Origin of the sequence: Micromonospora sp. NPDC049523, from assembly GCF_040676775.1 — a bacterium.
Lineage (GTDB): Bacteria > Actinomycetota > Actinomycetes > Mycobacteriales > Micromonosporaceae > Micromonospora_G.
Genome location: NZ_JBFAPP010000032.1, coordinates 1 through 56,612 on the forward strand (window position 1 = coordinate 1; position 56,612 = coordinate 56,612).

General features: G+C 70.4%; 52 protein-coding genes, 1 pseudogene and 1 riboswitch. Of the genes and pseudogenes, 23 read left to right on the top strand and 30 right to left on the bottom strand.

Annotated features, from left to right (window positions below):
- Nucleotides 1-103 precede the first annotated feature (103 nt).
- The 3 genes from AB0J90_RS32515 to AB0J90_RS32525 are packed head-to-tail and all read right to left on the bottom strand — an operon-like array spanning nt 104 to nt 2,103.
- Nucleotides 104-1,000, bottom strand: a complete 897-nt coding sequence (locus AB0J90_RS32515; protein WP_363602534.1) for an ADP-ribosylglycohydrolase family protein — start codon at nt 998-1,000, stop codon at nt 104-106.
- 54 nt (nt 1,001-1,054) lie between these two features.
- Complete coding sequence (locus AB0J90_RS32520) at nt 1,055-1,405, bottom strand: transcriptional regulator (protein WP_363602536.1); 351 nt, start codon at nt 1,403-1,405, stop codon at nt 1,055-1,057.
- Nucleotides 1,402-2,103 carry a hypothetical protein gene (locus tag AB0J90_RS32525; RefSeq protein ID WP_363602538.1) on the bottom strand — a complete coding sequence of 234 codons (702 nt, stop codon included), beginning with the start codon at nt 2,101-2,103 and terminating at the stop codon, nt 1,402-1,404. Before AB0J90_RS32525 ends, AB0J90_RS32520 begins: the two co-directional genes overlap by 4 nt.
- 234 nt (nt 2,104-2,337) lie before the next feature.
- On the opposite strand from AB0J90_RS32525, the gene AB0J90_RS32530 reads away from it, so the two are divergent.
- The 3 genes from AB0J90_RS32530 to AB0J90_RS32540 are packed head-to-tail and all read left to right on the top strand — an operon-like array spanning nt 2,338 to nt 4,163.
- Entirely contained in the window at nt 2,338-2,979 is a 642-nt protein-coding gene (locus tag AB0J90_RS32530; protein ID WP_363602540.1) for a hypothetical protein, read from the top strand.
- A gap of 30 nt (nt 2,980-3,009) precedes the next feature.
- Complete coding sequence (locus AB0J90_RS32535; RefSeq protein ID WP_363602542.1) at nt 3,010-3,702, top strand: dihydrofolate reductase family protein; 693 nt, start codon at nt 3,010-3,012, stop codon at nt 3,700-3,702.
- On the top strand, nt 3,699-4,163 hold the full coding sequence (locus AB0J90_RS32540; protein WP_363602544.1) for a deaminase: 465 nt from the start codon (nt 3,699-3,701) through the stop codon (nt 4,161-4,163). The genes AB0J90_RS32535 and AB0J90_RS32540 overlap by 4 nt, the downstream gene beginning before the upstream one ends.
- On the opposite strand, the gene ribA is transcribed toward AB0J90_RS32540, so the two are convergent.
- The 6 genes from ribA to AB0J90_RS32570 all read right to left on the bottom strand — a co-directional run bounded on the left by ribA (nt 4,146) and on the right by AB0J90_RS32570 (nt 9,184).
- Nucleotides 4,146-4,799 (bottom strand): GTP cyclohydrolase II, encoded by a 654-nt coding sequence (ribA, locus tag AB0J90_RS32545; protein ID WP_363602546.1) that lies wholly within the window; start codon nt 4,797-4,799, stop codon nt 4,146-4,148. The two genes, AB0J90_RS32540 and ribA, sit on opposite strands and share 18 nt — an antisense overlap.
- Before the next feature lie 37 nt (nt 4,800-4,836).
- On the bottom strand, nt 4,837-5,781 hold the full coding sequence (locus AB0J90_RS32550) for a lysylphosphatidylglycerol synthase transmembrane domain-containing protein (protein ID WP_363602548.1): 945 nt from the start codon (nt 5,779-5,781) through the stop codon (nt 4,837-4,839).
- A 112-nt stretch (nt 5,782-5,893) separates the two neighbouring features.
- Nucleotides 5,894-6,718, bottom strand: a complete 825-nt coding sequence (locus AB0J90_RS32555; protein ID WP_363602550.1) for a class I SAM-dependent methyltransferase — start codon at nt 6,716-6,718, stop codon at nt 5,894-5,896.
- Nucleotides 6,715-7,806, bottom strand: a complete 1,092-nt coding sequence (locus tag AB0J90_RS32560; RefSeq protein ID WP_363602554.1) for a glycosyltransferase family 4 protein — start codon at nt 7,804-7,806, stop codon at nt 6,715-6,717. Before AB0J90_RS32560 ends, AB0J90_RS32555 begins: the two co-directional genes overlap by 4 nt.
- A complete protein-coding gene (locus AB0J90_RS32565; protein ID WP_363602636.1) occupies nt 7,803-8,201 on the bottom strand; it encodes a 6-carboxytetrahydropterin synthase in 399 nt (132 codons plus the stop codon). The genes AB0J90_RS32560 and AB0J90_RS32565 overlap by 4 nt, the downstream gene beginning before the upstream one ends.
- Nucleotides 8,202-8,206: 5 nt before the next feature.
- A complete protein-coding gene (locus AB0J90_RS32570) occupies nt 8,207-9,184 on the bottom strand; it encodes a dehydrogenase (protein ID WP_363602557.1) in 978 nt (325 codons plus the stop codon).
- Nucleotides 9,185-9,403: 219 nt separating this feature from the next.
- Here AB0J90_RS32570 and AB0J90_RS32575 point away from each other — a divergent pair, with 219 nt between their 5' ends.
- The 4 genes from AB0J90_RS32575 (at nt 9,404) to AB0J90_RS32590 (ending at nt 13,648) form a co-directional block, all read left to right on the top strand.
- On the top strand, nt 9,404-10,147 hold the full coding sequence (locus AB0J90_RS32575) for a CDP-alcohol phosphatidyltransferase family protein (protein ID WP_363602560.1): 744 nt from the start codon (nt 9,404-9,406) through the stop codon (nt 10,145-10,147).
- Nucleotides 10,148-10,283: 136 nt separating this feature from the next.
- The gene (locus tag AB0J90_RS32580) at nt 10,284-10,952 is read left to right on the top strand and encodes an HAD-IA family hydrolase (protein WP_363602563.1); all 669 of its coding nucleotides are present in this window, start codon (nt 10,284-10,286) and stop codon (nt 10,950-10,952) included.
- 21 nt (nt 10,953-10,973) lie between these two features.
- Nucleotides 10,974-12,767, top strand: a complete 1,794-nt coding sequence (locus AB0J90_RS32585; protein ID WP_363602565.1) for a sulfatase-like hydrolase/transferase — start codon at nt 10,974-10,976, stop codon at nt 12,765-12,767.
- Nucleotides 12,768-12,862: 95 nt separating this feature from the next.
- A complete protein-coding gene (locus tag AB0J90_RS32590) occupies nt 12,863-13,648 on the top strand; it encodes an alpha/beta hydrolase (RefSeq protein ID WP_363602568.1) in 786 nt (261 codons plus the stop codon).
- A gap of 23 nt (nt 13,649-13,671) precedes the next feature.
- Here the strand turns inward: AB0J90_RS32590 and AB0J90_RS32595 are convergent, their stop codons facing one another.
- Entirely contained in the window at nt 13,672-14,466 is a 795-nt protein-coding gene (locus AB0J90_RS32595; RefSeq protein ID WP_363602570.1) for an AbfB domain-containing protein, read from the bottom strand.
- Between AB0J90_RS32595 and AB0J90_RS32600 the strand changes: the two genes are divergently transcribed.
- The gene (locus AB0J90_RS32600) at nt 14,428-14,658 is read left to right on the top strand and encodes a family 43 glycosylhydrolase (RefSeq protein WP_363602639.1); all 231 of its coding nucleotides are present in this window, start codon (nt 14,428-14,430) and stop codon (nt 14,656-14,658) included. The genes AB0J90_RS32595 and AB0J90_RS32600 overlap by 39 nt on opposite strands.
- 88 nt (nt 14,659-14,746) lie before the next feature.
- Here AB0J90_RS32600 and AB0J90_RS32605 read toward each other — a convergent pair whose 3' ends face one another.
- The 4 genes from AB0J90_RS32605 to AB0J90_RS32620 all read right to left on the bottom strand — a co-directional run bounded on the left by AB0J90_RS32605 (nt 14,747) and on the right by AB0J90_RS32620 (nt 19,037).
- Entirely contained in the window at nt 14,747-15,760 is a 1,014-nt protein-coding gene (locus AB0J90_RS32605; RefSeq protein ID WP_363602572.1) for a LacI family DNA-binding transcriptional regulator, read from the bottom strand.
- Between the two features lie 77 nt (nt 15,761-15,837).
- Entirely contained in the window at nt 15,838-16,683 is an 846-nt protein-coding gene (locus AB0J90_RS32610; protein ID WP_363602574.1) for a carbohydrate ABC transporter permease, read from the bottom strand.
- Nucleotides 16,680-17,687, bottom strand: a complete 1,008-nt coding sequence (locus AB0J90_RS32615; RefSeq protein WP_363602576.1) for a sugar ABC transporter permease — start codon at nt 17,685-17,687, stop codon at nt 16,680-16,682. Before AB0J90_RS32615 ends, AB0J90_RS32610 begins: the two co-directional genes overlap by 4 nt.
- Nucleotides 17,688-17,744: 57 nt before the next feature.
- Nucleotides 17,745-19,037 (bottom strand): extracellular solute-binding protein, encoded by a 1,293-nt coding sequence (locus AB0J90_RS32620; RefSeq protein ID WP_363602578.1) that lies wholly within the window; start codon nt 19,035-19,037, stop codon nt 17,745-17,747.
- 251 nt (nt 19,038-19,288) lie between these two features.
- On the opposite strand from AB0J90_RS32620, the gene AB0J90_RS32625 reads away from it, so the two are divergent.
- The 4 genes from AB0J90_RS32625 (at nt 19,289) to AB0J90_RS32640 (ending at nt 24,387) form a co-directional block, all read left to right on the top strand.
- Nucleotides 19,289-20,914, top strand: coding sequence for a glycoside hydrolase family 43 protein (locus tag AB0J90_RS32625; RefSeq protein ID WP_363602581.1), 1,626 nt, complete (start codon nt 19,289-19,291; stop codon nt 20,912-20,914).
- Between the two features lie 332 nt (nt 20,915-21,246).
- Nucleotides 21,247-22,440 (top strand): endo-1,4-beta-xylanase, encoded by a 1,194-nt coding sequence (locus AB0J90_RS32630; protein ID WP_363602584.1) that lies wholly within the window; start codon nt 21,247-21,249, stop codon nt 22,438-22,440.
- Nucleotides 22,441-22,530: 90 nt separating this feature from the next.
- Nucleotides 22,531-23,580 carry a polysaccharide deacetylase family protein gene (locus AB0J90_RS32635; RefSeq protein WP_363602586.1) on the top strand — a complete coding sequence of 350 codons (1,050 nt, stop codon included), beginning with the start codon at nt 22,531-22,533 and terminating at the stop codon, nt 23,578-23,580.
- Nucleotides 23,581-23,691: 111 nt separating this feature from the next.
- Nucleotides 23,692-24,387, top strand: a complete 696-nt coding sequence (locus AB0J90_RS32640; protein WP_363602588.1) for a polysaccharide deacetylase family protein — start codon at nt 23,692-23,694, stop codon at nt 24,385-24,387.
- Here AB0J90_RS32640 and AB0J90_RS32645 read toward each other — a convergent pair.
- Both AB0J90_RS32645 and AB0J90_RS32650 read right to left on the bottom strand, forming a co-directional pair.
- Nucleotides 24,374-25,033 (bottom strand): response regulator transcription factor, encoded by a 660-nt coding sequence (locus AB0J90_RS32645; RefSeq protein ID WP_363602590.1) that lies wholly within the window; start codon nt 25,031-25,033, stop codon nt 24,374-24,376. The two genes, AB0J90_RS32640 and AB0J90_RS32645, sit on opposite strands and share 14 nt — an antisense overlap.
- Complete coding sequence (locus tag AB0J90_RS32650; protein WP_363602592.1) at nt 25,030-26,196, bottom strand: histidine kinase; 1,167 nt, start codon at nt 26,194-26,196, stop codon at nt 25,030-25,032. Before AB0J90_RS32650 ends, AB0J90_RS32645 begins: the two co-directional genes overlap by 4 nt.
- Nucleotides 26,197-26,313: 117 nt before the next feature.
- Here AB0J90_RS32650 and AB0J90_RS32655 point away from each other — a divergent pair, with 117 nt between their 5' ends.
- Both AB0J90_RS32655 and AB0J90_RS32660 read left to right on the top strand, forming a co-directional pair.
- Nucleotides 26,314-27,231 carry an ABC transporter ATP-binding protein gene (locus AB0J90_RS32655; protein ID WP_363602642.1) on the top strand — a complete coding sequence of 306 codons (918 nt, stop codon included), beginning with the start codon at nt 26,314-26,316 and terminating at the stop codon, nt 27,229-27,231.
- Nucleotides 27,228-28,214: an ABC transporter permease subunit gene (locus tag AB0J90_RS32660; protein ID WP_363602594.1), complete on the top strand. Its 987-nt coding sequence runs from the start codon at nt 27,228-27,230 to the stop codon at nt 28,212-28,214. The genes AB0J90_RS32655 and AB0J90_RS32660 overlap by 4 nt, the downstream gene beginning before the upstream one ends.
- A 216-nt stretch (nt 28,215-28,430) precedes the next feature.
- On the opposite strand, the gene AB0J90_RS32665 is transcribed toward AB0J90_RS32660, so the two are convergent.
- The 3 genes from AB0J90_RS32665 to AB0J90_RS32675 form a co-directional block, all read right to left on the bottom strand.
- Nucleotides 28,431-29,450, bottom strand: a complete 1,020-nt coding sequence (locus tag AB0J90_RS32665; RefSeq protein WP_363602596.1) for a ribonucleotide-diphosphate reductase subunit beta — start codon at nt 29,448-29,450, stop codon at nt 28,431-28,433.
- Nucleotides 29,451-29,486: 36 nt separating this feature from the next.
- Nucleotides 29,487-31,865, bottom strand: coding sequence for a ribonucleoside-diphosphate reductase subunit alpha (locus tag AB0J90_RS32670; RefSeq protein ID WP_363602645.1), 2,379 nt, complete (start codon nt 31,863-31,865; stop codon nt 29,487-29,489).
- A 143-nt stretch (nt 31,866-32,008) separates the two neighbouring features.
- Nucleotides 32,009-32,243, bottom strand: a riboswitch (cobalamin riboswitch).
- 171 nt (nt 32,244-32,414) lie between these two features.
- A complete protein-coding gene (locus AB0J90_RS32675; protein ID WP_363602598.1) occupies nt 32,415-33,347 on the bottom strand; it encodes an oxidoreductase in 933 nt (310 codons plus the stop codon).
- A 99-nt stretch (nt 33,348-33,446) separates the two neighbouring features.
- Here AB0J90_RS32675 and AB0J90_RS32680 point away from each other — a divergent pair, with 99 nt between their 5' ends.
- The gene (locus tag AB0J90_RS32680; RefSeq protein ID WP_363602600.1) at nt 33,447-34,013 is read left to right on the top strand and encodes a TetR family transcriptional regulator; all 567 of its coding nucleotides are present in this window, start codon (nt 33,447-33,449) and stop codon (nt 34,011-34,013) included.
- A gap of 159 nt (nt 34,014-34,172) precedes the next feature.
- Nucleotides 34,173-35,333 (top strand): low temperature requirement protein A, encoded by a 1,161-nt coding sequence (locus AB0J90_RS32685; protein ID WP_363602602.1) that lies wholly within the window; start codon nt 34,173-34,175, stop codon nt 35,331-35,333.
- 72 nt (nt 35,334-35,405) lie between these two features.
- On the opposite strand, the gene AB0J90_RS32690 is transcribed toward AB0J90_RS32685, so the two are convergent.
- The 3 genes from AB0J90_RS32690 to AB0J90_RS32700 form a co-directional block, all read right to left on the bottom strand.
- Complete coding sequence (locus AB0J90_RS32690) at nt 35,406-36,626, bottom strand: FUSC family protein (protein ID WP_363602604.1); 1,221 nt, start codon at nt 36,624-36,626, stop codon at nt 35,406-35,408.
- A 78-nt stretch (nt 36,627-36,704) separates the two neighbouring features.
- Nucleotides 36,705-38,120: a glycosyl hydrolase family 18 protein gene (locus AB0J90_RS32695; protein WP_363602606.1), complete on the bottom strand. Its 1,416-nt coding sequence runs from the start codon at nt 38,118-38,120 to the stop codon at nt 36,705-36,707.
- Between the two features lie 163 nt (nt 38,121-38,283).
- Nucleotides 38,284-39,342, bottom strand: a complete 1,059-nt coding sequence (locus tag AB0J90_RS32700) for a hypothetical protein (protein WP_363602608.1) — start codon at nt 39,340-39,342, stop codon at nt 38,284-38,286.
- A 266-nt stretch (nt 39,343-39,608) separates the two neighbouring features.
- On the opposite strand from AB0J90_RS32700, the gene AB0J90_RS32705 reads away from it, so the two are divergent.
- From AB0J90_RS32705 to AB0J90_RS32720, 4 genes are all read left to right on the top strand, one after another.
- A complete protein-coding gene (locus AB0J90_RS32705) occupies nt 39,609-40,523 on the top strand; it encodes an EamA family transporter (protein WP_363602610.1) in 915 nt (304 codons plus the stop codon).
- A 130-nt stretch (nt 40,524-40,653) separates the two neighbouring features.
- Nucleotides 40,654-41,631: an NAD(+)/NADH kinase gene (locus AB0J90_RS32710; protein WP_363602612.1), complete on the top strand. Its 978-nt coding sequence runs from the start codon at nt 40,654-40,656 to the stop codon at nt 41,629-41,631.
- A 69-nt stretch (nt 41,632-41,700) separates the two neighbouring features.
- On the top strand, nt 41,701-44,079 hold the full coding sequence (locus AB0J90_RS32715) for an ATP-binding protein (protein WP_363602614.1): 2,379 nt from the start codon (nt 41,701-41,703) through the stop codon (nt 44,077-44,079).
- A gap of 98 nt (nt 44,080-44,177) precedes the next feature.
- Entirely contained in the window at nt 44,178-44,966 is a 789-nt protein-coding gene (locus tag AB0J90_RS32720; RefSeq protein WP_363602616.1) for an alpha/beta hydrolase, read from the top strand.
- Here AB0J90_RS32720 and AB0J90_RS32725 read toward each other — a convergent pair.
- Together AB0J90_RS32725 and AB0J90_RS32730 are read right to left on the bottom strand one after the other, a co-directional pair.
- Nucleotides 44,953-45,606, bottom strand: coding sequence for a response regulator transcription factor (locus AB0J90_RS32725; protein ID WP_363602618.1), 654 nt, complete (start codon nt 45,604-45,606; stop codon nt 44,953-44,955). The genes AB0J90_RS32720 and AB0J90_RS32725 overlap by 14 nt on opposite strands.
- Nucleotides 45,603-46,838, bottom strand: coding sequence for a sensor histidine kinase (locus tag AB0J90_RS32730; protein ID WP_363602620.1), 1,236 nt, complete (start codon nt 46,836-46,838; stop codon nt 45,603-45,605). Before AB0J90_RS32730 ends, AB0J90_RS32725 begins: the two co-directional genes overlap by 4 nt.
- 223 nt (nt 46,839-47,061) lie before the next feature.
- Here AB0J90_RS32730 and AB0J90_RS32735 point away from each other — a divergent pair, with 223 nt between their 5' ends.
- Together AB0J90_RS32735 and AB0J90_RS32740 are read left to right on the top strand one after the other, a co-directional pair.
- Nucleotides 47,062-48,000: an ABC transporter ATP-binding protein gene (locus tag AB0J90_RS32735; RefSeq protein ID WP_363602622.1), complete on the top strand. Its 939-nt coding sequence runs from the start codon at nt 47,062-47,064 to the stop codon at nt 47,998-48,000.
- Complete coding sequence (locus tag AB0J90_RS32740; RefSeq protein ID WP_363602624.1) at nt 47,997-48,869, top strand: ABC transporter permease; 873 nt, start codon at nt 47,997-47,999, stop codon at nt 48,867-48,869. Before AB0J90_RS32735 ends, AB0J90_RS32740 begins: the two co-directional genes overlap by 4 nt.
- 50 nt (nt 48,870-48,919) lie before the next feature.
- Here AB0J90_RS32740 and AB0J90_RS32745 read toward each other — a convergent pair whose 3' ends face one another.
- The 6 genes from AB0J90_RS32745 to AB0J90_RS32770 form a co-directional block, all read right to left on the bottom strand.
- Nucleotides 48,920-49,576, bottom strand: a complete 657-nt coding sequence (locus AB0J90_RS32745) for an amino acid ABC transporter permease (protein WP_363602626.1) — start codon at nt 49,574-49,576, stop codon at nt 48,920-48,922.
- Nucleotides 49,576-50,256, bottom strand: a complete 681-nt coding sequence (locus AB0J90_RS32750) for an amino acid ABC transporter permease (RefSeq protein ID WP_363602628.1) — start codon at nt 50,254-50,256, stop codon at nt 49,576-49,578. The genes AB0J90_RS32745 and AB0J90_RS32750 overlap by 1 nt, the downstream gene beginning before the upstream one ends.
- 4 nt (nt 50,257-50,260) lie before the next feature.
- Nucleotides 50,261-51,166: a transporter substrate-binding domain-containing protein gene (locus AB0J90_RS32755; protein ID WP_363602630.1), complete on the bottom strand. Its 906-nt coding sequence runs from the start codon at nt 51,164-51,166 to the stop codon at nt 50,261-50,263.
- A gap of 29 nt (nt 51,167-51,195) precedes the next feature.
- The gene (locus AB0J90_RS32760) at nt 51,196-51,921 is read right to left on the bottom strand and encodes an amino acid ABC transporter ATP-binding protein (protein WP_363602648.1); all 726 of its coding nucleotides are present in this window, start codon (nt 51,919-51,921) and stop codon (nt 51,196-51,198) included.
- A gap of 103 nt (nt 51,922-52,024) precedes the next feature.
- Nucleotides 52,025-54,691 (bottom strand): M14 metallopeptidase family protein, encoded by a 2,667-nt coding sequence (locus tag AB0J90_RS32765; RefSeq protein WP_363602632.1) that lies wholly within the window; start codon nt 54,689-54,691, stop codon nt 52,025-52,027.
- A 463-nt stretch (nt 54,692-55,154) separates the two neighbouring features.
- Entirely contained in the window at nt 55,155-56,300 is a 1,146-nt protein-coding gene (locus AB0J90_RS32770) for an aminotransferase class I/II-fold pyridoxal phosphate-dependent enzyme (RefSeq protein WP_363602634.1), read from the bottom strand.
- 130 nt (nt 56,301-56,430) lie between these two features.
- Between AB0J90_RS32770 and AB0J90_RS32775 the strand changes: the two are divergent.
- Nucleotides 56,431-56,612: pseudogene (locus AB0J90_RS32775) on the top strand (SigE family RNA polymerase sigma factor); the annotation flags it as partial.

The following is a 56,612-nucleotide window of genomic DNA, read 5'->3' on the forward strand; positions in this document are numbered from 1 at the left end:
CCCCGCCCGCGGGCGCGCCCCCCCCCGCCCCCCCCCCCCGGGGCCGCCCCCGCCCCCCCGGGGGGGGGGGGGGGCCCCCCCCCCCCCCCCCCCCCCCGACGCTTCACTGTCGTACGAGACTCGGCAGTGGCTCCCGGTGTGCCAGCCAGGCAGCCGGGATCCCGTTGCCTCCCTTACCGGTGTACGCGGCGACGATCCCGCCGACGATCGCCGAGGTGGTGTCGACGTCTCCACCCGCCCGCAGGCAGGCGACGATCGCCGACGGGTAGTCGTCCAGGTGGGTGGCGGCGGCCCAGAGCGCGAACGGCACCGTGTCCTGCGCCAGCACCCGGCTACCGTTGCCGAGCTCGTACGCGGCCTCGCGGACGCTGGCCCCGAGCAGGGTGCGGGCCCGTTCGATCCCGGTCTTCACCCGGCTCTCGACCAGGTAGGCGAGTACGGCGTCGAGCAGGTCCGAGGGCGCGGGTCGGTTGTGGACCAGCCGGGCCCAGCCCGTCTCGGCGGCGGCGACCGCTACGGCGACCGCGCCGAGGACGCCCTCGCTGTGCGCGTGGGTGACCTCCGCCGACCGCATCGCCTCTAGTGCCGCGGTCCGCGAGTCTCCGGCGTGGAAGGCGCCCAGTGGTGCGACCCGCATCGCGGCCCCGTTGCCCATCGAGCCCTGCCCGTCGAACGCGGCCGGGGAGACCTCCCGCCAGGAGGCACCCTCGCGGAGCTGCCGCAGGATGACCACGGCACCCCCGCCGTAGCCCCGGTACGGCTCGAAGTTTTCGCCGAACGCGGCGGCCAGGCGATCCTGGTCGAGGTGCCCGCGTTCGAGTAGTTCGCGCACCACCGAGCAGGCCATCTCGGTGTCGTCGGTCCACGGCCAGGGTGCGGCGGGCATCACCCCGGCGATCAGATCCCCGACGGCGGTGCCGGGTACGAAGAACTGGGCGCCGAGCGCGTCGCCCACCGACAACCCCTCCAGGCTGTCCATGCAGAGTTCGAATGAGGTCATATTGTTTTCGATCATGCCACGGGCGGGCGTCGGGTGCGGGTTCGGCCGTTGTCGCTACTGGCCGTTGGTGGTCTCGACACGGGCGATGAGCTGCTTGAGACGTCCGATCTCCTCGGCCAGCGCGGCGTTGCCCGCCGGGGTGAGGGTGATCCAGGTCCGGCCTCGGCGCCCGGCGTAGCCCTTCTCGACCTGGACCAGACCGGCTGTCTCCAGCACACCCAGGTGCTGGGAGAGGTTCCCGGCGGTCAGCTCCAACTGGGTACGCAGGAACCCGAACTCCACCCGGCGTGCCTCGTGCGCGATGGTGAGGATTCCGAGCCGGACCCGCTGGTGCACCACGTCGTCGAGGCCGGTGACCGGATGCGGGGAGTCGATCTCGTCCGGGCTGTCGACGGGGTCGCTCACCGGGTCCGCCGCAGCCGTCGTGCCATCGCGAAGCCGGCGCTGCCCAGCAGCAGCACGCCGCCGCTGATGGCCAGCATCGGTGCGAACTCCCACTGGCCTCCCCAGTGGGTGCCCCAGCCGAAGTTGATCGGCACCGCCAGGACCGTCAGGTAGCCGAGGGCGAACAGCAGCAGTGCGGGGTGGCGCTCCAGCCAGGCCAGCACGAGCAGTGCCAGCCCGATCGAGCCGGTGTAGTCGGTCAGGCGGAACAGGGCGAGGACGACCCAGGGCAGGGGGTCCGCGCGGTCCGGCGGTGGGAGGTAGTTCCCCACCACCAGGTGCATGACGGTGAACAGGGCGACCAGCGTGATGCCCACGATGACGTACGGCGCCACCCGGGTGCCCAGGCCCCGGGACCGGGCGACCCGCAGGTACCCGCCGGCGATCACCACGTATGCCAGGGCCAGCGCCGTCCACCAGTAGATGGAGGCGGACTGGAACCACACCTTGCACACCTCGCCGTCGTCCACCGGACGGCACTCGCTGAGCACCTGGTGGCCGTACCGGTACACCGGGATCGCACCGAAGGTCACCAGGGCCAGCACCAGTAACGGCAGCCACGTCACCCGCTGGGCAAGACGGACCCGGCGCGCGAGTTCGCGCGCGTCAGCCAGCAGCCGTCGGGGATCGCCGCCGGCAGGAACCGCATCTGAAGTCATGCCAATAGGTTTCCATAACAAACTGATTGGCGCTAGTAACAATTCTGGTTCGAGCCTTGATCGTCCGCAGTCGTCGACCGGACCCGACAAGGGCATGATCGAAAGCCGGTCGGCGGCCGCCGGCACGGCACGCGGTATCGTCACGGCAGGTCGGCCGGGACGCTGTGCCGCCCGGCCCAGCCGCCATGGCATCCGGGAGCCGGTCGCGGGCGACAAGGCTGAAGGGCGGGACGGGTGATCATCCCTGGGCGTTTCAACGGGCCACCCGGCTCGGGTAACGGTGGCTACAGCGCCGGGGTCTTCGCCGACGGCGAACCGTACGAGGTCACGCTGCGCCTGCCACCGCCGCTGGACACGCCGCTGTCGCTGGTCGAGGGCCGGGTCCGGGACCCGGACGGCGCCGTCGTGGCCGAGGTGACGCCGACCGGAGCGGTCGACACCGTGGTCCCGCCGATCGGGTACGCCGCCGCGCAGCGCGCCTCCACCGCGTACGTCGGGTTCACCGGCCACCCGTTCCCCACCTGCTACGTCTGCGGCCCCGACCGCAGCGACGGCCTGGGGATCTTCCCCGGCCCGGTGGCCGACGGCCGTACCGCCGCACCGTGGACGGTCCCGGACGACGTGTCGCCGCCGATGGTGTGGGCCGCGCTCGACTGTCCCGGCGGCTGGGCGATCATCGGCCCCGAACGGCCGTACGTGCTCGGCCGGATCGCCGTACAACTGGAGCGCATGCCGGCGCCCGGTGACCAGTGCGTGGTGGTGGGCGAGTTGGCCACCGCGCAGGGGCGCAAGGCTCTCGTGCACAGCACCCTGTACGGCCCCGACGGTGCCGAACTGGCCCGCGCCCGCGCCACCTGGATCGCGGTCGCCGGTTGAAACGACGGGACACGAGCAGGGAGTCGGCCGGTGAGTGAGCGACCCTACGTACTGCTCAGCTGCGCCACCTCGATCGACGGTTACCTCGACGACGCGACCGACCAGCGGCTGCTGCTCTCCAACGACGCCGACTTCGACCGGGTCGACGCGGTACGCGCCGACTGCGACGCGATCCTGGTCGGCGCGAACACCATCAGGCTGGACAACCCGCGGCTGCTGGTGCGCTCGCAGCAGCGCCGGGACGGGCGGGTCGCGCGTGGTCTGCCCGCGTCGCCGACGAAGGTCACCGTGGTCGGCCGGGGTGACCTCGATCCGGACGCGCTCTTCTTCACCGCCGGGGACACCGACAAGATCGTGTACTGCGCGTCGGCGGCGGTGGACAAGACCCGCGCCCGCCTCGGTGACTCGGCGACCGTCGTGGACGCGGGCGACCCGGTCACCCCGGAGCGGACGCTGGCCGACCTCGCCGCCCGTGGCGTACGCCGATTGGTGGTCGAGGGCGGCGGCACGATGCACACCCAGTTCCTCACCGCCGGGCTGGCCGACGAACTGCACCTGGTGATCGCCCCGTTTTTCGTCGGCGACTGCCGCGCACCCCGTTTCGTGGGCGACGGCCGGTTCCCGTGGCACCCGGGGCGCCGTGCCCACCTGGCCGAGGTCCGCCAGATCGAGGATGTCGTGCTGCTGCGCTACGCCCTGTCCGACCGGTTCGGTGCGCCGTGACCGACCACGACCGGCACTGGCTGACCGCCGCCGTCAAACTTTCGTACGACAGCCCGCCCGTCAGCTTCGCGTACGCGGTCGGCGCGATCGTGGTCGACGCCAACGGGACGCAGCTCGCCCACGGCTTCTCCCGGGAGACCGACACGCACGTCCACGCCGAGGAGTCGGCCCTGGCCAAACTGGCCGGCGTGGACCTCACCGGCGCCACGATCTACAGCTCGCTGGAACCGTGCAGTGTCCGCAGGTCCCGCCCGCGGACCTGCACCCAGCTCATCATCGCCGCCGGGCTCAGACGGGTGGTGTTCGCGCTGCGTGAGCCGCCGTTGCTGGCCGACTGCCACGCCGTGGAACTGCTCGGGGAAGCCGGTGTCGAGGTGGTCGAGATACCCGACCTCGCCGACGAGGTCCGCACGGTCAACGCCCACCTTCTGCTACCAGGCGGGTCACCGGACGAACGGTAGGTCGGAGGCACGGGCGGCCCGGCTTGCCTTCGCCGCCAGGTAGTCGGCGTTGGCGGGGGAGAGGAACACCCCGGTCGGTACGCACTCCGTCACCACCAACCCGAGTTCGCCGAGCTGCTCGGCCTTGTCCGGATTGTTGGTCAGCAGGGCGACGCGCTCCACCCCCAGGGTGGCCAGCATCTGGGCGGCGGCGCTGTAGTCACGCTCGTCCTCGCCGTGGCCGAGGGCCACGTTCGCCTCGTAGGTGTCCAGGCCGGCGTCCTGCAGCGCGTACGCGTCGAGTTTGGCGTACAGGCCGATGCCGCGTCCCTCCTGCCGCAGGTAGAGCAGGAAACCACCGGCCGCCGCGATGCGTTCGACGCCCTCGCGCAGCTGCGGGCCGCAGTCGCACCGCTGGCTGCCGAACACGTCGCCGGTCAGGCACTCGCTGTGCGGGCGGACCAGCGGGACGGGGCCCTCGGTGTGCTGCCGGTCGAGCGCCCCCGCCCAGTCACCGAGGCCGAACGCGAGATGTTCCCGGCCGTCCACCAACCCGTCGAACGTGAACACCCGCGCGGTCGTGGCGAATCCGTCGGGGAACTCCAGCGGTACCGTGACCTGCGTCCGAACCGTCGCGACAGGCAGTGCTTCGTACATTGTTCTCCTCTGTTGAACCGTGCCGACCCTGTGGCGCTCAGCCATGCGCGGCGCTTCGCCGGGGCACGAACGCCGGCACCCGGACCCGCCGGATCAGCAGTACCGCGGCGCCGGGCAGGCTCGCGACCAGCACCAGCGCGCCGTACACCATGGCGGTGGAGATGCCCTGGGAGGCGGTGAGCCCGGCCGCGCCGAACGCCCACGCCGCCACCCCCTCACGCGGCCCGAAACCCGCGACGTTCGCCGGCACACCCATGGCCAGCAGGGCCAGGAGCGTCAGCGGCACGAGCTGGGACAGCGGTGCGGTGACGCCCGCGGTCCGGGCCGCGACCAGGAACGTCGCCAGGTGGCCCGCGACGACGACGGTGGAGGCGATCAGCACACCCACCCACTTGCCGTGGGCCAGCAGGCCGTCGCGGACGTCCGCCTCGGTGGTGCGCAGTGCCCGCGCCCACCGCGAGGGCCCGCGCGTGGGCAGCACCCGAGCCAGCAGTACGGCACCGAGCACACCGGCCACCACCAGCGCGGTCGCCGCCGGCAGGTACGGCCGTACCGGCGACGGGAAGGCGAGCAGGACGGCCACCGCGATGACGGCCTGGACGACCTGCCCGGCGGTGCGTTCCCACACCACCGCCCGGATACCGCGTCCGACGTCACCGGAGTCCCGCCCGTGGCGTACCGCCCGGTGCACGTCACCGAGCACGCCGCCGGGCAGGGTCGAGTTCAGGAACACCGCTCGGTAGCAGGCGGCCACGGCGGTACCCAGCGGCAGCCGGACACCGAGGCCGCCGGCGATCAGGCTCCACCGCCAGGCACAACACACCGTGGTCAGCACGCCGATGCCGAGCGCCGCCGCGAGCGCCCAGCCGTCGATCAGGCGCAGCCCGTCGAGGAACGGGCCGGTGCCCAGCCACCACAGCAGTACGGCGAGGACGCCGATCCCGCTCACCGTCCGTACCAGGGCCCAGTTCGGGCGGATCACCGGGACGACCCGAGCGGGCGGCGGCAGGGTGGACGTGGTGTGGGTACCTTTCGCAAACCGGCCTCCCTCGAAGAACATCTTCTCGGGTACACGTGCTGCGGTGGTCAAAGGTTCATTCACAGTTGGCGAGAAGGTCGTTGTGCTCGACCACGACCCCGAGCCGACCGGCTGCCGCTTCCGCGAGACGGCGTGCCGCGTACGGCGCGGCCGGGCCGGTCAACTCCGGTCGTTGCTCGCACGCCGCGCCGAGCCAGCCGTCGAACCACTCGGCCGTCAGGTCCGCCTGTTCCGGGCCGAGCCGCCAGTGGCTGGACTGCACCGTCACGTCCACCCCGCGCCGGCCGAACGCCTCCACGGTGGCCTGCGCTGCGTCCGGCCCGAGCAGCATCCGGCCGCCGACCGTGCGCCGCTGGTGGGCGTTGAACGCCTCGGTGATCTCCGGGTCGAGAGGGTCGGCGGGGGTGAGCGCCACCCGGCCGATCACCGAGATGGTCAGCAGCGTCGGGCAACCGGCGTCGGCGCAGACCGCCACGATGCGCTCGATCTCCTCGACGGTCAGCATGTCCAGCAGCGCGGAGGCGGTGATCAGGGAGGCGCCGGCGAGGTCTTCGGCGCTCAACCGGGTGATGTCCCGCTGCCGGGTCTCGACGGTCACCGGGGCCCCGTCGGCGGCTGTGTCGGTCATCTCGGCCTTGGCGTGTTCCAGCAGGTCGGCGTCGCGGTCGTACATCACCCAGTGCTGCGGGCCGGACAGCCGCGGCGCCAGCCAGCGGCCCATCGACCCGGTGCCGGTGCCGAGGTCGTGGACCACGGTGAGCGGGCTGCCGGCCAGGTGACGGCGGACCGGTTCGACGAGTTCCGGTGCGCGGGCGGCAGCATCGGCCGGCTCCCGCAGCCCGAGCCAGGCCGCGCTGACACGACCGATCTCCTCGCTCATGCCGACCTCCCCGCGGTCACCGGTACGCAGGCAAGGACGTTCGCCACGAGCGCCGAGGTGACCGCCCAGCCGGTGAGCGTGCCCCGGCGGCCACGGGCGGAGTGCCGCAGTTGGTCGCGCAGGGCGGCGTCGTCGAGCCAGCGGCGCAGCGCACCGGCGAGCGCCGTTGGATCGTCGGGCGGCACCAGCATCCCCGGCAGGCTGCCGTCCGGGGCGTGCCCCAGGGACTCGGGCAGCCCATTCGTCGCGGTCGCCAGGACGGGGATTCCGCGTGCCAGCGCCTCGGTGACCACCATGCCGTACGTCTCTCCGCGTGACGCCAGCACCAGCAGGTCGGCTGCGGCGTACGCGGCGTCGAGTTCGACCCCGGTACGCGGGCCGACCAGGTGCATCCGGTCCTGGAGGCCGGACGTGGTCGCCTGTTGCCGTACCCGGTCGACGAAGTCCGGGTCGCGGTCCAGGGCGCCGACGCAGAGACAGGTCCACCGCAGGTCCGCGACCGCCGACAGGGCGGAGGTCAACACGTCGTGCCCCTTGTGTGGCGCGACGGCCGCGACGCAGAGCAGTTCCGAACCGGTGGCCGATCCGGGCGCCACGGGTGCCTGCTCCGACCCCGGGGTGGCGACGTGGACCCGGTCGGCCGGCAGTGCGTACAGGTCGATCAGTCGTTGTCGGGTCCACGCGCTGGTGGTGATGACCGCGACCGCGGCGGCCAGGGTCTCGCCCTCCGCGGCACGCGACCGCACGGCTTCTTCGCCGAGCGGCAGGTGGACCAGGACCACCAGGCGCAACCGGTGGGACTGCGGCACCAGCACCTCCGGTACGGCCGACGCGACCAGCCCGTCGAGCAGCACCAGCGCGTCGTCGGGCAGCGCGGCGAGTACGCCCGCCAGCTCGGCCCGCTCGGTCATGCTGGGCTGCGGCCAGGTGCCGCGTACGGCATGTTCGTGTACCGCCCAGCCGGATGCGGCGAGGCCGGCGCAGATCCGGCGGTCGTAGCTGTTGCCGCCGCTCGGGGTGGCGGGGTCGTCGATGTCGTTCGGCAGCACCACGTGGACCACGGCGGCGGTGCCACCTGCCGCGGTCACAGGGGCCGCTCGTAGCTCGCCCACGCGATGTGCGACTCGTGCAGCGTGACCGCGATGCCCTCCAGCCCGCGCGCGCCCTCGCCGAGGGCACCGGCGTGCACCCGTTCGGCGAGCCGGTCGGCGATCACCTGGGCGAGTGCCTCGGTCGAGGTGTTGATCCCGGCGAAGTCGGACTCGTCGTCGAGGTTGCGGTAGTTGAGCTTGCTGAGTACGGCGTTCAGTTCCTGGGCGGCGAGCCCGATGTCGACCACGATGTTGTCGGAGTCGAGAGCGGTCCGGCGGAACGTCGCGTCGACGACGAACGTCGCCCCGTGCAGCCGCTGGGCGGGTCCGAAGACGTCGCCACGGAAACTGTGGGCGATCATGATGTGGTCACGGACGGTCACGCTGAACAAGGTTTTCACTCTCCGTAGGTGACGAGATGGCACAGCGCGGGCAGGGTGCCCGCGGTCAGTCGGGGGAGCACGTCGGGTAGCGCGTCGAACCGGGACGAGCCGGTGATCAACGTGTCGAACGCGGGGTCCTGGAGCAGGTCCAGGGCGAGCGCCAGCCGGTCGGCGTAGGTGCGGCTCGACCGGCGGGCCGGTGCGACCATGCCGACCTGGCTGCTGCGGATGTTCAGTCGACCGGAGTGGAACGCCCCGCCCAGCGACAGGTTGACCGTGCGGTCGCCGTACCAGCTCAGGTCGACGACCGTACCCTCCGGGGCGAGCAGGTCGAGCGACCGCTGGAGTCCGGCAGACGACGCGCTCGCGTGCACCACGAGGTCGCGTCCCTGCGCGGCGTCGGCCGGCAGCGCGAACTCGACGCCCAGCGCCGCGGCGACGTCGGCCCGGCCCGGGTCCGCGTCGACCAACTGGACCCGGACCCCGGGAAACCGGACGAGCAGGGCCGCGACGCTGCAACCGACCATGCCGGCACCGATCACCGTGATCCGGTCACCCACCAGCGGCGCGGCGTCCCACAGCGCGTTGACGGCGGTTTCCACGGTTCCGGCCAGCACCGCCCGTGCCGGCGGAACCCCATCGGGTACGGCAACCACGGCCGAGGCCGGCACCACGTACGCGCTCTGGTGCGGGTAGAGGCAGAAGACGGTACGCCCGAGCAGTTCCCCGGGGCCTTCCTCGACGACGCCCACGTTCAGGTAGCCGTACTTGAGCGGGCCGGGGAAGTCGCCCTCCTGGAACGGTGCGCGCATCGCCGCGTACTGGCTCACCGGCACCCCGCCGGAGAACACCAGCGTCTCCGTACCCCGGCTGATGCCGGAGTAGCGGCTGCGGACGAGGACCTCGCCGTCGCCGGGGTCGGGCAGCGTCACCGGGCGGATCTCGCCCTCGCCGGGCGACCGCAGCCAGAAGGCGTGTGCCTCGCGCGTCACCGGTTCCTCCTTCCTCAAGATCGATCGAACCGAACGGCCGCATTTTACGTGTTTCCCTATCAAGGGCGTACACACGATAGACACGGAGGCAGGGTGCGCACGGTTCAAAGCGGTCCCATAATTGGGCTGATAGTCCAGGTTGTCCTGCTTGCCGGCCTTGCCGGAACAGTCGGTCTCGGTCTCGCCGGCTGGCTCGCGGGAGTCACGTACGGGGCCGTCATGTGCGTCCTGCTCACCCGAGGTCTGCGCGACTCGGGCGCGGGCCGGCTGAGTCCGGCCGACCGGGTGACGCTGAGCCGGGCGACGCTCGTCGGCGGCGTGACGGCGTTGACGGCAGACTCCTTCGACCGGCCCACCCCGGTGGGGCTGCTGGTCACGCTCACCGCCGTGGCGCTCGTACTGGACGCGGTGGACGGTCACGTGGCCCGACGTACCGGCACGACCACCGCGCTCGGCGCGCGCTTCGACATGGAGGTCGACGCCTTCCTGCTGCTCGTACTCAGCGTCTACGTGGTGGAACCGGTCGGCATCTGGGCGCTGGCGATCGGCGGCATGCGGTACGTCTTCGTGGTGGCGATCTGGGTGCTGCCGTGGATGCGGGGAACCCTGCCGCCGCGCTACTGGCGCAAGGTCGTCGCGGCCACCCAGGGCATCGTGCTGGTCCTCGCGGCGGCGGACGTGCTGCCCCGGCCGTTGACGGCGAGTGCGGTGGCGGTGGGGTTGGCCCTGCTGGTGGAGTCGTTCGGCCGTGACGTCGGCTGGCTCTGGCAGCACCGTCCGGCCCGGCTCGACCGGCGTCGTCGGCCCGAACCGTCGGTCCGGGTGGCACCTGCCCCGCGTACGGGGAGCAGACTGCTGGTGAGCATGACGGCGCACGCGGTCGCGGCCCGCGGTACCGGCCCGGCCGGAATCGCCCGCGCGGCGGCCGGGCGAGCCCACCGCTTCCACGACCCGGTGCCGTGACCGGGACACCACCGTTGCTCGATCGTCGCCGCACCGCCCGTGACCCGGCCCGCGGCGGCCACCACCGACCCGGGACGACACTGCCCGCCTGCTGTGCACACAGTTCGCGGGCCGGAACACACGAGGAGACGCCGACGTGAGTCAGTTCGAGGCTGTCCTGTTCGACGCGGGCGACACCCTGATCCGGCTCTCCGGCAGCGGTGAGAAGCTGCTGCACCGGGCCGCGGCCAGGCTCGGTGCCGAAGCGCTCGACCCGGACGAGGTGGCGTCGGTATGGCGCCGGGTGCTCGGCCGCAGCAGTACGGCCGAGGAACTGGCGAAGGGTCGTGACCTGTCGAGCGCCCGGCACCGCGAGGTGTGGACCGCCCTCTACACGTCGGCCGGCTGTGAGCGGCTCGTCCCCGGGCTGAGCGACGAGCTGTACGCGCTCACCGTCAGTGCCGAGTCCTGGGAGGCATTCCCGGACACCCTGCCCACCCTGAAGGCGCTGCACGACCGGGGTCTGCCGGTCGGCATCGTCAGCGACACCGGCTTCGACCTTCGTCCCGCCATGGACCTGTTGGGTCTGTCGCCCTTCCTGGACACCGTCGTGATGTCGTTCGAACAGGGGATCTGCAAGCCCGCCGCCGAGGTGTTCCTGACCGCGTGCGACCGGATGCGGGTCAACCCGGAACGGACCCTGATGGTCGGCGACAACCCGCTGACCGACTCCGGTGCGGTGGCCGCCGGAATGCACGTCTTCCTGTTGCCGCCGCCGGTCGACACCGGCCCACGGGGACTCGGCCACATCCTGTCCCTGATCTGATCGAAGGACGTACCAGCCACAATGGACGATCTCTCCACGAAGCCCGACTCGGTGACGGACGACCGCGCGGAGAGCCCGCCGGCCGACGAGACCGGCAGGTCCCGGACCGACGCCGGCAGCTCCCCGACCGACGCCGCAGCCGCCGATGCCAGCCCCTCGACCGAGGGCGCGGCCGCCGCGGCCGACGACGCCGTTGCCGTACGCGGGAAGCGCCGGGTCCTGGCGGGGGTGACCACGACCCTGGCGGCCCTGCTGGTGCTGTTCGCCCTCGTCGCCCCGAACCAGATCGGTCGGCTCAGCCCCGCGGCGTTCCTGCGCATCCCGCTCGAAGGGCTCGTCGGCGTCGCCCTGCTGCTCGTCCTGCCCGGTCGCACGAGACGGGTGGTGGCCGCGATCGTCGGGGTGGCACTCGGTCTGCTCACCATCGTGAAGATCATCGACATGGGCTTCTTCGAGGTCCTCGACCGGCCGTTCGACCTGGTCCTCGACTGGGTCCTGCTCGACGACGCGCTGTCCTTCCTCACCGACTCGATCGGCCGCTTCGGTGCGATCGCCGCCGCGATCGGGCTCGCGCTGCTCGTCGTCGCGGTGCTGGTCCTGATGACCCTGTCGGTCCTGCGGCTGACCCGACCCCTGGTACGGCACCGGAGCACCGCGGCCCGCTCCGTCGCGGCGCTCGGGGCGGTCTGGGTCACCTGCGCCGTACTCGGCGCGCAGATCGTTCCGGGGCTGCCCGTGGCTGCCAACAGCGCGGCCGACCTCGCCTACGACCGTACGCTCCAGGTGCGGGCGGGCCTGCGGGACCAGAGCGCGTTCGCCGAGGAGGTCACCGTCGACGCGTTCCGTGACACCCCCGGCGACAAGCTGCTCACCGGCCTGCGGGGCAAGGACGTGGTCTTCGCCTTCGTGGAGAGTTACGGACGCGACGCGGTCGAGGATCCGGAGATGGCATCCCAGGTCGGTGCGCTTCTCGACGCCGGCAACCAGCGGCTGAACGCGGCCGGCTTCGCCTCCCGCAGCGCCTTCCTCACCTCGCCGACCGCGGGTGGCGGGAGCTGGCTGGCCCACGCCACCCTGCTGTCCGGCCTCTGGATCGACAACCAGCAGCGGCACAACAACCTGCTCGCCAGCGACCGGTTGACCCTCAACGGCGCCTTCCGTCGGGCCGACTGGCGTACGGTCGCCGTCATGCCGGCCCTGACCCAGCCCTGGCCGGAGGGGAAGTTCTTCGGCAACGACCAGGTCTACGGGGTCGACGACCTCGGCTATCACGGCCCGAAGTTCAGCTACGCCCCGGTGCCCGACCAGTTCACCCTGTCGGCCTTCGAACGCTTCGAGCGCGCCAACCCCGACCATGCCCCGGTGATGGCGGAGATCCCACTCGTGTCGAGCCACGGCCCGTGGGCGCCGATTCCCCGGATGGTCGGCTGGAACGAACTCGGTGACGGCTCGGTCTACAACTCGATCGCGAAGGAGGGCGAGTCACCGGACGACGTCTGGCGCGACCCCTCCCGGGTACGCACCGAGTACCGGCGATCCATCGAATACTCGCTGAGCAGCCTCATCTCCTACGTGGAGAACTACGGCGACGACAACCTCGTGCTCGTCTTCCTCGGCGACCACCAACCCGCCCCGATCGTCACCGGAGAGAACGCCAGCCGGGACGTGCCGATCACCATCGTCGCCCACGATCCGGCCGTGCTGGACCGCGTCTCCGGCTGGGGCTGGCAGGACGGCCTGCGGCCGGGCCCGCAGGCACCGGTCTGGCGGATGGATTCCTTCCGCGACCGGTTCCTCACCGCCTTCGGCCCGTAGTGGCCGGAGTGCATGATCGCGCAACAGGGCGGACCCGCCTTCTCCCAGCCGCGACCAGATGATTTGATCTCCTGAGCCGAAGCCGGAGACCGCCCATGCCCAAGGTGTCACTGCACGACGGAACCGCCATCGAGGTTGCGGTCCACGGCTCAGGTCCGGCCGTGCTGCTGCCGATGGGCCCGCGACCGGCGGCGCGGACACGTACCGACCCGGCCGTCGGCGGCCCGCTGGTCGAGGGGCTTCGGGACGCGTTCCGGGTGGTCGTGTTCGACTACGAGGGACACCTCATGCGGCACCCGAGGCCGGACACCCTCACTCCCGGCAACATCACCGGAGACCTGCTCGCCATCGCCGACGCGGTGCGGGCCGACCGCTTCGCCTACTACGGCTACTCGTGGCTAGGGATGAGCGGGCTGCAGCTCGCTATCCGTACCCGCCGTCTCTCGGCGCTGGTCATGGGCGGCTTCCCGCCGATCGGCGGCCCGTACCCGCAGGCGTTGCGGGCGTACGAGGCGGCGGCCTCGGGGGAGCCCGACGAGGGGTCGGGCGGGCCGCGGGCCCGGCAGTTCGTCACGCTGTACGAGTCGTTGCAGGGGTTTGACGACCGGTCGATCCAGGCCCAGGTCACCTGTCCCCGGCTCTGCTTCGTCGGCGCCACCGAAGAGGTCCCGTACGGCCAGCGCGGCGATGTGTCGGTGGACGTCGGCGCCGTGGTGCGGCAGCGGCAGTCGGAGTTGGCGGCGCTCGGCTGGGACGTGCGGATCCTGGACGGGCTCGACTCCGCCGAGGCCGCGCAGGATCCGCACGTGCTGCGCGTGTTGCGCCCCTGGCTCAGCGCCGCACTGGCCGCCCACTCCTCGCCGCCGGCCGACGAGCAGTAGGGACGGTTCTCGGCGCGGACCGGTCATTCCAGGTGGAACGTCGCAGTCGCCTGGTTCGCTGCCCCGCCCACCGCTTCCAGGTAGAGCAGTCCGCTGCGGTGGCGGATATACCGGCCCGGTGCGTTCTGCGACTCCAGCGAGACCCCGGCGCTGTTGGCCAGACCGGGTCGGCGTTGGAAACTGGCGTCGGCCCGGAACTGCGCCGAGCCGTCGTCGCGTTCGACCCAGATCTCGTAGTTGCGGTGCCGCAGGAAGTAACCGGGGAAGTTGGTCGACTCCAGCGACACCGATCCGGAGCCGGCCAACCCGGTGACGAACCGGTACTGCGAGTCGGCCAGGTTCGTCACGTTGGCCTCGACGCGTCCCCGGTAGGCGTAGTGCCGGATGTAGCTGCTGGTGAGGTCATGCGAGCGCAGCCGTACGGGTGACCCGCCGTCCGGCACCGGGATGCCGAAGTTGGGTGTGCCGTCGGCGTTGCAGTACAGCTTCTGGATCCGGGTACGCCGGTTCGGGTCGTTGAGCGGATCACCGGTGATGTCGCGGTAGTTGCGGTCGTGGTAGACGAGGATGTCGCTCTGCCCGTCGTCGGAGACGGTGAACGAGTTGTGCCCCGGACCGTACTGGCCGGTGGCGGCGTTGCTGGTGAACACCGGAGTCGGGCTCTTCGTCCAGGACGCCGCGTCGAGCAGGTTCGCCGTGGTGGAGGCGGTCAGCAGGCCGAGGCAGTAGTTGGCGTCGGTGGCGCTCGCCGAGTACGTGAGGAAGATCCGGCCGTTGCGCTGGATCACCGTCGGTCCCTCGGCTTCGCACCGGGCCACAACGGCTTCTTCACCTCACCGGACGGCACCGAGAGCTGGATCGTCTACCACGCCAACGACTCGGCCGGCGGCGGATGCGACATGAACCGATCCACCCGTGCCCAGCGGTTCACCTGGAACGCCGACGGAACACCCAACTTCGGCATCCCGGCGAGGTTGGGCACCGCGCTCACCGTACCGTCCGGGGAGTAAGCCGTACCCGATGCGTCGGGGTCGTCCGGGAGCCGGACGCCGTCGAGGCCGCAACCGGCTTCCGGACGTGCGCCGTACGGGCGGTGGCTCAGCGGCGCGGAGGAGCGGTGCTGTCCCGGACGACCAGTTCGGTGGCGAGTTCGACCCGAGGGCTCTCGATCCTCTCCCGCTGGGCCAGGCGCAGCACGGTACGGGCGGCGAGCATGCCCATCTCCGCCAGGGGCTGGCGCACGGTGGTCAGCGGGGGCGAGCACCAACGTACCTCGGGCAGGTCGTCGAAGCCGACCACGCTGACATCGTCGGCGACCCGCAGCCCCCGGCGGCGGATGGCCTCGTACACGCCGAGCGCCATCTGGTCGCTGGAGGCGAAGATGGCGGTGGGCGGGTCGGGCAGTTCCAGCAGCAGGCTTCCGCCGGTGTAGCCGGCCTCGTGGTAGAAGTTGCCCGGTCGGATGAGTTTGCCGTCGACGGGCAGGCCGGCGGCTTCCATCGCGGTCCGGTAACCGTCGAGCCGGGTACGGCTGCACAGCAGTTGCGGCGGCCCGGCGATGAACCCGATCCGGCGGTGGCCGAGACCGATCAGGTACTCGGTCGCGCGCAGACTGCCGGTCCAGTTGGCCGCGCCGATCGTGGGCGCGCCCTGGGTGGGTACGCCCGCCGGGTCGACGATGACAACGGGGATGTTGAGCCGACGCAGCTCGGCCTGCAGCGGCGGCTCCAGGGCGGAGGTCACGAAGATGACGCCCTCGGTGGTACGGGCGCGCATGTTGTCGAGCCACTGCTTGGCCGACGACGTCTTGCGGTGGATCGCCGAGACGACGGTCCCGACGTCGGCGGCGTGCGCGACGTCCTCCACGCCACGGATGATCTCGACCGCCCAGGGGCTGTCGAGATCGTTGAAGACCAGGTCGATCAGCCCGGCGGTACTGCGTACGGCGGTGGGTCGGCGCTGGTAGCCGTGGCGGTTGAGGACCTGCTCGACGCGTTCGCGCGTCTCCGCCGAAACGTCGGATCGGCCGTTGATGACCCGCGAAACCGTCGGTACGGAGACGCCGACCTCGCGGGCGATGGCCGCGATGGTGACCTTGCGGTTGTCGCCCACGCCAGGTTGCTCCTTCTCTGTTGCGCCAGCAGATCGATCTCGGTACGGGCCGGGCCCGGTAGCGCGGGCCCGGCCGCTCAACCCTTCACGCTGCCCGCGAGCCCACCGATGAGCTGACGTTCGGCGACGGCGTAGAACGCCAGCGCGGGAACCATGGAGAGCACGACGTAGGCCAGGACACGGGCGGTGTCGTCGGCGTACTGGCCCTGGAAGGCCTGCACCCCCACCGGCAGGGTCCACCAGCTCTGGTCGGTGAAGACGACCAGCGGCAGCATGAAGTTGTTCCAGCTCGCGACGATGGCGAGCACCGAGACGGTGGCCAGGGCGGGCCTGGCCATGGGCAGCAGGATCCGCCAGAAGAAGGCGAACGGCCCGCAACCGTCCAGCGTGGCTGCCTCCTCCACCTCGCCGGGAATGGTACGGAAGAACGACCGCAGGATGATGATCGTGACGGGTAGCCCGAACGCGGCCTGGGGCAGGATCACGCCCAGCGGGTTGTCCAGCAGCCCCATGCTGCGCAGCAGGATGAACAACGGCAGGATCGCCACCGTGAACGGGAACATCAGCCCGACGGCGAACAGGGTGAACAGGAACTCCCGCCCCCGGAAGGTGAACCGGGCGAACACGAACGCCGCCATCGCCGAGGCACCGACCACGATCAGTACGGTGGCCAGGGCGATCAGCGTGCTGTTGCCGAGCTGCCGCCAGAACACCCCGGAGGCGAGGATGGCGGTGTAGTTGCCCGGCACCCACGGGTGCGGCAGGCCGAGCGGGTTGGTGGAGAGCTGGCCGTTGTCCTTGAACCCGCCGAGCACCCCGAACGCGATCGGCACGACGATGGACGCGCCGATCACTATCGACACGACGTGCAGGGTCAACCGGCGCAGGCGGGCGGAGGTGCTGGCCTGCTGGCTCGTGGTCATCGTTGGACCCCCCGGGTGGTCAGCGCACCCTCGATGTCCCGCCGCAGCACGAAGCGCTGGTAGAGCAGGGCGAAGACGAGACTGAGCAGGAACATGATGATGCTGATCGCGCTGGCGTAACCGACCTCGAAGCGGCGGAAGCCGTACTGGAACATCGTCACGGCCAGGGTTTCCGAGGAGCGGATCGGCCCGCCTCCGGTGAGCACCCAGACCATGTCGAAGAGCTGGATGGTGCCGATGACGGAGAGGAACACGCTGATCCGGATGGTCGGGCCGAGCAGCGGCAGCGTGACGTGCCGGAACACCTGCCAGGTGCTGGCACCGTCGGTGGTGGCGGCTTCGGTCAGCTCCCTGGGGATGCCCTGCCGACCCGCCAGATACAGGATCATGTAGAAGCCGAAGTACTTCCACGAGATCACGAAGAACAGTGCGTAGAGCACGGTGGAGGGGTCGGCGAAGAGCGAGCCGCCGAGTTCGCCGGCACCGAACCAGCCGAAGACGGTGGTGCTCAGGCCCCGGTTGGGGGAGAAGACGAGGGTGAACAGCACCGCCGTGGTCACCTCGGACAACACGTACGGGGCGAAGAAGACCAACCGGTAGATCGCCCGCCCGCGGATCGGCTGGTTGAGCAGCATGGCCAGGGCCAGCGACACGGGTAGCTGGACGAGGACCGAGAGCGCGATCAGGATCAGGCCGCGTCGCAGGTCGCCCAGGAACACCGGATCGTCGACGGCCCGGGTGAAGTTGTCCAGCCCGACGAAGTTCTCCGGCAGGTTGAAGCCGTTCCACTTGAACAGGCTGGTGTAGGCGGCCACCAGGATCGGCACGATCACCAGGAGCAGGAACAGCACCAGGGCCGGGGCGAGGAAGATGGCGATCGTACCCAGCCGCCCGAGCTTGGGCCGGGCCCGGCGGCCACGCTGTCGCGTGGCCGCCGGCGGTACGGGTGGGAGCTCGGTCGGCGCGTTGTCGGTGCGCAGGCCGGTGCCGGCCGGTGGGTTCATCCTGCCTGCTCCACTCGCTGGTCGTACCGGGGTGCGGGATTCTGGGGGCGGGGCATGCTACTGGCTCTTCGCCACCGTGGTGATGTCCTTGACGATCTGTTCGGGCGTCTTGGACCCGGCGACCAGCTCGGCGATGCTGTCGTTGACCTGCTGACCGACCGCGGGTGGGTAGGCCTGGTCCAGGTAGAGCTGGAACCCGGTCGCCGAGGCCAGGGTCGACGCGACCACCTTGTTGTTGGCGTCGGCGATCGCGTCGGCCGCGTCCTTGACGGTCGGCAGCACCGCGCCGGTGGTCGCGGACTTGCGCTGGTTGGCCACCTCGAGCAGCGTCTTGAGGAAGTCGAGGGTCGCGGGTGGGGCGTCCTTGCCGACGGCGAACCCGTTGCCGCCACCGAACACCTCGGTCGAGGTGCCCTTGCCGCCGTCCACCGACGGGAACGGGAAGAAGCCCAGCGTGTCGCCGAGGCCCTTCTTGCTGGTCGACGAGGAGGCCTGCACCGCGGGCGCCCACTGGCCCATCAGCTCCATGGCCGCACCACCGTTGCCCATGGTGGCGGCCTGCCCGTCCGGTGAGCCGTATTCGGCGGCGAGGAAGTCCTTTTGGAACGGCGAGAGCGCGACCAGTTCCTTCAGGCGCGCTCCCGCCGCGATGAAGTCGGGGGTGTCGAAGTTGTGGTCGGTGCCGGCCTTCTTCAGCGCGTCCAGGCCGCCGATGCGCATCACCAGGTAGGACCAGTAGAAGTGGGCGGGCCACTTCTCCTTGCCGGCCAGCGCGATCGGGGTGATCCCGGCGTTCTTGATCTTGCTGACGGTGGTGAGCAGTTCACCCCAGGTCGCTGGCGGGGCGGTGATGCCAGCCCTGGTGAAAAGTTCCTTGTTGTACCAGAACCCGACCATCCCGACGTCGAACGGCACACCGTAGATCTTCCCGTCGACGGTGTACGGCTCCACCGACACCGGCAGCAGCGAACCGATCCACGGCTTCACGTCGTCGGTGATGTCCTTGACCAGCCCGGCCTCGATCTGCTGCTTCAGTACACCGCCGCCCCACGACTGGAACAGGTCCGGCGGCGAGCCGGCCTGGGTGGCGGTGGTGAGCTTGGTCTTGAACGCCTCGTTCTCCAGCGGCTGGATGGCCACCTTCACATTGGTGTGCGCGGTCTCGTATTCCTTGGCCATGGCGGCCCAGACGGGCAGCATCGGCTCGGTGTTCTGGATGTGCCACCAGTTGATGGTCTGGGGGCCGTCCGGGTCGGCGGATTCGTCGTTGCCGCAGCCGGCCAGCAGGAACGCGCCGGCGCTGGCACCGGCGAGGCCCAGCAGGGATCTGCGGGAGAGGTGCGCCGTCATGAGCCATCCCTTCGAGGTACGTACGAGGTACTCGGATGCCGATCGGTCAGCGGGAGGTGTAAACGGCCCCGGAAGTTTCGGCAAGAGACCGGTATTTTCGATTGATGACGGGCACGTTACGACGCGGCGAAGGTGCCGGTCAAGGTCTGTCGTGTCTCGACTTTGCCGGTTATCGTGAGCGAGAATTTCGACATCTTGACGCGAAACTTCCGGACAACCGCCGGAAGCACGATCGTCAGAGGGGACGAACTATGTCGACCGACATCGCGAGCGTCACGACGGCCGCCGGATCGATCCGCAACCCCATCCTCAGCGGCTTCCACCCGGACCCGTCCATCCTGCGCGTGGGCGACGACTACTACCTGGCCACCTCGACGTTCGAGTGGTACCCGGGCGTACGGGTGCACCACTCGCGGGACCTGGTGCACTGGCGGGCCCTGGGTGGGGTGATCACCGAGCGGCGCCTGCTGGACCTGCGCGGTACCGGCGACTCCAACGGGGTGTGGGCCCCCGACCTGTCGTACGCCGACGGGCTGTTCCACCTCGGCTACAGCGACGTCGCCAGTTTCGCCAGTGGCTACTGGGACCCGCAGAACTACCTCACCACCGCGCCCGAGATCGACGGCCCCTGGTCGGATCCGATCCCGCTGCACGCGCACGGCTTCGACGCCTCGCTGTTCCACGACGACGACGGCAGCAGTTGGCTGCTGGCCATGAGTGCCGACTGGCGGCCGGGCCGCGACCGTTTCGGTGGCATCGAGATCCAGCGTTACGACCGGGCCGCCCGCAAACTCGTCGGGGACGCCCGGCTCATCTTCCAGGGCACCGAGGTCGGCCTGACCGAGGGCCCGCACATCTACCGGCATGACGGCTGGTACTACCTGCTCACCGCCGAGGGCGGCACGAGCTGGGAGCACCAGGTCAGCATCGCCCGATCCCGGTCCCTGTTCGGGCCGTACCTGAGCGACCCGGCCGGACCGTTGCTCACCTCCGTCGGCCGTCCCGAACTGCGCTTGCAGAAGGCCGGCCATGGCAGTCTCGTACGCACCCAGACCGGGCAGTGGTACCTGGCCCACCTGGTCGGGCGGCCCTACACCCCGCTGGGCAACTGTGTGCTGGGCCGGGAGACCGCCCTGCAACGCGTCGAGTGGCCGACCGACGGCTGGCCCTCGATCCCCGGCGGTGTCCCCGCCGACGAGATCGCCGCACCCGACCTGCCCGCCCACCCGTGGCCGGCGGAGCCGGCGACCGACCACTTCGACGACGAGTCACTGGGCACGGCCTGGTCCACGCTGCGCCGCCCGGCCGGGCCCGACTGGGTCGACCTGACCAGCCGCCCCTCCCACCTGCGGATCTTCGGCGGGCAGTCTCCCGTCGGCCGGCAGTCGCCGAGCCTGGTCGCCCGCCGGGTCGGTGCGACGCGCTGTTCCCTGGAGACGGTGGTGGAGTTCGACCCGGCCGACCATCGGCAGCTCGCCGGCATCACCGGTTACTACAACACCGCGAACTGGTACTACGCCTACCTCACCCGCGCCGACGACGGCCGGCGGCTGTTGGAGGTGCTGAGCTGTGACAGCGGCCGGCTCACCGCCCACCCGGACCTGAGCGTCGACGTCGGCGCCGTCGACCGGGTCGGACTGCGGGTGACCTTCGACGGACCCGTACTGCGTCTGGCGTACCGCCTCGGCGACGGGTGGTTCGACCTGCCGGCGGAGTTCGACGCCACCATCCTGTCCGACGAGCACGCCGCCACCGTCATCGACGGGGAACCCGCCGCCTGGGGATTCACCGGTGCCTTCCTCGGTCTGTGGGTGCAGGACCTCGGTGCCGACGGTGTCTACGCGGACTACGACTACGCCACGTACCTCGAGCACTGACCCGCCGGCCGCCTGACCCTCGCCCGTGAAAGTGCGGGCGGGGGCATCAGGCTGTCTCCCGTCAGAACCGAAACTTTCAGTCCGGTCCGAGAGTTTTCATGCCGCTTCACGAGGGATGGCGTGCCGGGAACCTGTTGACGGCTGTCGATTCCGGTCGTAAAGTTCCGGCCAAGTTACGGAAGACCCGTAACGTACGAGAGCAGGCGCGGCGCTCGTCCGCGCAGCCACCCGCACCGCAGTGACGCTTCCGCGACGGGAGCTACTTCCGTCTGCCCGCACCCCCGTTCGCACGATCCCGTCCGTCACCCGTCCCAGTCCTGAGAGGACGCTCGATGAAGCTGCGACGATGGATAGTCGTCGGCACCGTCGCCCTGGCGACCGCCGGCACCCTGAACAGCCTGCCCGCCTCGGCGGGGCGCACGGTCCAACCCGGCGACCAGAGCCTGCGTACGCTCGGCATGCGGCACGACCTCTACATCGGCACCGCGGTCGACATGGCCGCCCTGAACGACCCGGCCGACCCGCAGTACCGGCAGCTCGCCGCCTCGCAGTTCTCCTCGGTCACCGCCGAGAACGTGATGAAGTGGGAGAGTTTGGAGCCCACCCGCGGCACCTACAACTGGGCGCCCGCCGACGAGCTGATCGCCTTCGCCAAGCAGAACAACCAGCGCGTACGCGGTCACGTGCTGGTGTGGCAGAACCAGCTGCCGGGCTGGCTCACGGCCGGGGTCGCCGACGGCTCGATCGACCGGGAAGAGCTGCGCGGCATCCTGCGCAACCACATCACCACCGTGGTCAAGCACTTCAAGGGCAAGATCTGGCAGTGGGACGTGGCCAACGAGGCGGTCAGCGACCCCTGGGACAACCCGCCGGCCCTGCACTACAAGGGCTTCTGGGCAGAGCACCTCGGACCCGGTTACGTCGCCGACGCGTTCCGGTGGGCCCGGGCCGCCGACCCCAACACGCTGCTGTTCTACAACGACTACAACATCGAGGCCTTCGGCTCGGGCGACCCGACCAACGACAAGACCCAGTTCGTGTACGACATGGTCAAGCGACTCCGTACGTCCGGGGTGCCGATCGACGGTGTGGGCAGCCAGGGCCACCTCGGCACCCAGTACGGCAACTACGACACCATCCAGGTCGCCGACGCACTCAAGCGTTTCACCGACCTCGGGCTGGCCACCGCGTTCACCGAGGTGGACGTACGCAGCCAGATGACACCGGGGGTGCAGGCCGGCGACTCCAACGAGATCAACCCCCGGCTGCAGGCGTCGGCGGCCAACTACAGCGTCCTGCTGCAGGCGTGTCTGTCCAACCGGCGCTGCCTGTCGTTCACCGTCTGGGGCTTCACCGACCGGCACTCCTGGATCCCCGGTTGGTTCGAGAACCCGCCGGAGGGCCTGGCCACCCTGTACGACGAGAACTACCAGCCCAAGCGCGCGTACAACACGGTCAAGGCGGACCTGATCTACGCCGGTGCGCCGTACGTGCTGCCGCGCATCCCGCAGAAGCCACGCCGGTAGTACGCGTACCGACCTATCCGTTCGGCCGTCCCGCCGGGCGTCGTCGCACCGCCCGTACCCATGAACCTCCTTCTTCCGAGGAGCCGGCCCATGTCATCCACCCACCGCCTGTCCCGACCCGCTCTCGCACTCACCGCCCTGGTCACCGTCGTCGCCGCCACGGCCGTCGCGCTCACCGCCGCGCCGTCGGTCGCGGCCGCCAACTGCAGCAACGGGTACGTCGCCCTGACCTATGACGACGGCCCCAACCCCGGCACCACCAGCACGCTGATCAACACGCTCACCGCCAACGGCGTACGCGCCACCTTCTTCAACATCGGGCAGAAGGCCCAGCAGAACCAGGCGCTCGTCCGGGCCCAGCAGCAGGCCGGCATGTGGACCGGCAACCACAGTTGGACCCACCCGCACCTGACGCAGATGAGCGCGGCACAGATCACCTCGGAACTCAGCCAGACCCAGCAGGCGATCCAGCAGGCGATCGGCACCGCACCACGGCTGTTCCGCCCCCCGTACGGCGAGACCAACGCCACCCTCAGGTCGGTCGAAGCCCAGCTCGGGCTCACCGAGGTGCTGTGGAGCGTGGACTCCCAGGACTGGAACGGCGCCAGCACCGCGCAGATCGTGCAGGCCGCGAGCACCCTGCAGAACGGCGGCGTGATCCTCATGCACGACGGTTACCAGACCACGATCAACGCCATCCCGCAGATCGTCGCGAACCTGACCAGCCGCAACCTCTGCGCGGGCATGATCTCCACCAGCACCGGTCGGGCGGTCGCACCGGACGGCGGCGGCAACCCCGGCCCGACGGCCACCCCGACGACGCCCCCGCCCGGCGGCGGCACCTGCACGGCCAGCTACCGCGAGACCCAGCGCTGGGGCGACCGGTTCAACGGCGAGGTCACCATCCGCGCCGGCGGCACCGCCCTCACCAGTTGGACCGGCACCGTGACCCTGCGCAGCCCGCAGCGGGTCTCCACGGTGTGGAACGGCAGCCCCAGCTGGGACAGCAGCGGGGTGGTGATGACCGTCCGACCCAGCGGCAACGGCAACGTGCCGGCGGGCGGCAGCACCACCTTCGGCTTCACCGTCATGGCCAACGGCAACTGGACCGCCCCGACGGTCTCCTGCCGTACGCCCTGACCGACGAGATCCGCTCGGCCGGCGTCACCCACCGGAGCGCCGGCCGAGCGGACATCCCGACCCATCCGGCACCGATCCCGCCGGCAGCGGCGGAGGAAAGGCGGACCCGCCATGCCACCACCGTTCACCCGTCCGCTCATCCACGCCGGCATCGCCCTGGGCGCACTCGGACTCGTGCTTGCCGCGGGCGGTCCCGCCCAGGCGCACCGGCCCGGACCGAGCGCCAGGATCATCGACACCGCACGGGGGAGTGGGTCCGTCGTCAGCTTCACCTTCGACGACGGACCCAACCCCGCCGACACCCGGCGCCTGCTCTCGGTCCTGCACAGACAGCGGATCCAGGCCGTCTTCTGCCTCTGGGGCGACCACGTCGACGAACACCCCGATCTGGTACGCCGGATCGTCGCGGCCGGTCACACCCTGTGCAACCACGGCATGCACCACGACGACATGAGCACCTGGACCCCGGAACAGATCAGGGCGGATCTCCGCGAGACCAACGCCGCCATCCGCCGTGCCGTACCCGGCGCCGTCATCCCGTACTTCCGTGCTCCGTACGGCAGCTGGGGTCAGACGCCGGCCGTTGCCGCCCGACTCGGTATGCAACCACTGGGTTGGCGCCTTGCCATCGCCGACTGGGAGACACCCGGTACGGAGGTGCTGCTGAGCCGCCTGCTGGAGGGTGTCACGCCGGGCGCGGTCGTGCTGATGCACGACGGAGGCGGCGACCGCGGCCAGACCGTCGACGCCGTCGAGCGGGCCATTCCCGTCCTCCGGTCGCAGGGCTGGCGTTTCACCCTGCCGTGACCGCGATGCGGTTCTCCCAGGCCCAGGCGGCGATCTCGACCCGGTTGCGCAGGCCGAGCTTGGCCTGGATCCCGGACACGTGACTCTTCACCGTGCTCAGCGAGATGAACAGCTCGGCGGCGATCTCCCGGTTCGTCAGGCCCCGCGCGATCGCCCTGACGACCTCGGTTTCCCGGTCGGACAGTGGCGACGTCCGCTTCGCGGCGGCTGGTGCCCCTACCGCCGCCAGGTGTCGCAGCAGCCGCAGGGTGACCGCTGGCGAGATCAGCGCGTCTCCGGCGTGAGCGGCCCGGACGGCCTCGACGAGCAGCGTGGGACCGGCGTCCTTGAGGAGGAAGCCGACCGCCCCGCCACGCAGCGCGCCGTACACGTAGTCGTCGAGGTCGAAGGTCGTCACCACTATCACCCGCAGCGGATGGGCGACGCCGGGGCCGGCGAGGGCGCGGGTGACCTCGAGGCCGTCCAGGCGAGGCATCCGGATGTCCACCAGACACACGTCCGGGCGCAGCCGTCGAGCCAGGGCGATCGCCTCGACCCCGTCCGCGGCCTCGCCGACCACGGTGATGTCGGGCTGGTCTTCGAGGATGAGCCGGAGACCGCCGCGAATCATCGCCTGGTCGTCGGCGATCAGGACGTTGATGGTCACCGGGGCTCCCGTACGGCGACGGGAAGGGTGGCGGTTACCGACCAACCCTCCCGGGGGCGCGGCCCGGCGTACAAGGTGCCGCCGAGGGCCTCGACCCGTTCGCGCATCCCGACCAGGCCGTACCCGCCGCGCAGCGGGGACGCGGCCGGAGCCGGCGGCGCGTCGTCGAGCACCTCGACCCTGACGGCCTGCTCGTCCTGGGCGACGCTGACCTCGACCGAACGGGCATGGGGGGCGTGCCGGGAGACGTTGGTCAGGGACTCCTGGACGACCCGGTAGACGGTGGTGGTCACCTCGGGGGGCCATCCCGAGGTGCGCTCGGGCAGCCGTAGTCGTACCGGTGGGCCGTGACCGTCGAACCGTGCGACCAGCTCGCTGAGGTGTTCGGGTCCGGGCATCGCGGGTGCCGCGTCGTCGGTGTCGCGCAGTACGCCGACCACCCGGCGCATCGCCGTCAGCGCCTCGGAGCCCGCCGTCTCGATGCCCGCCAGTGCCCTCTCGATGCCCGCCAGGGAGTTCTCCGGGTTGTCCGGGCGTCTGCGGGCGAGGATCTGGGTGGCCTGGGCCTGGAGCACGATCCCGGTGATGTGATGTGCGACCACGTCATGCATCTCCCTGGCCAGCTCCAGGCGCTCGTCGCGGCGTACTCGGTCGATGGTCGCCTTGCGCCCGGCGTCGAACAGCCGTAGACACAGCCCGACGGTGAGGGCCGCGACCCAGCCGATGCCGTTCAGCGCTGCCACCGCTCCCGACGAGGAGGGCGCCGTGGCGAGATTGCTGAGCACGACCACGGCGAAACCCGTGGCCGCGGCCACACCCGCCAACGGGACGGAAAGTGTGCGCAGTGCCGAGCCGACCAGCACGGACAGGCCTAGGGCCATGGCTGGGCCGGGCTCGGCCGGTAGCTCGGCAACCCTGGCGACCAGGATGGTTCCCGCCGCGACGGCCAGGCCCGCGGCTGTCGCCCGGACCCGGTGGCGCCGACGTACGAGGGCGATCGTGCACACCACCACCCCGGCGGTGAAGTCGAACAACCAGTAGTGACCGCCCCAGCTCACGGCGAGCGCGACCGCCTGGAAGACCAGCGCCACCGCGAACGCGGCACCGAGTCCGATGTCGGCCGCCGTGGTGCCCCGCCCGGACCGCCATTGCCCGATATCCACGCTGTTCAGGCTACGAAATCTCCGTCCGCACCGAACCGGTCAAAAGTACGGCCGCGGTCGCCGCGAACCGTGCTTCGGACCGATGCCGGCGCCGTGCCGGCTCCGCAGGATGAGCCCATGCCACCAGAACACTCCGGCCCGGTGCTGATTGCCGAGGGTCTCACGAAGCGTTACGGGCGACGACAGGCGCTGACCGATTGTGATCTCCAAGTTCCGCAGGGAAGGGTGATCGGTCTGGTCGGTCCCAACGGGGCGGGCAAATCAACCCTGCTGCAGTTGGCCTGCGGCCTGATCGCGCCGACCTCGGGCAGACTCCGGGTGCTCGGTTCCCGGCCCGCCGCGAACGCGGCCCATCTGGCGAAGGTCGGTTACGTCGCGCAGGACACGCCCGTCTACCCCATGCTGACCGTAGCTGATCACCTGCGCATGGGTGCGCGGCTCAATCCCGCCTGGGATCCGTCGCTGGCGAACCGGCGGATCGCGCAGCTAGGTCTGAACCCTCGCCAGCACGCGGGCCGGCTCTCCGGCGGTCAGCGCGCCCAGCTTGCACTGACCATGGCGGCGGCCAAGCGGCCGGAGCTGTTGATCTTCGATGAGCCGGCGGCCGCTCTGGACCCGCTGGCGCGCATCGGATTCCTACGCCACCTGATGGAGTCGGTCACGGAACTAGGGGCCAGTGCGGTGCTGTCGTCGCATCTGCTCGCTGACGTCGAGCGGGTCTGCGACTACCTGATCGTGCTCTGCGACTCCCGTGTCCAGGTCGCCGGCGACGTCCGCGACCTGCTGTCGACCCACTACCGGCTGGTCGCGCCGCGCGGCGCGCTCGACCGGCTGCCGGGCGGGGTCGAGGTGATCCGGATCGAACACACAGATCGGCAGAGCAGTGCGGTCGTGCGTACCGATGGTCCACCGCCCGGTCCTCCGTGGACCGCCAGCGCCCTGCCTCTCGAGGAACTGGTCCTCGGGTACATGACCCGGGCGGCCGAAGGGGCCACCGGTTCGGCCGCCGCGGTGATGGGGGAGGTCCTGCGATGACCTGGATGACCTGGCGTCAGTTCCGTGTGCAGGCGGTGGTGGGCGCCGCCGCGCTGGTCGCGATGGCGATCTACCTGGTGATCCTGGGTACGCAGATCCGGCACGGCTACGATGCCGACCTCGTCGGGTGCCACCACCGGGCCGGCGGGTGCGGGTCGCTGACGGCCGAGTTCGTGGACCGGTACCGGGCCCGGCTGCAGATCCTCGGCGCCCTGCTCGTTGTCGTTCCCGGCATTCTCGGAATGTTCTGGGGCGCGCCGTTGATCGCCCGGGAACTCGAGACCGGCACACACCGGCTGGCGTGGAACCAGAGCGTGACGCGGCGCCGGTGGCTGGCCGTCAAACTGCTGTTCGTGGGTCTGGCCAGCATGGCCACGGCTGGACTGTTCAGCCTCCTGCTGACCTGGGCGGCCAGTCCGTACGACCTGGTGGCCGGAGACCGGTTCACCGCGTTGCAGTTCGGGGCGCGCAATATCGCACCCGTGGCGTACGCGGCCTTCGCCTTCGTGCTCGGCGCAACCGTGGGGCTGACGGTGCGCCGTACCGTGCCGGCCATGGCGCTCACCGCCGTGGTCTTCGCCGTGGTCCAGGTCGCCATGCCCGTGCTCGTCCGGCCGCATCTGATCGCGCCGGTCAGCGACTCGAAGGAGGTGACCGCGGAGACGGTCCGGAACCTCAGCTTCCTGGGCAGTGAGGCGGACATCGGGGGACTGCGGATCTCCGACGCCTGGGTCGTCTCGACCAGCAAACTGCTCAACTCGGACGGTCAGCCGGTCGAGCTGGACCGCTACCGAGCCTGCATCACCGGCGTGTTCGACGCGATCGCGGACTGCATGGGCAACCTCGACCTGCAGGTCCGGGTGGCGTACCAGCCGGGTGAGCGCTACTGGGACTTCCAGTGGTTGGAGTCGGCGATCTTCCTCGTGGCGGCCGTGGCACTGGCGGGCTTCGGCCTGTGGCGCATCCAGGGCCGCCTGCCCTGACGGGAGGGGCGGTGCCGGAAGCTCCCGGCACCGCCCCTCCCGCGTGCTCGGGCGCGGGTGGCGCGCACCTCGGCGGCCGCGGCGACGAGGCGGGCGAGGGCCTGTGTCCACCTCGGCGTAGCCACGGGTCTTCAACCCAGTCGAGGTACGCCTACTGCTCCGACCGGCGCAACGGCAGGGTGCGTGGGCGGCCGACCCACCCACCACCGGAGACGCTCAGAAGTCGTCGTCGAAGCTGACCGTGCCGCTCACCCCGACCTGGTACGCCGACACCCGGCGCTCGAAGAAGTTCGACAACTCCTGCACGTCCTGCAGTTCCATGAACGCGAACGGGTTCTTCGACCCGTACATCGGGGGAAGGTCGAGTTGCGCGAGCCGCCGGTCGGCGACGTGCTGGAGGTACTCGCGCATGTCCGGCAGGGACATCCCGGAGACGCCCTGTTCGAGCAGGTCCTCGGCGAACTGGACCTCACACTCGACCGCCTCGGCGAGCATGTCGCGCACCTGCTGGCGCATCTCGTCGTCGAACAGGTCCGGTTCCTCCCGACGGACGGTGTCCACGACGTCGAAGGCGAACGCCATGTGCATGGACTCGTCGCGGAACACCCAGTTGGTGCCGGAGGCGAGCCCGTGCAGCAATCCCCGGGAGCGGAGGAAGTAGACGTAGGCGAAGGCGCCGTAGAAGAACAGGCCCTCGATGCAGGCGGCGAAGCAGATCAGGTTGAGCAGGAACGCCCGCCGGTCCTCGCGGCTGCGCAACTCCCGCAGTTCGAAGATCGAGTCGATCCAGCGGAAGCAGAACTCGGCCTTGCGGCGGATCGACGGGATGTTCTCGATCGCGTCGAAGGCGGCGAACCGCTCCTGTTCGTCCGGCACGTACGTGTCGAGCAGGTTGAGGTAGAACTGGACGTGCACCGCCTCCTCGAACAGTTGCCGGGACAGGTAGAGCCTGCCCTCCGGCGAGTTGACGTGCTGGTAGAGGTTGAGCACCAGGTTGTTGGCGACGATGGTGTCGCCGGTGGCGAAGAACGCGACCAGGCGGCTGACCAGGTGCCGTTCGGCCGGGGTCAGCCGGCCGAGGTCGGCCAGGTCGGAGTGCAGGTCGACCTCCTCGACGGTCCAGGTGTTCTTGATCGCGTCGCGGTACCGGTCGAAGAAGTGCGGGTAGCGCATCGGCCGCAGGGTCAGGTCCATCCCCGGGTCGAGCAACATGGAGGTCTTGGCGGTGCTCGTCATCGTGTTGCCTCACGTGTGGGTGCGGGTGGGGGCTACTTACTGGCAGGCTTCGCAGGACTCGGGGTTCTCCAGCGAGCAGGCGACCGCGTCGGTGTCGACGGTCACCGGGCGGTCGATGGTGACGGTGGCCTGCTGGATCCGGGTGGCGGGACGGGAGCGCAGGTAATACGTGGTCTTCAGCCCCGACTTCCAGGCGTACAGGTACATCGAGGAGAGCTTGCCGATGTTCGGTGCGCTCATGAACAGGTTCAGCGACTGGCTCTGGTCGATGTACGGGGACCGGGCGGCAGCGAGGTCGATCAACGCCCGCTGGGGCAGTTCCCACGCGGTCCGGAACAGCTCCCGTACGTCGGCCGGCAGCGACTCGATGCCCTGGACCGAGCCCTCCGCGCGCCGGATCTCGGTACGCACCTGCTCGGTCCACCGGCCCAGCGCCTTGAGTTCCCGTACCAGGGCGGTGTTGATCTGCAGGAACTCCCCGGAGAGCGTCTCCCGCTTGAACAGGTTGGACACCTGCGGCTCGATGCACTCGTAACAACCGGCGATCGAGGCGATGGTCGCCGTCGGGGCGATCGCGACCAGCAGCGAGTTGCGCAGGCCGTGTGCCGCGATCCGCTGTCGTACCGCGCTCCAGCGCTGCTCCTGGGTGGGGGTCACCCCCCACAGGTCGGGCTGGAGCTGACCGCGCGCCGCCCGCGTCTGCGCGTACGCCGGGTGCGGTCCGAACTGTTCGGCCAGGTCGGCGGAGGTTTCCAGGGCGGTCAGGTAGATCTCCTCGGAGATCCTGGTGGAAAGCTCCGACGCCCGCGCGGAGTCGAACGGCAGCCGGAGCGCGAAGAAGACGTCCTGCAGGCCCATCAGGCCGAGCCCCACCGGCCGCCAACGCGGATTGCTCGCCGCCGCCTCGACGCTCGGGTAGTAGTTGATGTCGATCACCCGGTCGAGGAAGAGCACGGCGGTACGGACCGTGTCCCGTAGCCGCTCCCAGTCGATGTCGTCGCCCGCGACGTGCGCGGCCAGGTTGATCGAACCGAGGTTGCAGACCGCCGTCTCGCCGTCGCTGGATACCTCGACGATCTCGGTGCAGAGGTTCGACAGGTGCACCACGTTGCCGGGCTCGGCGGTCTGGTTGGACAGCCGGTTCGACGGGTCCTTGAACGTCATCCACCCGTTGCCGGTCTGGGCCAGGGTGCGCATCATCCGCCCGTACAGGTCACGGGCCTTGACCTGGCGCACGAACCGGCCGGCGGCCTCGGCGGACCGGTAGGCGGCGTCGAACTCGTCCCCCCACAGGTCGGGCAGTTCGGGCACCTCGGCCGGGTCGAACAGCGACCACGTCTCGTCCGCCTCGACCCGCCGCATGAACTCGTCCGGAATCCAGTTGGCCAGGTTGAGGTTGTGCGTACGCCGGGCGTCCTCACCGGTGTTGTCCCGCAGCTCCAGGAACTCCTCGATGTCCGGGTGCCACGGTTCCAGGTAGACGCAGGCCGCGCCCTTGCGACGGCCACCCTGGTTCACCGCCGCCACGCTCGCGTCCAGGGTCCGCAGCCACGGCACGATCCCGTTCGACAGGCCGTTCGTGCCCCGGATCAGCGCGCCCCGGGAACGCACCCGCGACCAGGCGATCCCGATCCCGCCGGCGAACTTCGACAGCTTTGCCACCTGGGCGTACCGGTCGTAGATCGAGTCGAGTTCGTCGCGGGGCGAGTCGACCAGGAAACAGGACGACATCTGGGTGTGCGCGGTGCCGGAGTTGAACAGCGTCGGGGAACTCGGCAGGTACGCGAGCGTTGACATCAACCGGTAGAACCCGATCGCCTCGCCGGGCGTACGGGACAGGCCGCAGGCGACCCGTAGCAGCCAGTACTGCGGCGTCTCCAGCACCAGCCGCCCGGTCGGGTGGCGCAGCAGGTAGCGGTCGTGGACCGTACGCAGCCCGAAGTATTCGAACCGCAGGTCGGCGGTGGGGTCGATCGCGTCGTCGAGCTTGCGGGCGTTGACCGCCACGAACCGTGCCGTGTCGTCGCCGATCAGCCCGAGTTCGTGGCCGAGGCGGATTGCCTGGCTGAACGACGCGATGCCGTGGCCGCGTACCTCCTTGTCGACGTAACCGGCCAGCAGCCGGGCCGCGAGCCGGGAGTACTGGGGCTCCTCGCCGATCATCTCGGCGGCGGTCTGGATCGACAACCGGTCCAGTTCGGCCGTGGTCGCCCCGTCGTAGAGTCCACTGATCGTCCGGGTAGCCACCCGCAGCGGGTCGATGTCGTCCAGGTCGTCCGCCCAGCGCTGCACCGCCCGGACGATCTTGTCGACGTCGACCGGTTCGAGTGTGCCGTTGCGCTTGCGTACCTGCATCTGCGTACGCCGCTGCCCCGGCGTGGGCAGATCGCCGCCCGTCGTCGTGCCGTCCGGCATCAACTCTGTGACCGTCACCTGTCGCTCCTCGGTACTCGTCGCCGACGAGGTCCGGAGTGCGCGCAGGCAGGCAGGGACGCACGCGAAACGCGCGTCTGTGCCGTCGGCCGTCCCGCGCGGCCTCGGACCGCCGCGCACGGATGGGCCGGCGCGGCGCGGCTGGCAGGTCTTCGGACTCATGGGCGCGGCCACGGCTACCCGTGACTCCCTACTGACCGTCGCTTCCCAGGTCACCCGGCAGAGGCCGGTTGTCTCCCAGTGCTGTGTGACGGCTGTCGTTCCCACTCACCGCTGCGGGGCAGTCCCGGACTTCCACCGGGTTCCCTCTTGCCTCAGCCAGGTTGGATACCCGGCCGAACCAGTCGCGCCACAGACTATATATGGGGGAGGCCTGGAAACCGAACACCAGATGTCGTGTCGGGTGTGTCGGCGGGCCGCGGCCTGGCACTCCCCATCGAGGTCGGTCACCCGCGGCCGGCGCGCGCCTCCCGAACCGTCCGTCGTGTCCTGTCCGGCCCGTCCCGGCCAGGCAGAGGACCCCGGCGTACGTCACCGAGCGCTACCGGTCAGAGGGAAGGAGACGCCGGTGAGGCGTTCGCTGGCGTCCCACAGTCGGCTGCCCTCGGCCGGGTCGTCGGCACCGCGGGGCAGCGCTACCGGCTTCGGCGTGCCGGCGGTCTGGTTGCGGGAGGCCGGGCCGATGAACTCTCCGGAGTGGACGTCGGGGCTGGTCGCGGCGTAGAGGCTGGGCCACGCCGCGCCCTCCGGCGAGCCCATCAGGAACTTCTCCATGACGCCGGTGAGGGCCCGGACGAGTGCACCCCGGGTGTGCTGCTGCAGGTTCGTCATGGCCGCGCCGGGGTGGATCACGACCGGGGTGATGGTCGTACCGGCGAGACGGCGGGCGAGTTCCCGGGTGAAGACGACGTTGGCGCGCTTGGACTTCGCGTAGGCGGCCATCGGACGGTAGCGTTCCTCGCTCATCAGGTCGGTCAGCGTCCCGCTGGGCCATTTCGCGGCGATCGCGCTGACCGTCACGATGCGAGCCGCGGGGGAGCGCAGCAGGGCGGGCAGCACCTGGGCGGTGAGCGCGAAGTGCCCGAGGTGGTTGGTGCCGACGGTCAGCTCGAATCCGTCCCTGGTGGTCCGGCGCTCCGGGATGTTCATGATCCCGGCGTTGTTGACCAGCAGGTCGAGGGTCTCGGTGGCGGCGACCCGAGCGGCCGCGTCCCTGACCGAGGACAGGTCGCCGAGGTCCAGGACCACGCTGTCCAGGTCCGCCTGCGGCAGTTCGGCGCGGAGCGTACGCACCGCCTCGTCGAGCCGCGGCCGGCTCCGCCCGGCGAGGATGACCCGGGCCCCGTGCCGGGCGAGCACCCGTGCCGTCTCCAGCCCGATTCCGCTGTTCGCGCCGGTGACGAGGGCGGTACGCCCGGTCTGGTCGGCGATCGCCTCGGGTGTCCAGTGAGTGTGGTCCGGCATGCCGATCCCCCTTCGTAGTGAACATTCATTCAGTAAGTTCGACGGTAGCCGCGGTCGGCTCGGCTTGTCAAATGAATGTTCAGTAGGCAAGCTGGGGACATGAGTACCCGTGACCCGGAGACCAAACGCCAGCGCCTGCTGGAGGCGGCCCTGTCGGAGTTCGCCGCGTACGGCCTGGCCGGGGCGCGGGTCGACCGCCTCGCCAAGCGGGCGGGGATCAGTGCCGGCCTCGTCTACTCGTTCTACGAGAACAAGGAGGGCCTGTTCGAGGCGGTTTTCGACGCGATCGTCGAGCAGGTGGTCGCGGGCGTCCCGATTGACGCCGACGACCTGGGCGAGTACGCCGCGCGGCTCTACGACGGCGGGCTGGCCTATCCCGAGGTGATGCGGTTCGTGGCCTGGTACGAGCTGGAACGGGGTGACTCGGCCGGCCGGCGGGCGTCGACCTCGGCCGCGATGAAGCAGAAGCTGGACGCGGTGGCGGACGCCCAGCGCCGGGGCGTGCTCACCGACCGGTTCACCGCCGGGCAGCTCCTGGCGCTGGTGCTGAACCTCGCCAACATGTGGCAGATGCAGGCCGCAGACTTCCTGGATCTCGTACCCGAGCAGGACCGGCGTACGACGATCGTGGACGCCGTGCGGCGTCTGGTCGCTCCCGCCCGCTGACCGCCCCGACGGGGTTGGCAGAGCCGTTCGTCACCGGAATCCGGGATCGGTGCCGTCGCCCTGTGGTACGACTGGCTGCGACGACGGATCGGTACGGGGCCGGTTGTCGCCCGAGCCGGCAGCCCGGAGGCGGGCGGGAGGCGTGGGAACGGGCGGCGCATGACAACGGGTAGAGGCTCCACGCTGATCCGCGACCCCAGCCAGCCGCAGCGGGCCACGTACGTCGAGCTCTTCTACGACCTGGTCTTCGTCTTCACCCTCGCCCGGCTCGCCGAGGCGTTGATCGAGGACCTGCACCCGCTCGGCGCGTACGAGGCACTGATTCTCCTGCTCGCGACCTGGTGGGTGTGGTCGTACACCAACCTGGCCACGGAGACGCTGGACTCGCAGCGGCCCGCCGTCCAACTGCTGGTCATCGCGATCATGTTCGGCAGCCTGGTGATGTCGACCGCGATACCCGACGCGTTCGACGGTCGCGGACCGCTCTTCGCCTCCGCGTACGTCGGAATCCACCTCGGCCGCAGTGTGGTGCTCGCTTTCATCCTGCGCCACCACCGGCTGCGCAACCGGCCGCTGCGCGGCATCTTCTGGTTCGGGGTGTCCGGCGCGTTCTGGTTCGCCGGCGCCTTCGTCCCGGGCGGGCTGCGGGTGCTGCTCTGGACGGTGGCACTCGCCATGGACTATCTCGGCCCGGTGCTGCGCTGGCCCACCCCGAAGCTGGGCCGTTCGCCGGCCTGGGAGTGGAACATGGCCGGGGAACACCTCGCCGAGCGGTATCGCCAGTTCATGATCATCGCCCTCGGCGAGACCATCGTGATCACCGCTCGCACCTTCCGGAGCAGCGACTACGGTTCCCAGCGCGTCTTCGCCTTCGTGACCGCGTTCGCCACCACGGTCCTGTTCTGGTGGATCTACTTCTACCGGACGAGGGAGAAGCTCGGCAGCGCCATCACCGGCTCGGCCGACCCGGGCCGGGAGACCAAGTGGGCCGGGTACGCACACCTGGTCATGGTGGCTGGCGTCGTGCTCACCACGGTCGGCGACGAATTGATCATCAGGCACCCGTACGGCCCGATGGAGGAGAGCTGGGTGGCGGTCATCATCGGTGGCCCGGTGCTGTTCCTCGTCGGTCGCACCATGTTGGGGCACGAGGTCTTCGTGCACGTGGCCCACCCCTGGCTGGTCGGGCTCGTGGTCCTGGTCCTCATGGCACCGGCGATGATCTTCCTGGCCCCGGTCGCCGTTGCCGGCACCGTGGTGGCGGTGCTGTTCGGGATCGTGCTCACCGACGCGCTCAGTATCCGGGAGCGGCGCAGCTGACGGCGACGCCGACTGGCGGGCAGCACGCTTTCGGGATCGGGGCGGCCGTGACAGCAGCCGACCGGTTTTCGCTCAGCCCTGGCCAGGGGCCGATTCGACCGTCAGGGGTTCCTGACCGTTCGACGCGTCGCGTACCAGGTTCCGCGCGTCGCTGCGGCTGATGCTGGTGGCCCGGAGCAGGTCGACGACGGCACTGCGGATCTGCCCGACCACCACGGTGCCCGACAGTTCGACCCCCTCCGCCCTGGCCCGGCCCGCATCGCTGACCGCCCGCAGGGCCGCCCGGCGGGCCTCCCGCGGCTCCCAGCCCCGGGTGAACTCGTAGTGCAGCAGCCGGATTGCCTCACTGAGGTTCTGCACCGCCGGTGGCAGGCTGGCCGGAACCGGCTCGTTGTCCTCGATCAGCACCACGGCTCGCCGGATCAGTCCGCGGCTGTTCCACACGGCGCGGTCCATCTGCTCGACCCCGATTTGGAACTGCATCAGGGCACGACGTCGATGCCATCGCGCGGGTGCCAGGTTGACCACCTCCTTCGCACCCGCCAGGGCGTCGCGCAGCCGCTCCAGGTCGGTCCCGATCTCGCGCAGCCGGTCCAAGGCTGCCTCGGCGCGACCGGCGTCCCGTTCCGCCAGCGCCTGGGCGGTGCGGGACAACTGCTCGGCGAGCTCGTCCAGCGCTGGATTGGCGGCCCGTTCGACGATACGTAGGGGACTGATCGGCAGGAGCACCACCACGACGATCAGCCCGACTGCGCCACCGATGACCGCGTCGAGGAACCGTGGCCCCTCCAGGTCTGGTGACGACGGGGTCAGGGCGGCGATGAACACGGCCGTACCGCCGGCCTGGCTGACCAGCGTCCCGTGTCCGCTGATCAGGATCGCGGTGATGATCGCGAGGGTCACCGTGAGCCCGATCTGCCACGGCCCGGTGCCGATCGCGGCGATCAGGCCGTCGCCGATGGCGATGCCCACCGCCACCCCGATGATCAGCTCGACGGATCGCCCCAGTCGCTGGCCGATGGAGGAGGCGATGGTGCCGACCGCCGCAGCCGGGGCGAAGATCGGCGCCGGGTCACCCACCAACTCGTGGGCCACCAACCACGACAGGGCTGCCGCGACGCCGGCCTGGACGGCAAGGATCAGCTTGGTCTGGAGCTGACGGTACCGGTCCCGTCCGGTCGACTCGCCCCGCCGCCGTACCTCGTCGAGCGCCCGATCGAGCCGCTCACCCTCGGCGTCGAGGGGCAGCTTCAGCTTCCGCCCGAAGCTCCGCCTCCACCAGTTGGCGACCACCGGCCTGCCTACCCCGCTGCGGCGCGACGAACCGTCGACCAGCCGATACCACGCGTTCGCGCGGGGTGGTGGGCGTCGTCAGCGGCCCTGTAGGGCCTTGACGTTGTCGCCGAACGTCCAGTTCTTCGCACCGTCCCAGTTGATGGACCAGGTCATCAGCCCCTTGAGGTTGCCCTGGTAGGCGTTCCAGGCCTGCGCGACCAACGTGGGGGACATGTGGCCGCCGCCAGCGCCCGGCTGGGCGGGCAGTCCGGGCACCTGCTTGTCGTAGGGCACCCTGATGGTGGTGCCCTGGATGACAAGGCCGGTGTTCAGGCAGTTGGTCTGCGCGGTGAACCCCTGGACCGTGCCCGCGGCGTAGGAGTCGCCGGAGCAGCCGTACATGCTGCCGTTGTAGTACTGCATGTTCAGCCACCACAGCCGGCCGTTGTCGGCGTACTTCTTCACGATCGGCAGGTACGCGCCCCAGATCGACCCGTACGTGACGCTGCCCCCGGTGACGTACGCCGTCTCGGGCGCCATCGTGAGACCGAAGTTGGACGGCATCTGGGCGAGCACCCCGTCGATGATGCGGATCAGGTTCGCCTGCGAGGTGGAGAGCTGGTTGATGTTGCCGCTGCCGGTGAGACCGGTCTCGATGTCGATGTCGATCCCGTCGAAGTTGAACCTCTTCAGGATCGGCACCACGGTGGCGACGAACCGGTCCGCGACGGCGGTCGAGCTGAGGTCGATACCGGCGGTGGCGCCACCGATCGACAACAGGATCGTCAGGCCCGCGGCCTTGGCCTGGCACATCTCGGCCGGGGTCGCGACCTTGACGGTGGCGTCCATGCCGTCTTCCCAGAGGACCGTGCCGTCGGAGCGGATCACCGGGAACGCCGCGTTGATCACGTTGTAGCCGTGCGACCTGATCCGGGAGTCGGTGATCGGGATCCAGCCGAGCGGCGGGTGCACCCCGTTCGAGGCACCGTCCCAGTTCTCCCAGTAGCCGTGCAGCACCTTGCCGGCCGGCCTCGACTTGACCGCACAGGTCCCCGGTCCCGAGGTGGCGGTGGGCGTGACCGAGGGCGTCGGCGTGGGCGTACGGGTCGGTGTGGGTGTCGGGGTGCGGGTGGGCGTCGGGGTCGTGGTGCGGGTCGGCGTCGGTGAGGGCGTCGCCGTACGGGTGGGCGTCGGTGAGGGGGACGGCGTGCCACCGTCACAGGCGCCGAGATCGCGCCACAACGAGGCCGCGGCGACGGGATTCCACCCCGCGCCCGCCGGTGGTGTGTGGGTCACCAGGGACTCGTACAGGCGGCCGTTGTAGGTGACCCGGCTACCCGCCGGGTAGGTGACGCCCTCGGCCCATGCCGGCGCGGAGCACACCACGAGCAGCACGTTCGCGGGGCTGCCGTCCACCACTGCGGCGAGGCCGTTCGGCGCCGGGGCGAACCCGGTCACGATGGCCACCGCTGCGCCCGCCACCAGGGCGGTTACCTCACGTCGGAGTCTCATGGCACCCCACCTCGTCGATGGGCAGGAAGCCTATCAGTTAAGTTTCTTCAATGTAACTGTCTCGATGTCATGGCGGGTGGTGCGTACCCGTTGCCGTAGCGGTCGGGCGCCGGGCTGTCGGTGGACAGCGCGCCCGACCGCTACGGATCGGATCGAGGTCGGGTCAGTCGACGACGGTCGGCGCCGTCTTCGCCGCGGCGGCCAGGGCCGCCGCCTCGCTCGCGTACGGGTTGTAGGTGTACGCACGGGACAGGCTGCCCGGAACCGTGAAGTACTCGACGGACAGCTTCGCCGGGTCGGTGGCGATCTGGCCCCTGCCCGGCAGGTCGTCGCCGTCGTCCCAGCCCCACGGCGCATTCGCCGAGTTGGTCGAGCAGCCGAAGGTGCCCGAGCCGCAGTTGTCGGAGGTGTCGCCGGCGAAGGTGCCGAGGTTCGCGAACAGGCTGGCGTTCGCCCGCTGTGCCCACAGTCCACCGGCGCCGAACATGTCGACGAGTTGGTAGCGCACGTCCCGGTCGTTGCCGTCGCTCGGCGTCTCCGCGACCGTGGAGGGGTAGTAGACGATCCCGTCGCCGTTGATGTTGTACTGCGGATACGCCTTGAGGCCGTGGCCCTGGGCCTCCTGCGCGGTGACCGGGTGCTGGAACGAGTCGTGCGGCGAGGACTGGAGCTGCAGCGTGCCGTCGACGTTCTCCCGCCCGCCGGACCAGGTGCTACCGACCGGTGTGTACGAGTAGAAGCTGCTGTGTGCCACGGTCACCGCCGACCGCAGCACCCCGTACGTGGAGCCGTCGCGCTCGATGGAGAACAGCACACCCTCGCCGTCGTTCTCGTGCTCGGTCTCGAAGAACGGGTGGTCGGTCCAGTCGCGCGGGTGGAAGAAGAGGTACGTGATGTACCAGTGCGTGGAGGTCTCGACCACGGAGTAGTAACCGTGCGCGGCGAACGAGACGCCGGCCTGGCCGGCACGGTCCCAGTTGTTGCGCCCGTTGAGGTCGCCGTCGAAGTCGACCTTCGTGATGTAGTCGGACCGTCCGCCGAGCGCGTGGCTCCCGGTGGCGTCGACGTCCTGGTAGTGGATCGGCGCCCAGCGCAGCGCCAGCTCCGCCCGGCTGACCGCCGCGCTCGCCGGGGCGGGTGCCGCGAGCCCGATGGTCGCGAGCGTCGCCGCCAGGGTGACCGCCGCCAGGGATCTCCCGGCGATCCTGCTTCTGTTGAGCATGTGTGCTCCCACGTCCGGTATGGATAGACCGATGGGAATCTATGTGATCCATAGCGGCCGGGGCGTGTCCGGTGGGCGAATGCTGAGTTGATGACGGTCGACGGTTGTCGTAGGGCTCGATGCCCACCGCGGATGGCGGGCATCGAGTAGCGCTGCGGCGACCGGCGAGCACCCCTGCGGCGGTCGGAAGTTCCAGTTCGCGCTGGCGGGGCGTCGTACGACTGGCGCATTTCCAGTTTTTGATCGTGGCGCCGACACTGGCTGGCATGACCATGAGGACAGCCGGCGCTGCGGCAGAGCGGGCCGGTGCACCGGCCGGGGACGCCGGTCGCGGTTCGGTGCTCGGCGGGCTCGCCATCATGACCGCCAGCGCCGCCAGCAACCAGGTCGGCGCCGCCGTCGGCGCGCACGCCTTCGCCACGATCGGGCCGGTCGGCGTGGTGGCGGTGCGCCAGCTGGTCGCCGCCGCGGTCCTCCTGCCGGTGGCGAGGCCGAACGTACGCCGCTTCACCTGGGGGCAGTGGTGGCCGACACTGCTGCTCGGGCTGGTCTTCGCCACCATGAACCTGAGCCTGTACACCGCCATCGACCGGATCGGCCTCGGCCTGGCCGTGACGCTGGAGGTGCTCGGCCCGCTCGGGGTCGCGCTGGCCGGCTCCCGTACCCGTCGGGACATCTTCTGCGTCGCCGCCGCCGGACTCGGTGTCTACATCCTGGTGCTGCCCGGCCCGAGCAGCGACTACCTCGGCGTCGGCCTCGGTCTGCTCGCCGCCGCCTGCTGGGCCGCCTACATCCTGCTCAACCGGCTGCTCGGGAGCCGGCTGCCGGGCCTGCAGGCACCGGCGACCGCCACCGGGGTCTCGGCGCTGCTCTACCTACCGGTCGCGGTGTTCCTCGTCGCCCAGGGACGACTGCACGGCACCGCCCTGCTCTACGCCGTCGTCGCGGGTGTGCTCAGCTCGGTGGTGCCCTACGCCGCCGACCTGATCGCACTGCGACGGGTACCGGCCCGCTTCTTCGGCGTTGTCATGAGCGTCCACCCGGTGCTGGCTGCCCTCGCCGGCCTGCTCATCCTCCGGCAGGGGCTGGACCCGCACGAATGGGCCGGCATCATGCTCGTCGTCGCCGCCAACGTGCTCGCCGTCGCCACCGCTCGAACCCGGTCGCGGGCCACCGGCTGACCCCGACTGCGACCTCTCGCCGCCGTGGGACCGGCGGGTGCGGCGCCGGCCGGGAGGGTCGTGCGCGCCGGGCCCACCGGACCGGCGATCAGCCCGCGCAACCACCCGGGCCGTGGCTAGGCTGGCCGAAGTGAGCAGCGAGGTGGCAACGGCGGACGACAGCGAGGTCCCTGTCCTGGGCCTGGTGGTCCATCCCACCAGGGCGGTGGGCGAGTCGGTGTCCACGATCCTGAGCTGGGCCCGTACCCATGCGGTCCGGGTCGTCGCCCGGGACCGGGACCGGGACCGGGTCACCGGGAAGATCGACACGCTGCCCGATCCGGAGTTCGTCGCCCAACTCAAAGGGCTGGTCGCCCTCGGTGGCGACGGGACCATGCTCGGGGCGATGCGGCTGGTCGCCGAACGGCCCGTACCGGTGCTCGGCGTCAACCACGGCAACCTCGGCTTCCTCGTCGAGGTCACCCCGGACACCCTGGAGACCGCGCTGGCGCGACTCGTCGACGGCGACTTCACCATCGAGTGCCACGGCTGCCTGCTCGTCGCGTGCGGCAGTGGCCGGCCGTTTCGGACCGACACCGGGTTCAACGACATCGTGCTGGCCAGACGCAGCCGGACCGGCACGATCTCGCTCGATCTCACCGTCAACGACCAGCAGTACGGCTATTACCGGTGCGACGCGCTCGTACTGGCGACGCCCAGCGGTTCCACCGCGTACAACTACGCCGCCGGTGGACCCATCGTGTCGCCCTCGGCGTCGGCGATCGTGATCACGCCGGTGGCGGCGATGGCGGGCATCGGTCGGGCCATCGTGCTGGGCGCCGGAGACCGGGTGTCGCTGCACATCGACCCCGACAGCGCGCCGGTCTACCTCGACGTGGACGGCACCCCGTCGGCCGAACTCGAGCCGGGTGACGTGCTCACCGCCCAACTGCGCGAGGACGCCGGCCAGGTCGTACGCCTGTCGGCCGGTACGCATGCCCGGCGGAGCCGGATCAAACTCAGCCTGCTCGACCTCCCGTTGCGCCGCGACCAACTGCTCGAACTCATCCCCGAGAATCTCCGCCTGCACGGCGAGGCCATCCAGGATCCGGAACTGGGGGACGGGTGATACGTCACCCCGGCGCGGATGGGGTCATAGCCGACACATCGACGTGATCAGCGGCCGTACGCTGAGCGGGTGGCCCTGATCGGACGCCGCCGTGAGCTCGCCGCGGTGGCACAGTTGCTCGACCGGGCCGTAGCGGGAACAGGCGGGCACCTCGTCGTCACCGGGCCCGCCGGGGCGGGCAAGACCGCACTGGTCGACGCCGCCGCAGCCCTGGCCCGTACCCGTGGTCTGCCGGTGTTCCGGGTGACCGGCACCGGCCTCGATGCCGGCCTGCTGATCTGGGACCAACTCCTCCGCGATCTCGAAGTGGGCGAACTGCCGCCCAAAGCCGGGCCCGACGACCTCGATCGGATCGCCCGCGCGACAGCCCACGGCGGACCGCGCCTGCTGCTGGTCGACGGCGTCGGCCGCGCCGGTACGCCGGCCGTGGAGTTCCTGGCCCTGCTCGCGTCCCGGCTCGGCTCGGGTGCGACCGCACTGCTCGCGACGGCACGGGAGCCTGTCGGCCTGACTGCGGAGCTACGCCTGCCCGGCCTGACCGAAGCGGAACTCGCCGACCTGACCGACGCCCTGCCCGCCGGGCAGCTCACCGGCGGGACGCTGCACGCCGTGTGGCTCGCCTCGGCGGGCCGGCCCGGACCAGCCATCGTCCTCGCCGGTGAACTGGCCGGTCTCGACGGCACCGCCGATGCCGTCATCCACCTGGCGCTCACGACGCCGTCACGGGCGGAGTTCCTCGATCTCGACGCGGGTCTGATCCGCCTGCTGGAGGTCGCCGCCGCGCGGCCGTTGCCAGCGCCGGAGCGGGCCCGGGTGCTGACCCGGCTGGCCCGCGAGCTGCTGGGCGACCCGTCGGCCGGGACTCGCCGGCGTGAGCTGGTCGACGAGGCGGTGAGCCTGGCCCGGAGCACCGGCGACCCCGGCGTCATAGCCGAGGTTCTCGACGGCCGGCTGCACGCACTGTGGGACCCGGCCGCCGCCCGGGAACGGCTGGCCACCGCGACGGAGATCGTGGAGCAGGCGCGCCTGGCCGGTGATGCCACGGTCGAGCGACGCGGACTGTTCTGGCGGTTCACCGCCTGGACAGAGCTGGGCGACCTGGTGGCCGCCGAAGCGGCGCTGACGGCCTACGCCCGGGCCGCAGAGCTGGCCGGCGACGCGGAGGCGGCGGTGGTGGTGCTGGCCCGCCAGGCGATGCTGGCGACGATCCGCGGCCGGTTCGACGAGGCCGCGACACTTACCGGTGACGTGGCCGAACAGGGCCGGCGGGCCGGGCTCGTGGACACCGACCGCCTGGTCGCCTCGCTGTACGGCCATCTCGCCCTGCTACGCGGGGAGGCCGAACCGCAGGTGGACACCCTGCATGCCCTCGCCCGCCGTTTGCCCGGTCACTTCTTCGAGGCGACCGCGGCTCGGACACTGGCCGAATGCGGTCGCGACACCGAGGCGCTGCTCGAACTGGAACGGGTGCTGCCGGCCGTGCTCGCCGGATCCGGGCCACGCTGGGTGGGAGCCCTCGCCGACCTGGCGATCGTGGCCGCACGCGGCGGTGAACCCTCGTCCGCGCAGGCCCTGTACGACGCCCTGCTCCCGTACGCGGGGCGACTGGTGGTCTGGGGCGGCGCCAACACCATCACCGGACCGGTGGACGACTACCTGGGCCGGCTCGCCACCCGGCTCGGCCACCCGGATCAGGCGGTACCGCACCTGGACAGCGCGGTGGAGCTGGAGCAACGGAGCGGCGCCCTGCCGTGGCTCGCGTACACGCTCGTCGCGCGGGCCGGCGCGCTGACCGTACGCGGGGCCGACGGGGACCGGGACCGGGCCGGGGAGGACCTCGGGCGGGCCCGCTCGCTGGCACAGCGGCTCGGTATGGGAGGGCTGCTCGGCACCCTGACCCCGCCAGCCGACGAGTGGCGGCTGTGCCGTGACGGCGACGGCTGGCAGCTCGACGCCGGGACCGAGACGGTCCGGCTGCGCGACGGTCGCGGGATCGGATACCTGCGGGCGCTGCTGGCCACGCCCGGTCAGGAGATCGCCGCGCTGGATCTTGTCGCCGGAGGTGCTGGCCTGCGGGTGCCCGAGGGCGCCCCGATCCTCGACGAGGTCGCCCGCGCGGCGTACCGGCGCCGGTTGGGGGTACTGGACCAGCAGCTCGACGCCGCCGACCGGGCGGGAGACGTGGACCGGGCGGCGGCCGCCCAGACCGAACGTACGGCCCTGCTGGCGGAGCTGCGGGGGGCCAGTGGGCTCGGCGGGCGGCCGAGGACACAGACGGGCGAGAGCGAACGGGCGAGGGTCAACGCGACCCGGGCGTTGTGGGCGGCCGTCGAACGGGTCGAGTCGGTCGCGCCGCTGGCCGGGGCGCACCTGCGGGCATCGCTGCACACCGGCCGGGTGCTCCGGTACCAGCCGGCGCCGGGCGGCCCGACCCGCTGGCGGTTGTGACCCACCAGCGCCGGCCAACGGGTGTGACTCGCGCCACGTACGGGTTGTACGTACCGGAGTTACGCCTTGTCGGTGAAGGCAGAGCGACGGGAGACGACATGCACGACGCACCTCCGCGGGACTTCGGTAATCTTGCCGCCGACAGCTACGGCGCCGACGACGACCGGCCACCACTGGTCCTGCTGCACGGCATGAGCTACGACCGGCGCCAATGGGGACCGGCCCTGCGTGAACTGGCGATCGTCGACCCGGGGCGGCGGGTGATCGCGTTCGACCTGCCCGGCCACGGCGACTCGCCCCGGCGGAACTCCTACCACTCCGACGAGGTCGCCGAGGTCATCCACCGGGCCGTGACCGAAGCCGGACTCGACGCGCCGGTGCTGGTGGGACACTCCCTCGGCGGCGTGCTGGCGACGATCTACGCGGCCACGTACCCGGCGCGCGGGGTGGTCAACGTGGACCAGCCGCTGCTGGTCGGCAACTTCGGGAAGGCACTGCGCCGGGCCGAACCGGTGCTGCGCAGCGCGGCCTACGGCGAGGTCTGGGACTCGATGCTCGCCCGGATGCACCTCGAACTGCTGCCACCGCACGCGCGGGAACTGGTCCGGACGGCGACGACTCCCCGGCAGGACCTCCTCCTCGGGTACTGGAACGAGATCCTGGTGACGCCCGCGGACGAACTCGGCGAGCGCCGGCTGCGGGACCTGGACACCATCCGGTCGAGCGGCATCCCGTACCGCTACGTGAGCGGCGACGAGCCGGATCCGGCGTACCGGCGGTGGTTGGAGTCGACGCTGCCCGATGTCGTCGTCGACGTCCTGCCGGGCAGCGGCCACTTCCCGCACCTGGCGCATCCGAACCGATTCGCCCGGATCATGGCAGGGTAAGGCCGGACTGGACGGCGAAGACAACCAACTGGGCGCGGTCGCGGGCGTGCAACTTCACCATCGCACGGCCCACATGGGTACGTATCGTCGCCGGGCTGACCACCAGCTCGGCGGCGATCTCGTCGTTGGAGCGGCCGGTCGCCACCCAGGCCACGATCTCCCGTTCCCGGTCGGTGAGCCGTTGCAGCTCGGGTGGGGGAGTGCCGGAGGGTGTGCCGGCGCTGAACCGTTGGATGACCCGACGGGTCACCGAGGGTGAGAGCAGTGAGGCGCCGTCGGCGACCACCCGTACCGCGCGGAGCAACTCGTCCGGCGGGGAGTCCTTGAGGACGAAACCACTGGCACCGTCGCGCAACGCACCGAAGACGTACTCGTCCAGTTCGAACGTGGTGAGCATGACGATCCGTACCCCGGTCAGCGCCGGATCCGAGGTGATTTCGCGCAGTGCGGCCAGCCCGTCCATCAGCGGCATCCGGATGTCCATCAGCACCACGTCGGGGCGGGTCCGGCGGACGAGTGCCACCCCGGCCCGACCGTCGGCGGCCTCGCCCACCACCTCGGTGTCGTCCTCGCTGTCGAGCAGCGTGCGGAGCCCCATCCGGACCAGGGCCTGGTCGTCGACGACCGCGACACGAATCATGACGCCGATCCTGGCACGTCGGAAGTGCCGCGCCGACCCGTCAGTGGCAGCCTCGCCCGGACCACGAATCCCCGCTCGGGCGCCGGACCGGCTTCGAGTTCGCCGCCGAGGGCTTCCGCCCGGGCCCGCATGCCGGCTATCCCGCTGCCGGAACGTCCACCGGCACGCTCCGCGAAGGAGACGCCGCCAGCCGGACCGTCGTCGCCGACCTCCAGGGCAAGGTCGTCGCCCACCCGCGTGACCCGTACCCGGGCCACCGTCGCGCCGGCATGACGCAGGACGTTGGTCAGCGACTCCTGCAGGATGCGGTACGCGACGATGTCGACCTCCGGTGGCAGGTCACCGGCCCGGAGATCGGCCGTTATCCCGAGTCCACCCGCGCGGATCCGATCCAGCAGCACCTCCGCGTCGGCCAGACCGGGCGCCGGCCGCCGGGGGGCGTCGTCGTCCTCCGGGGTACGCAACACGTCGAGCTGAATACGCATCTCGCGCAACGACTCCCGACTCGTGGCCTGGATCGCCTCCAACGACTCCCGCACCTTGTCCGGGTTGCGCGCCAGCACGTGCAGCGCGACCCCGGCCTGCATCGCGATCACCGCGAGGCCGTGTCCCACCGAGTCGTGCAGTTCCTGGGCCATCCGCAGCCGTTCCTCCGAGACCGCGTGCCGGGCCTGCGCCGTACGCACCCTGACCTCGGACTCCCGTCGGATTCGGACCGCCGTACCGATGGCGGTCGGCACGGCGACCGCGGCGAAGGAGAGCGCCAGCCACTCCAGCAGCGGCACGCCGCCCGCCGCCGGCCCGTCCGCCACGAACCGGACCGCCCCGGCCACCTGCACCGCCAGGCCCAGGCCGATGTTGCCGACCAGTGCCCGGCGCAGCGACCAGGCGAGCGCCACCCCGCCGGCCGCCACGGGTACGGCGATCAGGATCGGCCCGACCGGGTACCCGATCGCCAGGTAGGTCACCACCGTCGCCGCGCAGCCGGCGAACGTGACCCCCGGATGCCGGCGCAGTACGCACGCACTGAGCGCCGCGCACACGACCAGGGCGTACGCGAAAAGGTCCGGTTCCCGGCTCCAGCCGGACTCGCCCTCGCCGGCACCGGGCGTACCGACCAGGCCGGGAATCAGGATCAGCAGCACCGGCCAGGAGTCGTCCCAGTGGTGTCGGAGGGTTTCGAGGTGTCGACGGGTTTCGAGGTGTCGACGGGTCCGGTCGGGGGAACGCATCCTCGCCCACCCCCTGTCCGGCAGTCGGTTGGCCGGATCCCGGCTCGGCCACCGCATCCGTTCCGGTAGCACGGGCGTGATACGGCGTGTGGTGCCGAGGATAGGCGCCGGTGTCGTCACCACGCATCGACGCGCCCGCGTACCTCCCGTACGTCGATCTGCGTACGCGGAAGCTGTTTCCCGGCTGATGTGGCGCGGCCCCGCCGGCTGCGACGCTGCCGGTGTGAACGAGACAGTCGTGACCACCAGTGGACTGACCAAACGGTACGGCGGACACACCGCCGTCGACCGCGTCGACCTCACCGTCCGAAGGGGAGAGGTGTACGGCTTCCTGGGCGCCAACGGTGCGGGCAAGACCACCACGCTGCGGATGCTCCTCGGACTGGTACGCCCGACCGCTGGCACCGCTCGCGTGCTGGGTCACCGACCCGGCGACCCGGCGGCGATGGCCCGGACCGGGGCGCTGATCGAGGGTCCGGGGTTCTACCCGTACCTCTGCGGGCGGGACAACCTGCGGGTGATGGCCCGCTACCGGGGACTCGGGGATGTCGAGGTCGACGCGGTCCTCGACCGGGTCGCCTTGAGCGGACCCGGCCGGGAGGCGTTCCGTTCCTACTCGCTGGGCATGAAGCAGCGCCTGGGCGTGGCGGCCGCGCTGCTGGGCGACCCGGACCTGCTCGTGCTCGACGAGCCGACCAACGGGCTGGATCCCTCGGGCATGGCGGACATGCGGGAGCTGCTGGCGGAACTGGCTCGGCAGGGCAAGACCGTGCTGCTCTCCAGTCACCTGCTCGGCGAGGTGCAGGAGGTCTGTGACCGGGTCGGAGTGATCTCCGCAGGTCGGTTGATCACGGAGAGCACGGTCGCCGAGCTACGGGGCGTCGGTTCGCTGTACGTCCGGGCCGACCCGATCGAGCGTGCCCTGGCGGTCGTGGTGCGGATCGTCGGCGAGCACGCGGTCGAACGTTCCGGCGACGGCATCCGGCTCGCCGTGGACGCCGCCCTGGCCCCCGACATCGCGCGGGCACTGGTCGAGGCGGGTGTCCTGCTCCATGAACTTCGTGTCTGCGAACGTTCGCTGGAGGAGGTCTTCTTCCAGCTCACCACCGCGGCGGATGCATCCGTACCCGACCAGACGCAGCAGAGATTGGCGAAATCGTGAACTCTTCCCGTGGACCGGCGTCGGTACTGTCCAGCACTCGCGCGGAACTGCTCCGGCTGGGCCGGTGGCCGGTGCTGTGGGTGATGTTGGGGGCGGGACTGCTGCTCGACATCCTGTTCGGCTACGTCTTCGACTACGTCGGCTACCGCACCGGCGGCGGCTCGGAGGTGAGCGAAGGACTGCCGCCGGAACTGCTGCTCGACCGTCTGCTGCCGGCCGGCGTACCGGAGATCACCCTGGCGGGAACGCCCATGTTCGGTGGCGCGATCCTGCTGATCCTGGGTGCGCTGGTGATCGGCGGCGGCTACGGCTGGGGGACGTGGAAGACCGTCCTGACCCAGGGACCGACGCGGGCGGCGGCCTACGGCGGTACGCTGACCGCCCTGGCCGCGGTGGTCCTCGCCCTCGTGACCGCGACGATCCTGGTCAACTTCGGCATCGCCGCACTCGTCTGCGTCGTCGAGTCCCGCTCGCCGGGCTGGCCACCGGTCTCCGAGGTGCTGCGGGCGTACGGTGGTGCGGCGCTGATCTACGCCATGTGGACCGCCGCGGGCGTGCTGGTCGGGACGCTGGCCCGCAGCCCGGCGCTTGCCGTGGGTCTGGGCCTGGTCTGGGCGCTCGTGGTGGAGAACCTGCTGCGCGCGGTGGCGAACGCGCTCGACGCACTGGCGGCGGTGACCGACCTGCTGCCCGGGACGGCGGCCGGTTCCCTCGCCGGCGCGCTCGGCGCGACCACCTTCGGCGACGAGGGCACGCCCGGAGTGCTCGACATCCTCGCCGGTGGACCGGCCGTACTGCTGCTCGTGGCGTACACGGCCGTCTTCGCCCTGACCGCCGGCCTACTGATCAGCCGGCGGGACGTCTTCTGATCCGCCGCCGGCCGTGCTTCACGACGGGCCGGCGGCGGGACCAGGTTCGGCTACCGGAGCCTGCGTTCGAGCCACCGCGACAGCATGGTGAGCGGCAGGCAGATGACGAAGAAGACGCCGAGTACGGCACCGAGGATGGGCACCGCGTGGGTGTCGCCGCCGACGAGGGTGAGCCGTTCGATCGAGCGTTGGGAGGCCTCGAGGATGTCGAGCAGCCCGATCACCGCGGCCAGCGAGGTCTGCTGGGTGAGGTTGACGACCAGACCGACGAGCGGCGGCAGGGCTCGCCGGGTGGCCTGCGGCAGGATGACGTACCGCATCCGGCTCGGCCAGGGAAAACCCAGTGCGGCACCGGCCTCGGCCTGCCCACGCGGTACCGACTGCACCGCACCGCGTACGACCTCCGCCACGTTGGCGCTGCCCCACAGGCTCAGCCCGATCGCCGCCGCGGTGAAGGTGTCGACGGTCAGACCGATGACCGGCAGTACGAAGAAGATGAAGAACAGGATGATGATGATCGGCAGCCCGCGCCAGATCTCGACGTACGCCCGGACGACGGCCCGTACCAGCCGGCTCGGCAGGGTCAACAGCGTGCCGAGCACCACGCCCACCGCGATGCTCGCCAGCACGCTGGTCAAGGCGAGCATCGCGGTGGTACGCAGCCCGGTGGCCAGGTAGCTCGCGACCGGTCCGACCCAAAGCGGCATCAGTTTCCTCCTGGGATCGCGAACCGGCGCTCGACGGCCCGGGTACCGATCGACATGAGCCACACCAGTCCCAGGTAGATGACCCCGATGGCGAGGAACATCTCGAACACCCGGAAGGAGACGGCGACGATGTTCACCGCCGTCTCGGTCAGTTCCGGGTAGCTGATCGCGATCATGAACGACGAGTTCTTGAACACCGAGATCTGCGTGTTGGTGACCGACGGCAGCGCGATCCGCCAGCCGAGCGGGAATCCGACCTGGCCGAAGGCGGCCAGCCGGGAGAAGCCGAGCGCCCGGCAGGCCTCGACGTAACCGGCCTCGACCGCCTCGAAACCGGCCCGGAAGTTCTCCACGTTGTACGCCGCGCCCCACAGCAGCAGGGACAACCAACCGACCGTGAAGGCGTCGAGCCGCAGCCCGACCTCCGGCAGGGCGAAGTAGAGGAAGAAGATCTGCACCAGCAACGGCGTGTTGCGGAACACCTCCACGTACACCCGGACGAGTTGCCGCGCGACCGGCACCCGGAAGGCCGAGACCGCGCCGAGCAGGGCGCCGACGACGAGCGCCCCGGCCATGCCGATGGCGCTGATCTCGACCGTACGGACCAGACCGCCGGCCAGTTCGCCGAGGTGGTCGACGAGAAAGCCCGGGTCGAATCGGTAACCATCGGCGTTTGTCATGTCGTCAGCAGACCAGCGTGGGTCCGGTGGGGTAGCTCAGGTCGTTCCCCGGCCGCGGCACGAACTTGGCGAACTGCTGCTGGAGGTTCGGGTCGGTCACCGTCTTCTGGAACTCGGTCCAGAAGAACTCCTCGGCCTGCATCTTCTTCAGCGCGGCGTTCACCCAGTCCAGCATCGCGGTGTCGCCCTTGCGTACGCCCATTCCCCACGGGCTGCCCGCCTTGCTGTCACCGACCACCTTGAGGTCGGGGTTCTTCGAGGCGAGGTCGAGCAGCAGGGTGTCGTCCTGGGCCAGGGCGTCCCCGCGGTCCTGCTTGAGCGCGGTGAGCGCCTCGCTGGTCTGGCCGAAGAGCACCTGCTTGACGTCCTTCATGCACTGGGTCAGCCAGAGGCTGGCGGTGGCGCCGTTGGTGCTGATCACCGACTTGCCGGCGACGTCGGCGAACGAGGTGATCGTCGAGTCCTTCGGCACCAGCAGTTTCACCCCGCTGGAAAAGTACGGCGTGGTGAAGTCGATGGTCTTGGCGCGTTCCTCGGTGTAGTTCATCGTCGCGATGATCAGGTCGATGCGGTTGGTGGTAAGGAACGAGACGCGGTTCGCCCCGGTGACGCAGGTCAGTTCGACGTCGTTGCCGTCGCCGAAGGCGTACGACGCCAGCTTGCGGGCGACGTCGATCTCGAAGCCCGCGTTCTTGGCCGCCTCGTCGATGTAACCGAACGGCGGGTAGTCGCACTTGACGCCGATCGCGAGCTTGCCCCTGTCCTTGACGTTGCCCGGCAGCGGAGCGCCCACGTCGACCGGGGCGCCGGCCGGACCGTTGTCCGTCCCACCGTCACCGCCGCTGTCGGAGCAACCGGCGGTCAGCGCCAGCGCCACGGCGAGCACCATCAGGCCAATTCGCGATCTCATCCGAATTCCTCTCGTCCACCTACGGTGGGTCATCTCAATACCTTGCGGAGAAATTGCTGGGTACGGTCGTGTTGCGGGTGGTCCAGCACCTCGGCCGGCCGTCCCTGCTCGGCGATCACGCCGCCGTCCACGAACACCAGCCGGTCGCCGAGTTCGCGGGCGAAGCCCATTTCATGCGTGACGCACAGCATCGTCATGCCGGACCGGGCGAGGTCGCGCATCACGTCGAGGACCTCGCTGACCAGTTCCGGGTCCAGCGCGGAGGTCACCTCGTCGAAGAGCATCACGTGCGGGTCCATCATCAGCGCGCGGGCGATGGCGACCCGTTGCTGCTGGCCGCCGGAGAGCTGCCTCGGGTACGCCTGCGCCTTGTCCGACAGCCCCACCCGGTGCAGGAGCGTACGGGCGCGCTCCTCGGCCTCGGCCCGTGGCGTGCGCAGCAGTTTCCTGGGCGCAAGGGTGAGGTTGTCGAGCGCGTTCAGGTGCGGGAAGAGGTTGAACTGTTGGAAGACCATGCCGATGCGGCGACGTACCCGGTTGAGGTCGACACCGGGTGCGGTCAGGTCCTCGCCCTCGAGGAAGACCTGGCCGGCGGTGACCGGTTCGAGCAGGTTGACGCAGCGCAGCAGGGTGCTCTTGCCGCCGCCCGAGGGGCCGACGATGGCCACCACCTCACCGCGGGCCACGGTGAGGTCGACTCCCTTGAGGACCTCGAGGTCGCCGAACGACTTGCGTACGCCGCGCAGCTCGACCATGACAGCGGCCACCAAAGCCTCCTCTACAGATTGGTCTAGCGGGTTTTTGTGGGGCAGGGCGGGGCCGCTGTCGACGGCCCCGCCCCACCCGGTCGGAGTGGTGTTACCGACCCAGGCGTTCGAACTGGTCCGGGGTGAGCTTCTGTGCCGGTCCGTGGTACATCGCGTTGAAGATCATCTTCTCTTCGGCCCGGTTCCAGGTGCGGAACGCGATCTCGCTGGCGAAGGTCACCACGGAGCCGCTGCCCACGCTCCAGGACAGGCCGTTGACCGCGCCGTTGAGGTACTCACCGCCGATCAACCAACCGCTCTGCAACTGCTCCCCGCTGGCCGGGTACTTCGACACCACCTGTACCGGGTACTTGTTCGGGTCGGTGAGCTCGTACGCGCGGTCCCCGTCGAACCAGGTCGGGTTGCGCGGGTCCATGCCCCAGGCGACCGGGTTGTTGGCGTCGATCTCCTGGCTGAGCAGGGCGCCGGGGCAGTAGAAGACGGAGTCGTCGTTCGGCAGGATCGACCGCAGCGGCAGCTCGAACAACTGCTGGGCCGTGCTAGCCCCGCTGCCGAAGGCGACCAGGGTTCCGCCGCCGGTGACGAAGTCACGCAGCTTCGCCCAGCCGTCCTCGCCGACGCCGAAGGCCCAGCTCCACTCCTCCGGGTAGTTGTTCCGGTTCAACCCGTTGGTGATGGAACTCTTGCTCACGCCCTGCGGCATGACGATGGCGTCGAACTTGCCGGCCAGGTTCTTGTAGTCCTGCGCCTTCACCACCGAGTAGTTCACGCCGTACTGATCGAAGATCCACATCAGCCAACCGGACTGCAGGTTGTTCGCCGGCTTCAGCATGCCGATCCGGGTGCCGGGCTTGAGCTGCACACCCTCGATCCGGGGAACCGCCGAGATGGCGGAGATCGGGATGCCGGTGTTGCGGGACTGGTTCTGCAGGATCTGCCGGGCCGCGTCGGTCGGCGGCACCACGAACGTGCCCGGCGGGAAGGTACGTCCACCGTCGACGAACTGCGCCGCCGCGCGGAAGGTCGGGATGCCCTGCCGCTGCAACCGGGAGACGATCTGGAAGACACCGTACGACTCCGGGCCGATGACGTACGCGCCGGTGCTGGGCGGTGCCGCCGGCATGGTCACCGCCGGTGCCTTGACCTCGGTGAGCAGCTTGACGCTGGCCGAGAACGAGCCGGTGACGAGGTTCGCCTTGAAGCCGAGCAGCATCGGCAGGGTCTGCGCGGTCACGTCGTACGGCCGCTGCGGCGGCCCGCCGGGGTACTCCAGCAGGTGCGGGTACTCCTGCACCTCCAGCAGGGTCTTGGCGAACCCGCCGTAGGGCTGGTTCAGGTAGATGACATACGACCCGGCCGGGTACTGCTGGCCGCCGGCGGAGAACGCCGCCTGCGCCTGGTGGATCTCGACGGCGCCCTTGAACAGGATGTCCAGGGTGTCCCGGACCGCCTGCGGGTCGCGCTGACCGGCCGGGATGACGTACGCGCGGGGGCTGGTCCGGGTGACCGCCTTCACCCCGACCCGGTAGAAGTTGAACAGCCAGTTGTACCGGTCGTAGGCAACCGCCTCGATGCCGGAGTAGAAGGCCTGCGAGACGTAGTCGACGATCTGCCGCAGCGTCCAGGTGTTCTGGTCGTACGGCTCGATGAAGCTGATCGTCGACTCCTGGCTACCGATCGGGCCTGAGCTGACCTGCGGATACGCCAGGTTCGAGCAGCTCGCCGCCTCGGTCAGGATGCGTACGGAGTTGTGGTAGACGCAGTACTGCCGCGACGGCGTCCAGTAGTCGTACGTCATGCCCCAGCCGACGCCCTTCATACCGGCGGCGGTCATGCCCCGCTGCATCGCCAGCCCGAGCGCGTCGGTCTGCTGCACCGTGATCGCGTCGATGTTCGGGTCGTACGGCGACAGGTAGGGCGGCGTGAACATCCGGGGTGCACCCGACCCGGCCTGGTGCGAGTCCTGGAGTACCTGCGGGTGGTACTTGTTCTGGATCTGGGTGGCGAAGTTGCTCTCGATCTGGGTCAGCATGAACCAGTCGCGGTTGTCGTCGTGCCCGGTGTACTTCTGGTACAGGTCCGGGTAGGTGCGCGAGTAGTTGGTGCCCGAGGTCGCGACGAAGTAGTCGTTGACCTTGACGAGCCCGTCCGGGTTCTGGCACGGCACCAGCAGGATGACCAGGTCGTCGAGGATCCGGTTGATGTACTCGGACTGCTCGGAGGCCAGCCGGTAGGCCCACTCGATGGTGGCCTGTGAGTTGCCGACCTCGGTCGAGTGGATGCCGGCGTACACGAAGTAGAACGGCTTGCCGGTGCGGGCCAGTTCCTCCGCCTCGGTCGGCGACAGCCCGCGCGGATCGGCCAACCGGTTGTTGATCTCGATCAGCCTGTCCAGGTTGGCGAGGTTGTTCGGTGAGCTGATCGTGAGCAGCGCGTACGGGTTGCCCTCGGTGGTCTTGCCGACCTCCTCGTACGTCACCCGGTTGCTCTGCTCCGCGATGAGCTGGAAGTAGGGGACCATCTTGTCCCAGGTCGCCAGCTTGCCGTCGGATCCGATCCGGAAACCGAAGTACTGCTCCGGGGTGGGGATGGCGGCGGCCTTCGCGGCGGCCAGCGCGTCGTAGGGCTGGGCCGTGACCGGCTGGGCCGAGGCCGCGTCGGGGTGGATCACGGTCGCCGCGGCGGCTGCGGCACCGGCCGCGGCCGTGGACCGGAGCAACATGCGACGGGACAGGCCCGGGGTCTCACTGATCGTCATCTGGTTTCGCCTTCCGTGGCCGGTCTGCCGGCCGGCCGTCATCTGGCCCGGAGACGCGCGTCCCCGAGCCGCTAGCGGTAGGTCCTTCCTGGTGGACCCGAGGCGTGGTCTCCCTGGTGCGCTGGGAGGACCGGTTCGTGTCGCCCCGGATTCCGGATGCTCCCGTGCCCGCCGGACAGCGACAGGTGAGCACAGCCATCAGCCCCGATGCAGAAGGCCGCGGCCGGGGGAGCACGACCACGTTCCTGCGTGGACGGTCCGGCCTCCCTTGCCGTACGGATGATCGGTGTTCGGAGCTGGCGCTTCGGCCATGGGGCAGCAACGATCATCGCGACCTCCCCGGCCGTTTGTTGATCAGCTTCCTCCATTGAGTACCAGTCCAGGGGACTCGCTAGCAATAGAGATCAACAGATTTAACAGCTGGGCAAAGGTTGTAGTGATCTTGAGACCGGTGTCGGGCCGGTCAGCGTACGGCGGCGGCCATCCGGCGTACGGCCTCGGCGAGCAGGTCGGCGGAGGTGGCGAGGTTGAGCCGGACGTGACCCGCTCCGCCGGGGCCGAAATCGGGGCCGGGCACCAACGCGACCCGCCCGCGTTCCAGGAACACCCGGGCCGGATCGTCCGGCAGCTCCAGGGCCCGGCAGTCCAGCCAGGCCAGGTAGGTGCCCTCCGGCGGCCGGTAACGGACCTGCGGAAGCTGGTCGGCGAGCAGGTCACCGAGGAGTCGGCGGTTGTCGTCCAAACCCGTCAGCAGGCTGTCCAGCCACGGGCCGCCCGACCTTAACGCGGCACTGTGCCCGATCACCCCGAGATGGCTCGGCCCGTCGCCGACCTCCGGCGGCATCCGGTCCAGGTCCGCGACCGCGTCCGGCCCGGCCACCGCCACCGCGGCCTTCACCCCGGCCAGGTTCCACGCCTTCGACGCGGAGAGCAGCGAGAAGCCGCGGCCGGTGCCGGGCAGTGAGAGGTACGGCAGGAAGGTCGTGTCGGCGTACACCAGCGGGGCGTGGATCTCGTCCACCACGACCCGTATTCCGTGCCGTCCGGTCAGGTCCACGACCGCGGTCAGCTCTTCGCGGGTATGCACCGTCCCGGTGGGATTGTGTGGGCTGCACAGCAGGTAGGCGGCCCGCCGCCCGCCCGCCACGGCATCCTCGAACGCCCGGTCGAGGGCGTCGGGATCGAGCCGGTGCCGGTCGTCCAGCGGTGCCTCGACAACACGCCGGCCCATGCTGGTCAGGAACTGGTAGAACGGCGGGTAGACCGGCGGGTTGACCACTACGGCGTCGCCCTGCCCGGTGACCAGCCTGAGCACCTCGACGATGCCCATCATCACGTCCGGCACGAGCCGGGTCCGCGCCGGCTCCAGTGTCCAGCCCCACCGGTCGAGCGCGAATCCGGCGAGCGCGTCGGAGTAGGTGGTACCCGTCGGGTAGCCGGTGTCGCCGAGCTCGATCGCCTCGGTCAGGGCCCGGACGACCGGCTCCGCGAGCGGTACGTCCATCTCGGCGACCCAGAGCGGCAGTACGTCCGACGGGTACCGTCGCCACTTCTCGCTCGTCCTGCGACGGAGATCGTCCAGCGACAGTCTCTGTAAGGGGCTGGTCACGGGCACCGACGTTACCGCAGGCGCAGTCGACCGGCCCGTCGTCGTACTCGGCGCGCCCGAATGCAACCGGTGCCGTCGTCGGAACGTGTAACCGGCGTCCTCGGGCAGGGGCCCGGACGGGGAGGGACGAGTGACGGTGACGACAGAACCAGGCGTTGACGCTTCACCACCGGTCTTGGCGGCCGGTAACGCACGGCCGAGTGAGCCCGGGGGAGTTGAGTTCGATGCGTTCTACCACGCGCATTTCCGGTCGATGACCGTTCATCTGTGCGCGTACACGGGGGATCTGGGGCAGGCGCAGGATCTGGTGCA

What these genes read in the sequence shown, in the direction of transcription:
- AB0J90_RS32575 (WP_363602560.1), top strand. Translation starts at nt 9,404, where the DNA reads ATGTGCGTCCTGCTCACCCGAGGTCTGCGCGACTCGGGCGCGGGCCGG.
- AB0J90_RS32525 (WP_363602538.1), bottom strand. Translation starts at nt 2,103, where the DNA reads ATGACTTCAGATGCGGTTCCTGCCGGCGGCGATCCCCGACGGCTGCTG.
- AB0J90_RS32730 (WP_363602620.1), bottom strand. Translation starts at nt 46,838, where the DNA reads ATGCGTTCCCCCGACCGGACCCGTCGACACCTCGAAACCCGTCGACAC.
- AB0J90_RS32680 (WP_363602600.1), top strand. Translation starts at nt 33,447, where the DNA reads ATGAGTACCCGTGACCCGGAGACCAAACGCCAGCGCCTGCTGGAGGCG.
- AB0J90_RS32675 (WP_363602598.1), bottom strand. Translation starts at nt 33,347, where the DNA reads ATGCCGGACCACACTCACTGGACACCCGAGGCGATCGCCGACCAGACC.
- AB0J90_RS32720 (WP_363602616.1), top strand. Translation starts at nt 44,178, where the DNA reads ATGCACGACGCACCTCCGCGGGACTTCGGTAATCTTGCCGCCGACAGC.
- AB0J90_RS32755 (WP_363602630.1), bottom strand. Translation starts at nt 51,166, where the DNA reads ATGAGATCGCGAATTGGCCTGATGGTGCTCGCCGTGGCGCTGGCGCTG.
- AB0J90_RS32745 (WP_363602626.1), bottom strand. Translation starts at nt 49,576, where the DNA reads ATGCCGCTTTGGGTCGGACCGGTCGCGAGCTACCTGGCCACCGGGCTG.
- AB0J90_RS32685 (WP_363602602.1), top strand. Translation starts at nt 34,173, where the DNA reads ATGACAACGGGTAGAGGCTCCACGCTGATCCGCGACCCCAGCCAGCCG.
- AB0J90_RS32670 (WP_363602645.1), bottom strand. Translation starts at nt 31,865, where the DNA reads ATGCCGGACGGCACGACGACGGGCGGCGATCTGCCCACGCCGGGGCAG.
- AB0J90_RS32635 (WP_363602586.1), top strand. Translation starts at nt 22,531, where the DNA reads ATGTCATCCACCCACCGCCTGTCCCGACCCGCTCTCGCACTCACCGCC.
- AB0J90_RS32620 (WP_363602578.1), bottom strand. Translation starts at nt 19,037, where the DNA reads ATGACGGCGCACCTCTCCCGCAGATCCCTGCTGGGCCTCGCCGGTGCC.
- AB0J90_RS32640 (WP_363602588.1), top strand. Translation starts at nt 23,692, where the DNA reads ATGCCACCACCGTTCACCCGTCCGCTCATCCACGCCGGCATCGCCCTG.
- AB0J90_RS32725 (WP_363602618.1), bottom strand. Translation starts at nt 45,606, where the DNA reads ATGATTCGTGTCGCGGTCGTCGACGACCAGGCCCTGGTCCGGATGGGG.
- AB0J90_RS32705 (WP_363602610.1), top strand. Translation starts at nt 39,609, where the DNA reads ATGACCATGAGGACAGCCGGCGCTGCGGCAGAGCGGGCCGGTGCACCG.
- AB0J90_RS32760 (WP_363602648.1), bottom strand. Translation starts at nt 51,921, where the DNA reads ATGGTCGAGCTGCGCGGCGTACGCAAGTCGTTCGGCGACCTCGAGGTC.
- AB0J90_RS32610 (WP_363602574.1), bottom strand. Translation starts at nt 16,683, where the DNA reads ATGACCACGAGCCAGCAGGCCAGCACCTCCGCCCGCCTGCGCCGGTTG.
- ribA (WP_363602546.1), bottom strand. Translation starts at nt 4,799, where the DNA reads ATGTACGAAGCACTGCCTGTCGCGACGGTTCGGACGCAGGTCACGGTA.
- AB0J90_RS32700 (WP_363602608.1), bottom strand. Translation starts at nt 39,342, where the DNA reads ATGCTCAACAGAAGCAGGATCGCCGGGAGATCCCTGGCGGCGGTCACC.
- AB0J90_RS32695 (WP_363602606.1), bottom strand. Translation starts at nt 38,120, where the DNA reads ATGAGACTCCGACGTGAGGTAACCGCCCTGGTGGCGGGCGCAGCGGTG.
- AB0J90_RS32660 (WP_363602594.1), top strand. Translation starts at nt 27,228, where the DNA reads ATGACCTGGATGACCTGGCGTCAGTTCCGTGTGCAGGCGGTGGTGGGC.
- AB0J90_RS32750 (WP_363602628.1), bottom strand. Translation starts at nt 50,256, where the DNA reads ATGACAAACGCCGATGGTTACCGATTCGACCCGGGCTTTCTCGTCGAC.
- AB0J90_RS32585 (WP_363602565.1), top strand. Translation starts at nt 10,974, where the DNA reads ATGGACGATCTCTCCACGAAGCCCGACTCGGTGACGGACGACCGCGCG.
- AB0J90_RS32665 (WP_363602596.1), bottom strand. Translation starts at nt 29,450, where the DNA reads ATGACGAGCACCGCCAAGACCTCCATGTTGCTCGACCCGGGGATGGAC.
- AB0J90_RS32630 (WP_363602584.1), top strand. Translation starts at nt 21,247, where the DNA reads ATGAAGCTGCGACGATGGATAGTCGTCGGCACCGTCGCCCTGGCGACC.
- AB0J90_RS32515 (WP_363602534.1), bottom strand. Translation starts at nt 1,000, where the DNA reads ATGACCTCATTCGAACTCTGCATGGACAGCCTGGAGGGGTTGTCGGTG.
- AB0J90_RS32765 (WP_363602632.1), bottom strand. Translation starts at nt 54,691, where the DNA reads ATGACGATCAGTGAGACCCCGGGCCTGTCCCGTCGCATGTTGCTCCGG.
- AB0J90_RS32615 (WP_363602576.1), bottom strand. Translation starts at nt 17,687, where the DNA reads ATGAACCCACCGGCCGGCACCGGCCTGCGCACCGACAACGCGCCGACC.
- AB0J90_RS32555 (WP_363602550.1), bottom strand. Translation starts at nt 6,718, where the DNA reads ATGAGCGAGGAGATCGGTCGTGTCAGCGCGGCCTGGCTCGGGCTGCGG.
- AB0J90_RS32655 (WP_363602642.1), top strand. Translation starts at nt 26,314, where the DNA reads ATGCCACCAGAACACTCCGGCCCGGTGCTGATTGCCGAGGGTCTCACG.
- AB0J90_RS32590 (WP_363602568.1), top strand. Translation starts at nt 12,863, where the DNA reads ATGCCCAAGGTGTCACTGCACGACGGAACCGCCATCGAGGTTGCGGTC.
- AB0J90_RS32625 (WP_363602581.1), top strand. Translation starts at nt 19,289, where the DNA reads ATGTCGACCGACATCGCGAGCGTCACGACGGCCGCCGGATCGATCCGC.